Annotated in this window: 49 protein-coding genes, 1 tRNA gene and 1 pseudogene (1 of these 51 running past the window's edge); 28 read left to right on the top strand and 23 right to left on the bottom strand. The window is 57.5% G+C overall.

Annotated elements, in window-relative coordinates; all coding sequences use genetic code 11:
* The 5 genes from U1140_RS06680 to U1140_RS06660 all read left to right on the top strand — a co-directional run.
* A protein-coding gene (locus U1140_RS06680) for an anchored repeat ABC transporter, substrate-binding protein (protein WP_369846755.1) crosses the window boundary here: on the top strand, positions 1-877 show its 3' portion. The gene continues 722 nt to the left of window position 1, outside the view; only the last 877 of its 1,599 coding nucleotides appear in the window; the start codon falls outside the window, past its left edge; the stop codon is at positions 875-877.
* An 86-nt stretch (positions 878-963) separates the two neighbouring features.
* The gene (locus U1140_RS06675; RefSeq protein WP_369846754.1) at positions 964-1,866 is read left to right on the top strand and encodes a choice-of-anchor M domain-containing protein; all 903 of its coding nucleotides are present in this window, start codon (positions 964-966) and stop codon (positions 1,864-1,866) included.
* Positions 1,867-1,868: 2 nt separating this feature from the next.
* Positions 1,869-2,597, top strand: a complete 729-nt coding sequence (locus tag U1140_RS06670; protein WP_306515460.1) for an anchored repeat-type ABC transporter ATP-binding subunit — start codon at positions 1,869-1,871, stop codon at positions 2,595-2,597.
* The gene (locus U1140_RS06665; protein WP_369846753.1) at positions 2,597-3,487 is read left to right on the top strand and encodes an anchored repeat-type ABC transporter permease subunit; all 891 of its coding nucleotides are present in this window, start codon (positions 2,597-2,599) and stop codon (positions 3,485-3,487) included. Before U1140_RS06670 ends, U1140_RS06665 begins: the two co-directional genes overlap by 1 nt.
* A gap of 66 nt (positions 3,488-3,553) precedes the next feature.
* A complete protein-coding gene (locus tag U1140_RS06660) occupies positions 3,554-5,017 on the top strand; it encodes a choice-of-anchor M domain-containing protein (RefSeq protein ID WP_369846752.1) in 1,464 nt (487 codons plus the stop codon).
* Positions 5,018-5,307: 290 nt separating this feature from the next.
* Here U1140_RS06660 and U1140_RS06655 read toward each other — a convergent pair whose 3' ends face one another.
* From U1140_RS06655 to U1140_RS06645, 3 genes are all read right to left on the bottom strand, one after another.
* Positions 5,308-5,445, bottom strand: a complete 138-nt coding sequence (locus tag U1140_RS06655) for a hypothetical protein (RefSeq protein ID WP_369846751.1) — start codon at positions 5,443-5,445, stop codon at positions 5,308-5,310.
* Between the two features lie 281 nt (positions 5,446-5,726).
* Complete coding sequence (locus U1140_RS06650) at positions 5,727-7,619, bottom strand: NAD(P)-binding domain-containing protein (RefSeq protein ID WP_369846801.1); 1,893 nt, start codon at positions 7,617-7,619, stop codon at positions 5,727-5,729.
* 160 nt (positions 7,620-7,779) lie between these two features.
* Complete coding sequence (locus U1140_RS06645; RefSeq protein WP_369846750.1) at positions 7,780-8,259, bottom strand: molybdopterin-binding protein; 480 nt, start codon at positions 8,257-8,259, stop codon at positions 7,780-7,782.
* Positions 8,260-8,488: 229 nt separating this feature from the next.
* Between U1140_RS06645 and U1140_RS06640 the strand changes: the two genes are divergently transcribed.
* The 8 genes from U1140_RS06640 (at position 8,489) to U1140_RS06605 (ending at position 18,484) form a co-directional block, all read left to right on the top strand.
* Positions 8,489-9,814 carry an MFS transporter gene (locus U1140_RS06640; protein WP_369846749.1) on the top strand — a complete coding sequence of 442 codons (1,326 nt, stop codon included), beginning with the start codon at positions 8,489-8,491 and terminating at the stop codon, positions 9,812-9,814.
* Positions 9,815-9,833: 19 nt separating this feature from the next.
* Positions 9,834-13,592, top strand: a complete 3,759-nt coding sequence (locus tag U1140_RS06635) for a nitrate reductase subunit alpha (protein ID WP_369846748.1) — start codon at positions 9,834-9,836, stop codon at positions 13,590-13,592.
* Positions 13,592-15,184: a nitrate reductase subunit beta gene (narH, locus tag U1140_RS06630; RefSeq protein WP_249620036.1), complete on the top strand. Its 1,593-nt coding sequence runs from the start codon at positions 13,592-13,594 to the stop codon at positions 15,182-15,184. Before U1140_RS06635 ends, narH begins: the two co-directional genes overlap by 1 nt.
* A gap of 27 nt (positions 15,185-15,211) precedes the next feature.
* Positions 15,212-16,045, top strand: coding sequence for a nitrate reductase molybdenum cofactor assembly chaperone (narJ, locus tag U1140_RS06625; RefSeq protein ID WP_284589758.1), 834 nt, complete (start codon positions 15,212-15,214; stop codon positions 16,043-16,045).
* A gap of 24 nt (positions 16,046-16,069) precedes the next feature.
* Positions 16,070-16,849 (top strand): respiratory nitrate reductase subunit gamma, encoded by a 780-nt coding sequence (gene narI / locus U1140_RS06620; RefSeq protein ID WP_369846747.1) that lies wholly within the window; start codon positions 16,070-16,072, stop codon positions 16,847-16,849.
* A 330-nt stretch (positions 16,850-17,179) separates the two neighbouring features.
* Positions 17,180-17,836: a DDE-type integrase/transposase/recombinase gene (locus U1140_RS06615; protein ID WP_369846746.1), complete on the top strand. Its 657-nt coding sequence runs from the start codon at positions 17,180-17,182 to the stop codon at positions 17,834-17,836.
* Between the two features lie 130 nt (positions 17,837-17,966).
* Positions 17,967-18,188 carry an integrase core domain-containing protein gene (locus U1140_RS06610; RefSeq protein ID WP_369846745.1) on the top strand — a complete coding sequence of 74 codons (222 nt, stop codon included), beginning with the start codon at positions 17,967-17,969 and terminating at the stop codon, positions 18,186-18,188.
* Between the two features lie 29 nt (positions 18,189-18,217).
* Positions 18,218-18,484 carry a PLDc N-terminal domain-containing protein gene (locus tag U1140_RS06605; protein WP_249624762.1) on the top strand — a complete coding sequence of 89 codons (267 nt, stop codon included), beginning with the start codon at positions 18,218-18,220 and terminating at the stop codon, positions 18,482-18,484.
* A 75-nt stretch (positions 18,485-18,559) separates the two neighbouring features.
* Here the strand turns inward: U1140_RS06605 and U1140_RS06600 are convergent.
* Positions 18,560-19,465: pseudogene (locus tag U1140_RS06600) on the bottom strand (IS3 family transposase); the annotation flags it as partial.
* Between the two features lie 893 nt (positions 19,466-20,358).
* Between U1140_RS06600 and U1140_RS06595 the strand changes: the two are divergent.
* Positions 20,359-20,544 (top strand): hypothetical protein, encoded by a 186-nt coding sequence (locus U1140_RS06595; protein ID WP_369846743.1) that lies wholly within the window; start codon positions 20,359-20,361, stop codon positions 20,542-20,544.
* A gap of 203 nt (positions 20,545-20,747) precedes the next feature.
* Positions 20,748-21,584 (top strand): ATP-binding protein, encoded by an 837-nt coding sequence (locus tag U1140_RS06585; RefSeq protein ID WP_369846800.1) that lies wholly within the window; start codon positions 20,748-20,750, stop codon positions 21,582-21,584.
* Between the two features lie 35 nt (positions 21,585-21,619).
* Here the strand turns inward: U1140_RS06585 and U1140_RS06580 are convergent, their stop codons facing one another.
* The 3 genes from U1140_RS06580 to U1140_RS06570 form a co-directional block, all read right to left on the bottom strand.
* Positions 21,620-22,762, bottom strand: coding sequence for a glycosyltransferase family 4 protein (locus U1140_RS06580; protein ID WP_369846742.1), 1,143 nt, complete (start codon positions 22,760-22,762; stop codon positions 21,620-21,622).
* A 24-nt stretch (positions 22,763-22,786) separates the two neighbouring features.
* Positions 22,787-22,999: a hypothetical protein gene (locus tag U1140_RS06575; protein ID WP_284595109.1), complete on the bottom strand. Its 213-nt coding sequence runs from the start codon at positions 22,997-22,999 to the stop codon at positions 22,787-22,789.
* 248 nt (positions 23,000-23,247) lie between these two features.
* On the bottom strand, positions 23,248-24,375 hold the full coding sequence (locus U1140_RS06570; protein ID WP_369846741.1) for a prolipoprotein diacylglyceryl transferase: 1,128 nt from the start codon (positions 24,373-24,375) through the stop codon (positions 23,248-23,250).
* A gap of 357 nt (positions 24,376-24,732) precedes the next feature.
* On the opposite strand from U1140_RS06570, the gene U1140_RS06565 reads away from it, so the two are divergent.
* Positions 24,733-25,737 (top strand): methylenetetrahydrofolate reductase, encoded by a 1,005-nt coding sequence (locus tag U1140_RS06565; RefSeq protein ID WP_284595113.1) that lies wholly within the window; start codon positions 24,733-24,735, stop codon positions 25,735-25,737.
* Between the two features lie 125 nt (positions 25,738-25,862).
* Positions 25,863-28,160 carry a 5-methyltetrahydropteroyltriglutamate--homocysteine S-methyltransferase gene (gene metE, locus U1140_RS06560; RefSeq protein ID WP_369846740.1) on the top strand — a complete coding sequence of 766 codons (2,298 nt, stop codon included), beginning with the start codon at positions 25,863-25,865 and terminating at the stop codon, positions 28,158-28,160.
* 16 nt (positions 28,161-28,176) lie between these two features.
* Here the strand turns inward: metE and U1140_RS06555 are convergent, their stop codons facing one another.
* Complete coding sequence (locus U1140_RS06555) at positions 28,177-29,265, bottom strand: YihY/virulence factor BrkB family protein (protein ID WP_369846739.1); 1,089 nt, start codon at positions 29,263-29,265, stop codon at positions 28,177-28,179.
* 174 nt (positions 29,266-29,439) lie between these two features.
* Between U1140_RS06555 and U1140_RS06550 the strand changes: the two genes are divergently transcribed.
* Positions 29,440-29,970 (top strand): peptidylprolyl isomerase, encoded by a 531-nt coding sequence (locus U1140_RS06550; RefSeq protein ID WP_023018627.1) that lies wholly within the window; start codon positions 29,440-29,442, stop codon positions 29,968-29,970.
* 503 nt (positions 29,971-30,473) lie between these two features.
* Here U1140_RS06550 and U1140_RS06545 read toward each other — a convergent pair.
* From U1140_RS06545 to U1140_RS06495, 11 genes are all read right to left on the bottom strand, one after another.
* A complete protein-coding gene (locus U1140_RS06545) occupies positions 30,474-31,790 on the bottom strand; it encodes a hypothetical protein (protein WP_369846738.1) in 1,317 nt (438 codons plus the stop codon).
* Positions 31,790-32,314, bottom strand: coding sequence for an RNA polymerase sigma factor (locus U1140_RS06540; RefSeq protein ID WP_369846737.1), 525 nt, complete (start codon positions 32,312-32,314; stop codon positions 31,790-31,792). Before U1140_RS06540 ends, U1140_RS06545 begins: the two co-directional genes overlap by 1 nt.
* 71 nt (positions 32,315-32,385) lie before the next feature.
* Entirely contained in the window at positions 32,386-32,763 is a 378-nt protein-coding gene (locus U1140_RS06535; protein WP_369846736.1) for a hypothetical protein, read from the bottom strand.
* A 165-nt stretch (positions 32,764-32,928) separates the two neighbouring features.
* The gene (crgA, locus tag U1140_RS06530; RefSeq protein ID WP_369846735.1) at positions 32,929-33,201 is read right to left on the bottom strand and encodes a cell division protein CrgA; all 273 of its coding nucleotides are present in this window, start codon (positions 33,199-33,201) and stop codon (positions 32,929-32,931) included.
* A 230-nt stretch (positions 33,202-33,431) separates the two neighbouring features.
* On the bottom strand, positions 33,432-35,504 hold the full coding sequence (gene pknB / locus U1140_RS06525) for a Stk1 family PASTA domain-containing Ser/Thr kinase (RefSeq protein ID WP_369846734.1): 2,073 nt from the start codon (positions 35,502-35,504) through the stop codon (positions 33,432-33,434).
* A gap of 3 nt (positions 35,505-35,507) precedes the next feature.
* Complete coding sequence (locus U1140_RS06520; RefSeq protein WP_369846733.1) at positions 35,508-37,271, bottom strand: serine/threonine-protein kinase; 1,764 nt, start codon at positions 37,269-37,271, stop codon at positions 35,508-35,510.
* A 3-nt stretch (positions 37,272-37,274) separates the two neighbouring features.
* Complete coding sequence (locus U1140_RS06515; protein ID WP_369846732.1) at positions 37,275-38,702, bottom strand: penicillin-binding transpeptidase domain-containing protein; 1,428 nt, start codon at positions 38,700-38,702, stop codon at positions 37,275-37,277.
* Positions 38,699-40,108 (bottom strand): FtsW/RodA/SpoVE family cell cycle protein, encoded by a 1,410-nt coding sequence (locus tag U1140_RS06510; protein ID WP_369846731.1) that lies wholly within the window; start codon positions 40,106-40,108, stop codon positions 38,699-38,701. The genes U1140_RS06515 and U1140_RS06510 overlap by 4 nt, the downstream gene beginning before the upstream one ends.
* Positions 40,109-41,725 (bottom strand): PP2C family protein-serine/threonine phosphatase, encoded by a 1,617-nt coding sequence (locus tag U1140_RS06505; protein ID WP_369846730.1) that lies wholly within the window; start codon positions 41,723-41,725, stop codon positions 40,109-40,111.
* The gene (locus tag U1140_RS06500) at positions 41,726-42,190 is read right to left on the bottom strand and encodes an FHA domain-containing protein FhaB/FipA (protein WP_369846729.1); all 465 of its coding nucleotides are present in this window, start codon (positions 42,188-42,190) and stop codon (positions 41,726-41,728) included.
* A gap of 44 nt (positions 42,191-42,234) precedes the next feature.
* Positions 42,235-43,140, bottom strand: coding sequence for a DUF3662 and FHA domain-containing protein (locus U1140_RS06495; protein ID WP_369846728.1), 906 nt, complete (start codon positions 43,138-43,140; stop codon positions 42,235-42,237).
* Between the two features lie 295 nt (positions 43,141-43,435).
* Here U1140_RS06495 and U1140_RS06490 point away from each other — a divergent pair.
* The 4 genes from U1140_RS06490 to U1140_RS06475 all read left to right on the top strand — a co-directional run bounded on the left by U1140_RS06490 (position 43,436) and on the right by U1140_RS06475 (position 46,608).
* A tRNA-Leu gene (locus U1140_RS06490) sits at positions 43,436-43,520 on the top strand.
* 247 nt (positions 43,521-43,767) lie between these two features.
* Positions 43,768-44,451 carry a biliverdin-producing heme oxygenase gene (locus U1140_RS06485; protein ID WP_369846727.1) on the top strand — a complete coding sequence of 228 codons (684 nt, stop codon included), beginning with the start codon at positions 43,768-43,770 and terminating at the stop codon, positions 44,449-44,451.
* A 16-nt stretch (positions 44,452-44,467) separates the two neighbouring features.
* Positions 44,468-45,559 carry a heme/hemin ABC transporter substrate-binding protein gene (locus U1140_RS06480; protein ID WP_369846726.1) on the top strand — a complete coding sequence of 364 codons (1,092 nt, stop codon included), beginning with the start codon at positions 44,468-44,470 and terminating at the stop codon, positions 45,557-45,559.
* A 2-nt stretch (positions 45,560-45,561) separates the two neighbouring features.
* Positions 45,562-46,608 carry a FecCD family ABC transporter permease gene (locus U1140_RS06475; RefSeq protein ID WP_369846725.1) on the top strand — a complete coding sequence of 349 codons (1,047 nt, stop codon included), beginning with the start codon at positions 45,562-45,564 and terminating at the stop codon, positions 46,606-46,608.
* 34 nt (positions 46,609-46,642) lie between these two features.
* Here the strand turns inward: U1140_RS06475 and U1140_RS06470 are convergent, their stop codons facing one another.
* Together U1140_RS06470 and U1140_RS06465 are read right to left on the bottom strand one after the other, a co-directional pair.
* Entirely contained in the window at positions 46,643-47,980 is a 1,338-nt protein-coding gene (locus U1140_RS06470; RefSeq protein ID WP_369846724.1) for a M20/M25/M40 family metallo-hydrolase, read from the bottom strand.
* A gap of 18 nt (positions 47,981-47,998) precedes the next feature.
* Positions 47,999-48,700 (bottom strand): PaaI family thioesterase, encoded by a 702-nt coding sequence (locus tag U1140_RS06465; protein WP_369846799.1) that lies wholly within the window; start codon positions 48,698-48,700, stop codon positions 47,999-48,001.
* A 174-nt stretch (positions 48,701-48,874) separates the two neighbouring features.
* On the opposite strand from U1140_RS06465, the gene bioB reads away from it, so the two are divergent.
* From bioB to U1140_RS06450, 3 genes are all read left to right on the top strand, one after another.
* Positions 48,875-49,855, top strand: a complete 981-nt coding sequence (bioB, locus tag U1140_RS06460) for a biotin synthase BioB (protein WP_369846723.1) — start codon at positions 48,875-48,877, stop codon at positions 49,853-49,855.
* A 69-nt stretch (positions 49,856-49,924) separates the two neighbouring features.
* A complete protein-coding gene (gene bsaP / locus U1140_RS06455) occupies positions 49,925-50,173 on the top strand; it encodes a biotin synthase auxiliary protein BsaP (RefSeq protein WP_369846798.1) in 249 nt (82 codons plus the stop codon).
* Between the two features lie 197 nt (positions 50,174-50,370).
* Positions 50,371-51,294, top strand: a complete 924-nt coding sequence (locus U1140_RS06450) for a Sir2 family NAD-dependent protein deacetylase (RefSeq protein ID WP_369846797.1) — start codon at positions 50,371-50,373, stop codon at positions 51,292-51,294.
* On the opposite strand, the gene U1140_RS06445 is transcribed toward U1140_RS06450, so the two are convergent.
* The gene (locus tag U1140_RS06445) at positions 51,291-52,520 is read right to left on the bottom strand and encodes an esterase/lipase family protein (protein WP_369846722.1); all 1,230 of its coding nucleotides are present in this window, start codon (positions 52,518-52,520) and stop codon (positions 51,291-51,293) included. The genes U1140_RS06450 and U1140_RS06445 overlap by 4 nt on opposite strands.
* Before the next feature lie 837 nt (positions 52,521-53,357).
* Here U1140_RS06445 and nrdI point away from each other — a divergent pair.
* The 3 genes from nrdI to U1140_RS06430 all read left to right on the top strand — a co-directional run bounded on the left by nrdI (position 53,358) and on the right by U1140_RS06430 (position 57,228).
* Complete coding sequence (gene nrdI, locus U1140_RS06440; protein WP_369846721.1) at positions 53,358-53,816, top strand: class Ib ribonucleoside-diphosphate reductase assembly flavoprotein NrdI; 459 nt, start codon at positions 53,358-53,360, stop codon at positions 53,814-53,816.
* A 3-nt stretch (positions 53,817-53,819) separates the two neighbouring features.
* Positions 53,820-54,824: a class 1b ribonucleoside-diphosphate reductase subunit beta gene (nrdF, locus tag U1140_RS06435; RefSeq protein ID WP_369846720.1), complete on the top strand. Its 1,005-nt coding sequence runs from the start codon at positions 53,820-53,822 to the stop codon at positions 54,822-54,824.
* 202 nt (positions 54,825-55,026) lie between these two features.
* Positions 55,027-57,228: an HtaA domain-containing protein gene (locus U1140_RS06430; RefSeq protein WP_369846719.1), complete on the top strand. Its 2,202-nt coding sequence runs from the start codon at positions 55,027-55,029 to the stop codon at positions 57,226-57,228.
* A 48-nt stretch (positions 57,229-57,276) separates the two neighbouring features.
* Here U1140_RS06430 and U1140_RS06425 read toward each other — a convergent pair.
* A partial coding sequence (locus tag U1140_RS06425; protein ID WP_369846717.1) for an integrase core domain-containing protein occupies positions 57,277-57,671 on the bottom strand: 395 nt, incomplete at its 5' end.

Raw genomic sequence — 57,671 nt, 5'->3', positions numbered from 1 at the left:
CGTGTCCTGGGCGTTTAGCGAACCAGGAATCTACCGGCTCACCTTCGCAGCCACCGGACAACCAGGCTCGGAGGCCACCGAGGAGCAAACCATCACTGTCGCGGTGGGCGTGAACCCGGAAGAAGGCGCGGAAGTTATCGATTCCGGACACGTGGACATCACCGCCGATCTTGCCGACGGCAGCATCTCGCTGCGCGACCACGACGCGAACTTCGATCCGAATACCACCGTGCTCGCGATCCCGTCGTCGACCCTCCAGCCCATCCCGCCAGACCCGGCCTACCGTTTTTTGGGGCGCCCCGGCCAAGAGACCTACCTGCTGCCGCAAGCGGTGCTGGGCAAGCACCTGCACGGTGAGATCGACCCGCACCTGTGGCACAACACCCGCAACGCGCGAGCCTATGTGGAGGTCATCGCCGAGCAGATGGCCCAAGCGGATCCGTCGAATGGCCACCGCTACCAGCAGCGCGCCGAGGAATATAACCGCCAGGTGCAGCTTGTCGACGACGAACTGCGCGCCACCTACGATGCGATCCCGGAGCATCGCCGCCACTTGGTGACCACCCACCACGGTTACACCTATTTAGAGCAGGGATACGGGATTAATATCGCTGGCTTCGTTACCCCGAATGCCTCGATTGAGCCGTCCCCGCGCGATGTGATCGCACTGCAGCGCACCCTGGAAAACCTGGATATCCCGGCGGTGTTCGTCGAACCGAATGCGGCTGCTTCTACCTCCACGTTGGAAGAAACTGCGCGCCGGGCCGGGGCGCAGGTGTGCACGATTTACGGCGACACCTTGGATGAACGCGTGCCGACGTACCTGGATCTGATGCGGTTTAATGCGCACGAAATCAACCGATGTTTAAGCCCCTAAGCCTGCAGATCTGGTGCGGCCGCGCCGGGGCGACACAGCAATAAGCACAGAAGCAATAAGCACAGAAACAGCGAAAAGGAACTCCCATGAAGACTAAAACCGCATCCCGCACAACCACACTGCGCACCCGGGCCGCAGGCCTCGCACTAGCGGCAGCGACTGGGTTGGGCGCAGGGCTTTTCCCGGCAGCGCAGCCAGTTGCATCCGCGCAGGGAAGCGATCTGTCCCAGGTGGTGACCGGCGATGAAGCAATCGCGCCGGAGGGCGAGAAGGTTGTCGTGGAGGCCGGACACATTGATATCGGTGCGATGGTGATCGACGGGGAACTCCGCATTCTCGCCCGCGATGACCGCAGCCAGCCGCCGGTATGGCGCCATGTGGACGATATGGTGTTCCAGTTGCGGGAAAATTCGGTGCAGACGCTGCCGGACAACGACGATTTCTCTTTCGTCGGCGCTGGCGCGAACGAGCCGGCTTATGTGGTGCCACAGACAGAGATTGTCGATGTGCCCTGGCTGGGTTGGAACACGCAAGCACCAGCGTTGACAGACAATGTTCAAAACGGCGTAAACATGGACTTTTTAGGTCACAGTGGCCCAGGTGAGTTCGCGTTGTTCCTGCAAAATGGTGGTTTCGAAGCCCCAGATGTGCTGTGGTCGACGGCTAAGGGCAAAGACGATGATTTCTTTGTTGAGCTGCACACCCACACCCACGCGAATTGGACGTTTACCGACCCCGGTGTGCACCAGGTGGGACTTCAGATTACTGCCACCACCAACGACGGCGAAGAACTCTCGGCACGAGAGGCGGTGACTTTCGCGGTTGGCGAGGGCACGGACCCGGCTGAAGCCCACAATGCTGTTTTTGACTGGGAAAATGCCTCCACTGGTTCTTCTGGGTTCCAGATTTCCTGGTTGCTGGTCGGCGGAATCGTGCTCGTCATCGTGCTGGTTGGTGTTGGCGTAGCTAGCCGCGGAAAGAAGAAATAAGCATGCAACCGCTTATTACCGTCGACAAGCTGCAGGTTTTCCTGGGTGGGCGCAAGGTGATCACCGATGCTTGCATAGAGATCGGCCAGGGCGAGTTCATTGGTTTGCTCGGCCCCAATGGGGCGGGGAAGACGACGTTCATGCGTTCCATCCTCGGGCTGGTACCAGTGAAAAGCGGCGAGATCACCGTGGATGCTTCGATTGGTTATGTGCCGCAACGCCACGACGTCGCCTGGGAGTTTCCCTGGAGCGTACGCAAGACGGTGCTGTCTGGCCGGACTGGAATCATTGGGTGGTTCCGGCGCCCGCGTCGGCACGACCACCAGGCCGTCAATGCGGCGCTGCAGTTGACGAATCTGGAGGATCTCGCCGACCGCCCGATCGCGGAACTTTCCGGTGGGCAGCGCCAGCGGGTGTTGTTGGCGCGCGCTTTGGCCACCCAGCCGGAGGTGTTGTTTTTGGATGAGCCGTTTACCGGGTTGGATGCGCCGAATACGGAGGGCCTGTTGGAGTTGTTTGAGCAGTTGAGTTCGCAGGGCACGAGCATCGTCATGTCCAGCCATAACTTGGCCGAAGCCGTGCACACCTGCCACCGCGTGGTGTTATTTAACAAGGGGATTATGGCCGATGGGCCTGCCGACGAGATCCGCGCGAACCCGCAGATCTGGTCCGAGACCTTCTCCGTCGCGCCGAGCTCGCCACTGCTATCTGCGATTGGGGTGGGGGTGTAATGCCTAATTCTGTGATTTCTTTTCCGGAGTTCCTGATGGATCTCGCGAACCCACAGCTGGATTTCCTGGCGCGTGCGGTTGCGATTTCTGTGATTGCCGCGATTACCTGCGCCGTCGTCGGCTGTTATGTCGTGTTGCGCGGCATGGCCTTTATCGGTGATGCGGTCTCACACGCCGTGTTCCCGGGCCTGACCATCGCGTTTGCCTTGCAGGTTTCCGTTCTGCTTGGTGGCGCTGTGGCCGGTGCGGTGGTCGCTATCCTGATCGCGTTGTTCTCGCAGCGGCAAAACGTACGCGAGGATTCCGTGATTGGCATCTTCTTCGCTGCTTCCTTCGCGGTGGGCATGGTGATCATCTCCCGCACCGAGGGCTATACCGCCTCGCTGAGCAGCTTCCTCTTCGGCTCGCTCACTGGTGTTTCCAGTACCGATGTGTGGTTGGCATTGGCAGTGTCCGTGCTGGTCTTGGCGACGATCGTCGTCATTGGCCCGCAGCTGAACGTCACCTGCCTGGACCGCGAAACCGCGCGTGCCATGAACATTCCGGTGCTGCTGATGGACATCGTGCTCTACCTGGCTGTTACTGCGGCCGTGGTGATCTCGGTCGGCACCGTCGGCAATATCTTGGTGCTCGCCCTCCTGATTGCGCCACCGGCCACCGCCCGCCTGATCACCTCAAACTTGGCGACGATGATGGTCCTTTCTGCGGCCTTCGGCGCGTTGGGCAGCTTCTTCGGGCTGTATATCGCCTGGGCATTCGACCTTCCGGCGGGTGCCAGCATCGTGCTGCTGCTTTCGGTCTGGTTCCTGGTGGTCTGGGCGCTGATGCCGTCGATCAGAACCCTGCAGACCACCAGAGCCGCGCGGGTGAGCAGACAACCAGCCAGCTAAACCAGTCAGCTAATTCAAAAACTCAAAAATACGAAATTATTATTTCTCACTTCCTTGGGAGGAACCATGAAATCCACGAACAGTGTGCACCGCATTCGCCGTCCGCGCAGCCCGCGCCGGTTCTCGAAAACTGCTGTGAGCCTGGGTCTGTCGTTGGGCTTGGCGACGGCTGGTCTGGGCGCTGGAATGTTAGCGCCGTCGGCAAGCGCGCAAATCCACGAAATCTGCACCGCGGCGGAAGGCTGGACGCCGAATCACAAGATTACGCATGGACACCAGGATATGACGGTCCTTTCGGAGAACGGATTAGAACCTGCACTGATTGATGATTCCTCCGGTGAGTCGCTGTCCTATGGGTCTGGGCGCAGCGTAGTTGAGGTCTCCAATGACCAGCATGTGAAACTCGATGCTCTGGGAATCGCGGGGCTTCCCGACGAAGGCTGGTACCTGCCACAAACGCAGTTGCCTAACGTACCCTGGCTTGGTTTTTCCACGATGTATCTGAACGACCACCTGGTGGAAGGGGAGTCAGTGTCGATGAACCTGAACCTGAAGCAGGGCCCTGGCCGGATGATTGGTTGGCTTCCGGAAGGTGTTGGCAGCAACAAAATTGTGCTGGATTCCGACGATGCGGACGACGCGTGGCCAATTCCTTATAACACTCACGTGCATACCGGCTTCGTGTTTGAAGAAGCTGGCGTTTATGAGGTGGGGTTTGAATTTAAGGTGCCACGGGGCGGAACCCAAACCTTAGACCTGATGTTCCTGGTCGGCGATTACGACTGTGCTGACCGTGCTTCGGTGAACGCTGGCACGAAGAGTAAGGGTGCCAGCGGCAAACCTAAGACATTTGGTGATCACTTAACCGCGATGGAAAAAGAAATCACCCAGACGGAAAAGGCGATTTCCGGGATTGAGAAATCGGTGCGTAAGCTCGTATCGCCTTTCACTAAGGAAGACGACAAGAAGGCTCCGAAAGCGAATGCTTCCGGGAAGCCAGGCGCGCCGGGTGCACCGAACGCGGGAAACAAGCCGGCCCCAGCGAAACCAGGTCAGCCGGGTGCTAACGGGGACGCTAAGCAGGCCCCAGCCGGTGGAGGGCCGAAGCCCGCTCCAGTAGCTCCGAAAGGCGGCGGGGGAGGAGCAGCCCCGGCACCTGCTCCTGCACCGCGTAGTGGCGGATCGAGCAGCGGTGGCTCCAGTGGCGCAATAGTACCTGCCAAGGCTCCCGCGCCAGCCCCAGCGCCAGCTCCGGCACCAAGCGCTGGTGGTTCCGGTGCAGCTCCGGGCCTGGAAGCAGCTCCGGTAGAAGGTGCTGAAGACGCAAACCTATCAGGCGTTGATGGTCAGGGCGATGCATTCGCGAGTGCCGATGGTGCTGCACAGCGAGGCGCTGCGAGTGCGAACTACAAGCCGACCTCGTCGTCGATGAGCTTCTTTTCCGGCCTGATCCTTGGCTTGGGTGTATTCGCCTTCGCGTTGGGCATCGGTATTTATGTCGTGATGTGGCAGCGTTCCCGCAACAAATAAGTTGTTGGGAGGCGACTAGCTTGCTGGATCCGGGCGTAACCGGTGGCAGAGCAAACGCTCCGGTGTAAAACAGGAGCCTAAACCAGGGGTGTAAGTTAGACCCACACTAAGGCGCGCTATTTTACAAAAACCGCGATTTTTGTAAAATAGCGCGCTATTATTGTCTATATTCTTACAACGCTCCGTGAAAATACGACGCTGATTCAACATATGTCGCTGATCTAAAGCACTAACACGGTCTCTCAGAATGTGCGACTCTACAGTGGGATTTCACCGTCGCAGGGCACCCGCTATTCCTGATGATGACCGTCGAGCTTGCCGGCGATGACGCACCAGGCGGGAAGCACTTCCGTCGGCACGTAGTCACAATCTTCGATGAAACGAAAGCGCTTGATCGGGCGCCGGGTGCGGAAGAATATATCGAGCATAAAATGGATACTTTTTTCCTACCCAAGCCAGCACAGAGAATTCTCTGAATCGGGGGGTGGCTTTCTTCGTTAAAGAGATTACCGAGGTTATTAACGACGCTCAGGTAGAGCTAGAAGAATCCCTCGACGAGAAGCACGTGCACTTTTTAACCTTGGAGGAACGACTCGGGGAAGCCGAATTCTGGGACTATATAAAGCCTAATGTGACGGCGATGTTTCACGTGAAACAACGCCTTGTCACACGCAAAGCACCGCTAGCTAAAAGCTAATTCAAGAGGGTATTAACCAGTGTGGTGCACTGGGGCTAGTCGATAAACTGGCGTATCCATACCCTCGTAACGTGCCTTCAGCTGCAGCGCGAGGTAGCGCGAATAATGCCGTGACTGGTGCAGATTGCCACCATGGAACCAGAGGTTATCCTGCTGGGTCGGCTTCCACATATTGCGCAACTCGCCTTCCCACGGCCCCGGATCCTTTGTCGTGTCGGAACCCAGGCCCCAACATTTACCAACTTTGTCAGCGACTTCCTTAGAAATCAGCATTTCCGCCCAACCGTTCATCGAGCCATAGCCGGTGGCCAACACGATGACGTCTGCTGGCAGCACGGTGCCGTCGTCAAGCGTCACCGAATCCGTACCGACCTCCGCGATGGTAGTTCCCGAATGCACGGGAATCGAGCCATCAGCCACCAGCTCCGAGGCACCCACGTTGATGTAATAGCCCGACCCGCGGCGCAGGTATTTCAGGAATAACCCGGAGCCGTCGTCGCCGAAATCGAGCAGGAAACCCTTCTCGCGCAGCCGCTCATAAAACTCGGCGTCGTCCCGTTTGATTTTGTCAAAGACCGGGCGCTGCACATCCGGCAACACTTTGTACGGCCAGGATGCAAACAGCAGGTCAGCTGAATCAGTATCCAGCCCGGCATCAATGGCGTCTTCGGAATACAACGGTCCGAAGACCTCGCGCATCAAAGAATCGGACTGCACGATATGCGTCGACGAGCGCTGGATCATCACCGGGTGTGCGCCATTGTGGTGCAGATCGGCAGCAATATCGTGCGCGGAATTATTCGCACCCAAGATGATCACGTTCTTCCCGGCATCTCCCGCCCCGCCTGGGTGTTCGCTGGAATGGCGGATCTCTCCGACAAAATTCTCCTGGCCCTTTAGATGCGGTTTATTCGGCACACCCGACATGCCTGTTGCCAAAACCAACTGGGTGGGGTGCAGGACAACGTCTTCTGTTTCGCCGCTGTCTGGGTTGCGGCGTGTCACGTGCACCGACCAGGTTTCGGTTTCCTCGTCGTATTCGGCGCTGGTGGTTTCGGCATTTGTCCAATAGTCCAGATCCATGATGCCGACGTAATGTTCCAGCCAATCACCCATCTTGTCTTTCGGGGTGAACACCGGCCAGTCCTCGGGGAAAGGCAGGTAGGGCAGGTGGTCGTACCACACGGGATCGTGCAGCGAGAGCGAATGATAACGCCCGCGCCATTGATCACCTGGGCGGTCTGCCTTGTCGACGACCAACGTCGGCACACCTTGCCGTTTCAGCCGGGCTGCCAGCGCGATACCACCTTGGCCGCCGCCGATGATGAGCACGTACGGTTGGGTGGAATAGCCGAGTTCTGCGCGCCGCTTTTCGCGTTTGTCGGCCCAATTTTCTGGATCCAGCTTGGGCCCGTGCTCGGCGCCTAGGACTCGGCGGCGACGTGTGGGTTCGGGGAAATCTTTGAGCTCGCGGGCGGATGTGAGCATCGTCCATGCCAATCCGTTGCGTAGACGCGCGATACCTTTGCCGTGCATGGCGGCACTGTCGAATGTGAAGTGCACGCGAATGACGTTATCGGCAACTTCATCCGGGCCTTCATCTTCGACTTCTGTGATTTCAATATTGTGCAAGGCAGATGCCGGGTGGGTGGAGGCAATCATGTCTGCGATGTCCTCGGTGCCTTCGGCGGTATGCAGGTTCCAGGTAAAAGTTGTGAGATCGCGCCAGAATCCGTCTGTTTCAAAAAGCGTGGCGACGGCGCGCCCTGCATCGGCGGCGGTGGTGGCATTGGTGGCTTGTTCTAGGTTGGTCAGCCAGTTGAGCGCAGTAGCGCGTAAGTCTGTTGCGTGCGGTGCGGTCTTCACGGCCGAATCCGCAGTAGCCGAATTAGCCGTGCCGGTCATGGTTGCGTGGGTTTGCACGTTAGTAACCGTCATGGGAATGCCTTTCTGCTCTGGGGCCAACACACGGTATTGTGGTGCTGTTCACACAAGGATAATGTGAGCAGGGTCGCAAAACAATGGTTTTGCAAAACTAGTGAAGTAGTCTCCGGCTACGCCCCTGTTAGTTTGTGCAGTCCCGAAAAATATCCGGCAGAAGTGGAAACACCACGGACAGCGTGTCGGTGACCGCGCCTGACGACGACGCGCAGTTGATGATTAGGCTTCCGCCGCCATGCTCGGTCATGCCGATGATTCCGCGAGAGAGGCCTGCTTTGGGCGAGGATTGCAAACCGCGCAGCAGTACTTGCGTTTCCAGGCCGTGCAACCGGGCGCTGAGGTATTTTTCCGTTACTTCTGGCGTGAAATTGGTGGATCCAATGCCGGTTCCGCCGATGACGATAATGATTTCGCAGCCGTCGGCAAGGGCTGATTGTACGGCGCCATCGACGGGGGTGTAACCTTCTGCGATAACTATGGAAACGTGCAATTGCAGTCCGTAATTTTTAATAAAATCTTGCGCAATCTCACCGGATTTATTTGTTTTACCTTTTGTTAAAATCCGGTCGGAACTGACGATGATGGCAGCTAGTTTTGTACCCATATTTCGCCTCCAATTTCTTGAAAATGGGCGGTGATAAAAGTCATAGGGGAGTATTGTTTCCCCAGCTTAGGGCTACCTTAAGTACCCTACCTGCAGGATTGTTCGCTATGCGAATTATGCAAGATTTGTGTGTCGTAATTTAATAAAAATTTAGCCGTTTTGGGTTTCCTTGATTGATTCATTTGCCACTAAATTGGGGGACATAAGCCCTACGACTAATGAGGATACAATGACTACTCTCGATACCTCAGGCAAAGTCATCCAGGGATGGGATCCAGAAAAATCTGATCACTGGGACTCCAAAATCGCCTGGCGGACACTGTGGATTTCCACTTTCGTTCTCATCATTGGCTTCGCCACGTGGTACCTGGTCTCCGCAATTGCACCACAGCTGAATGCAATCGGATTCGACCTGACCACCGCTCAGCTTTATTGGCTGACCTCCATTCCAGGCTTGGCTTGTGGTTTGTTCCGCCTGTTCTTCATGTTCATGCCACCCATCATGGGTACCCGCAAGCTGGTCTGGGTTTCATCCCTCCTGTTCATCATCCCGATGCTGGGATGGTTCTTTGCCGTCCAAGACACCTCCACCTCCTACTGGTGGTTGCTGACGTTGGCATTCATGTCCGGTGTTGGCGGTGGCGTGTTCTCCGGATTCATGCCATCCACCGGCTACTTCTTCCCGAAGCGCCTGTCCGGCACCGCGCTTGGTCTGCAGGCCGGCATTGGTAACTTCGGTATCTCATTCATCCAGCTGGTTGCCCCATGGTTGATGGGATTCACCTTGCTCGGCGTTGGGTTCGTGGCACCGCAGCGTACTGACGACGGCCACATCTTCGTGCACAACCCAGCGATCTTCCTGGTCCCATGGGCAATCGTGGGCGCTATCCTGGCCTTCACGCTGCTGAAAGACGTCCCGATCGAGGCAAACTTCCGCCAACAGATCGACATCTTCGGTAACAAGAACACCTGGATTCTCACCGCCGTCTACATGATGACCTTCGGTGGATTCGCTGGCTTCGCAGCCCAGCTGCCTCTGCTGATCAACCAAACCTTCGGCGCTGGCTCGCAATTCGCTGGGCAATTCGAAAACCTGCCCAACGGTGCCACCTACGCCTTCCTGGGCCCACTCATTGGTGCGCTGGTTCGCGCACTGTGGGGTCCGCTGTGCGATAAGTTCGGCGGAGCCATCTGGACGTTCATCGGCTGTGTCGGCATGACTATTTTCACCGTCGTCGCCACGTTCTTCCTGACGCCATCCCACCCAGACCAAATGTGGTGGTTCCTCGGTTCGATGCTCGTCGTCTTCTTCTTCACCGGTCTGGCTAACGCCGGCACCTTCAAGCAAATGCCGATGATTCTGCCGAAGCGCCAAGCCGGCGGCGTGATCGGTTGGACGGGCGCTACCGCAGCGTTCGGCCCGTTCATCGTCGGTGTCCTGCTTTCCATGTTGGCGCCAACCGTCTTCTTCATCGGCTGCGTCGTCTACTTCGCGATCACCACGGTGCTGGTGTGGATCTTCTACGCCCGCCCGAATGCACCGTACCCAGGATAAATAGGAGCGAATTTCCCCCATGACTACTTCTACAACTGACTCCTCAGCATCCAGCAATTCTAACGGTCCCAAAACCAACCCGCTGTTCAAACTCGGTGCCTACCTGCGCAAGGGTGAGGCCACCGATTCCGGCCAGCAGCTGTTTCTGAAGGGTGGCCGCCAGGCCGACGTTTTCTACCGCAACCGCTGGGCCTTCGACAAGATGGTGCGTTCCACCCACGGCGTGAACTGCACTGGTTCTTGCTCGTGGAAGGTCTACGTCAAAGACGGCGTAATCACCTGGGAATCCCAGGCCGTGGATTACCCCACCACCGGTAATGACATGCCGGAATACGAGCCTCGCGGCTGCCCACGTGGTGCCTCGTTCTCCTGGTACACCTACTCGCCGACGCGTGTGCGCTACCCTTACGCCCGTGGCGTGCTCGTCGACATGTTCCGCGAGGAAAAGAAAAAGCACGGCGATTCCGTGCTGGCATGGCGTGCAATCCAGGAAGACCCAGAAAAGCGCCGCGCTTATATCTCCCAGCGCGGCAAGGGCGGCTTGATCCGCATTTCCTACGAAGAAGCGATCGACATCGCGTCGGCGGCTCACGTCTACACCATCCGGAAATACGGCCCAGACCGCATCAACGGCTTCACCGTTATTCCAGCGATGTCGCAGGTGTCCTACGGCGCCGGCATGCGCTTTTTGCAGTCCATCGGCGGCGTCGCCTTGTCCTTCTACGACTGGTACGCCGACCTGCCGCCAGCATCGCCGCAGACCTTCGGCGACCAGACTGACGTCCCGGAATCTGGTGACTGGTACAACTCGTCCTACCTGATGATGTGGGGCTCGAACATCCCGGTCACCCGCACCCCGGATGCCCACTTCATGGTCGAGGCCCGCTACAAAGGCACCAAGGTCGTCGTGGTCTCGCCGGACTTCGCGGATAACACGAAGTTCGCCGACGAATGGGCCCGCATCCAACCAGGAACCGACGCTGCGTTGGCATTCTCTATGGGCCACGTCATCCTGAAAACCTTCCACGTGGACCGCCAGGAGCCGTACTTCCTGAACTACATGCGGAAATACACCGACTCGCCATTCTTGGTGGCTCTGGACAAGCGTGACGACGGCACCTACACCCCAGGCAAGTTCTTGACTGCCTCGCAGGTCAGTGAAGAAACGCTGAAAGAATCGCCGAACGCCACCCACCGTGGCTTGGTCATGGAAGAAGACGGCCGCGTCGTCGACCCAGGCGGCACTGTAGCTGACCGCTGGGATATGGAATCGTCGAAGTGGAACCTGGCGCTGGATCATGCCGACCCGGTCATGTCCATCGCCGAGACTGACCAATTCGACACCGCAGAAGTGTTGTTCCCACGTTTTGACTTGGATGCCAACCCAGAAGACGTCGGAACCGGTAAGCCAATCGGCGCTGGTGTCGTACACCGCGGCGTTCCGGTACGTGAAGTTGACGGCAAGCTCGTCACCACCGTCTACGACGTCATGCTCGCGCACTATGGCGTGAACCGTGAGGAACTGAACCTGCCTGGCTCCTGGCCGAAGGACTTCCATGACGCCAGCGAAGTCGGCACTCCAGCTTGGCAAGAAGGCCTGACTGGTGTCGCAGCCGAAACCGCGATCCGCATTGGCCGCGAATTCGCGCAGAATGCTGCCGATTCACAGGGCCGCTCGCAGATCATCATGGGCGCCGGCGTGAACCATTACTTCCACGCCGACAACATCTACCGCACCTTCTTGGCACTGACCTCGATGTGCGGCACCCAGGGCGTCAACGGTGGCGGCTGGGCACACTACGTCGGCCAGGAAAAACTGCGTCCGATGAACGGCTGGACCCAGTGGGCCATGTCTGCCGACTGGCAGCGCCCACCGCGCCACATGATCACCACCGGTTTCTACTACTTCGCCACCGAGCAATACCGTTACGACAACTCTCGGGCATCCCACCTGGGCTCGCCATTGGCCAATAACGACGCCATCGGTGACAAGATGGTCTCCGACACCATGGCAGAAGCCATGCGTCGTGGCTGGATGCCGGCCTACCCGCAGTTCAACCGCAACTCGCTGTTCTTGGCTGACGAAGCCGACGAAGCCGGCATGGAAGTCAACGATTACGTCGTCCAGCAGCTAGAAAAAGGCGACCTGGAGTTCTCCTACGACAACCCATCGGCAGAAGAGAACTGGCCACGCATCCTCATCAACTGGCGTACCAACCTGCTGGGGTCCTCCGCGAAAGGCACCGAGTTCTTCCTCCGCCACCTGCTGGGCATCGATTCCGATGCCAACGCGCCGGAACTGGCAGAAGAAGATCGCCCGCGCACCATCAAATGGACCGATGACGTGCCCGTCGGCAAGCTCGATCTGATGATGACCGCCGATTTCCGCAATACCTCGACCACCCTGGTCTCTGACCTGGTGTTCCCGGCGGCGACCTGGTACGAAAAGCACGACATGTCCTCGACGGATATGCACCCGTACCTGCACTCGTTCAACGCCGCGATCAACCCACCATGGGAGGCACGCACCGACTTCGAGATCTTCCGCGATCTCGCCGCCGATCTGTCTGATAAGGCCACCACCTGGCTGGGCAAGCAGCGCGACGTCGTCACGCAGCCAAGCCACCACGACAGCCCCGACGAGCTGGGCATGCCAAACGGCGTGGTGCCGAACGTCGAAGAGCAGGGACTGATCCCGGGCGTGACCATGCCGAAGCTGCACGTCGTCGAGCGTGATTACACCAAGATCTACGAGAAGTGGACCCACCTCGGCCCGCTGCCAGCGAAGGCGGGAACTGGCGTGCACGGCACCAAGTTCAACGTCGAAAAGCAGGCCAAAGAGCTTGAGCTGATCTGCGGTACCTCGGAAACTTCCATGGGTGAGCTGGTTGATCTGTCCAAAGACACCAAGGTCATCGACGCGATTTTGCACCTGTCTGGTGTTTCCAACGGTGAGCTGGCGAAGCAGGGCTTCGAGTTCCTGTCCTCGCGCACCGGCAAGGACCTCACCCCGCTGGGCGCGGCCGACGAAGATGTGCGCATCACTTGGGATGACATCAAGGAACGCCCGAAAGAGGTCATCACCTCGCCGGAATGGACTGCCGACAAGCGCAACAAGCGCCGCTACACCGCGTTTTCCATCAACGTGGAATTCGACAAACCATGGCACACCGTCACTGGCCGCATGCAGTACTACATCGACCATGACTGGTACATCGACTACGGCGAAACCCTGCCGATTTTCCGCCCACCGCTGGATCACGTGCACATGCACGGCGAATTCGCGCCGGGCACGGAACTGACCAACGACCGTGGCGAAGCCGAAGTCACGCTGCGTTACTTGACGACGCACAACAAGTGGTCGATCCACTCGCAGTACTTCGATAACCTGCACGTTTTGTCCATCTCGCGTGGTGGACAGGTTGTGTGGATGTCCAACAAGGACGCGGAGAAGATCGGGGTTACGGACAACGACTGGGTCGAGGTCTACAACCGCAACGGTGTGGTTTCTGCGCGTGCCATCGTTTCCCACCGCATCCCGGAGGGCACGATGATCTGTAACCACGCCCAGGAACGCACCGTCGGCACGCCAATCAATGAGCACACCGGCCGCCGTGGCGGCACGCACAACTCGCTGACCCGCATTTCCATCAAACCGGTACACATCGCTGGCGGTTACGGCCAGCTGACCTACCACTTCAACTACATCGGCCCGACTGGCAACAACCGCGATGAGGTTACTCGCGTCCGTCGCCGTTCACAGGAGGTTTCCTACTAATGAAAGTCATGGCCCAAATTTCCATGATCATGAACCTGGACAAGTGCATTGGCTGCCACACTTGTTCGGTGACCTGTAAGCAGGCATGGACCAACCGTGAAGGCACCGAGTACATCTGGTTCAACAACGTCGAGACCCGCCCGGGTCTGGGGTACCCACGCACATGGGAGGACCAGGAGAAGTGGAAGGGCGGCTGGGAGCGCACCAGCTCTGGCAAGCTGAAGCCGAAAGCCGGTGGACGCATCAAGAAATTGGCGACGCTGTTCCACAATCCGAACTTGCCGGAGCTCAAGGACTACTACGAGCCTTGGACTTACCAGTACGAAGATCTGATGGGTGCGAAGGCTGGGCAGAAAACGCAGCCAACCGCAAAGCCGGTATCGCAGATCGACGGCCGCGACATCAGCAAGATTGAATGGTCGTCCAACTGGGACGATAACCTGGGTGGTTCCACCGCAACCATGGACGATGATCCGATCTTGCACAACATGAACCTCGAGGTGAAAAAGGAAATCGAGGATTCGTTCATGTTCTACCTGCCGCGTATCTGCGAGCACTGCATGAACCCGACCTGTGTTTCCTCGTGCCCATCTGGTGCGATGTACAAGCGCACCGAGGACGGCATTGTTCTGGTGGACCAAGACCGTTGCCGTGGTTGGCGCATGTGCGTTTCCGGCTGCCCGTACAAGAAGGTTTATTTCAACCACAAGACTGGTAAAGCCGAGAAATGTACCTTGTGCTACCCGCGCTTGGAGGTCGGCCAGCCGACGGTGTGCTCCGAGACCTGCGTGGGCCGTCTGCGCTACCTGGGCGTGATTCTTTACGACGCCGACCGCGTCGCTGAGGCCGCTGCCACCGAAAACGAGCAGGATTTGTTCGAGGCGCAGAAGTCCATCATGCTGGATCCGCACGACCCAGAGGTGGTGCGTGCCGCACAAGCAGAGGGCATCCCGCACTCCTGGATTGATGCTGCCCAGCAGTCGCCGATCTACGATCTGATTTTCAAGTACGGTGTTGCTTTGCCGCTGCACCCGGAGTACCGCACCTTGCCTATGGTCTGGTACATCCCGCCGCTGTCCCCAATCGTCGACAGCGTGACTGCTTCCGGCAACGACGGCGAGGATCACAAGATCTTGTTCTCGGCTTTGTCGAATATGCGCATCCCGCTGGATTACCTGGCTGGTTTGTTCACCGCGGGCGATACCGTGCCGGTGGAGAAATCCCTGCGCCGCCTGGTGGCTATGCGTTCCTACATGCGCGATATCAACCTGGGCAACGAGCCGAAGGAAGAAATTGCCCAGGCCGTCGGCATGACCGGCAAGCAGATCGAAGAAATGTACCGTCTGCTGTCCATCGCGAAGTACGACGACCGCTACGTCATCCCGACCGCTTCTCCGGAAACCCCACGTGGCATTTCCAACCTGGACCCATTCGGTGGGGTCGATCCGGCACAGGCCTCCGAGGACGTATTCCACGACCTGGGCATGGGAGCACCGGAAGCCTGCACCAGCAGTGCTGCGCAAGGAGGCAAAGTCTCGCTGTTGTCGTGGAGCGGTGACCGCCCCGATTCGATGTTCCCTCCGAAAAAATAGGGAATAGGGAAGAAGTAGGAGCAACCCTTGAGTATCTTCGACAAACTGCGCAAACGCCCGACGACTCCGTCGACGAAGCCGAAATTTGCCGCCGCGCCTGCCGACGACGCCGTCGCCGGATATGGCACCCCGGCTGGTATCGGCACTATGGGTGGCGCCAAGGACGTCGAGCGAACCCTGCGTGCCCACACCGGTAAAGTGCCCACCGAGTTCATTGCCCCGGTGGAGGTCACCGAAGAGCAGCGACGCATCACCGCGATGGCGGTGTCTGTGTTGCTGAACTACCCGGGCGAGGACATCATCGATAAGCTCGCCGCTGTCGAAGAGCAGGTAGATCAGCTGCCGTTGGCGATTGCCACAGACTTCGTGAACTTCGCGGAATGGGCCCGCAGTGTCGGCCCGCGTGCGCTGGAAGAACACTACGTGGAAACCTTCGACCAGCGTCGTCGTTGCGCGTTGTTCTTGTCCTACTACGCCGTGGGCGATACTCGCCAGCGGGGCATGGCGATTTTGTCGTTCCGTGAGCAGCTGGAGGCCTTGGGTTTCCAGATTTCGGACGACGAGTTGCCGGATCATCTGTGCGTGGTATTAGAAGCCATGGCGATGACCGAAGGTGAAGAGCACGAACGCGCCGTGGAAATGGTGGCCAGCCACCGCGAGGGCATTGAGGTGCTGCGGGCGGCGTTGAACCAGGCGAGCTCGCCTTATGTCGCGCTGATCGTCGCATTGTGCAAGGCGTTGCCGCAGGTTGATGCAAAGACTGCGCAGAAATACGTCGATTTGATCCGTACCGGACCGCCCGCAGAGATGGTCGGCATCGCGGATTTGCCGTTCCCGACCACGCAGCCGGGCGTTGTATAACTAAAATTGATTAAGGACCACACCATGTTTGATAACTTCCTCTGGGGCGCATTCCCGTGGTTAGCGATTGTGGCGTTTGTCGTCGGTATCTTCTGGCGTTGGCGCTCGGACCAATTCGGCTGGACCACTCACTCCTCGCAGATTTATGAATCCAAGCTGCTGCGTCTATCGTCGCCGCTGTTCCACTGGGGCATGGTCTTCGTGATCATCGGCCACCTGATGGGCCTGGCCTTCCCGAAGTCCTGGACTCGCGCCGTCGGCATCGACGATCACACTTACCACCTGATCGCGACCATCCCCGGCTCGATCGCCGCGTTGGCCGTGCTACTCGGATTTGCCGGCCTGCTCTACCGTCGTTTGAAGAACCGCTCGGTGTTCTTGTCGACGTCTGCCTCCGACAAAGTCATGTACATTTTGTTGGGTGCGGCGCTGATTTCCGGTTCTTTCGCGACGTTTACGCTGCAGTTGTTTGATCTGGCCGGTACCGGTGGATACGACTACCGCGAAACCATCTCGCCGTGGTTGCGTCAGCTATTGATTTTCAATATTGAGCCGGAGCTCATGGCTAACGCTCCGTGGCAGTTCAAGGTGCACGTCATTGCTGGTTTCACGCTGATTGCCGTGTGGCCGTTTACCCGCCTGGTGCACGCGTTCTCCGCGCCGGTGGGGTATACCACCCGCCCGTACGTGCTGTACCGTTCCCGCGACGAGCGCACCACCCCGATGCGTTCCAATACCGCGTGGGAGCCGATCCGTTCGCACCGCGAGCAGTTGGAAGGTGAAACCCCAAGCCACGGTGCTTAGGTTCCCGCGGGTTTAGCCATCTGACTCAATACGCTGCTCCGGCAGCGACTGCCGCCAGTCCGGTGCTCAATTGCGAGCATCAGGGCTGGCGGTTTTGTGTTGGCGGATAATAGTCATGCGGAAAATCCTCCAAGAATTCGTCCGCATCCCCAATAGGGGTGGGGATATATCTCTTTGCGAAATCTAGCCGCCGGGTTTCGTGTATTCCTATTCTCTTTTTGCTGTAGGCCGGGCAGGATGTCTGAAGTGTCCCAGGTTTTGTTCCGTTTGAGTAGATCGGAAAATCTTCGAACATGCCCAAGAAAATTTGACCAGAATGCGAAGGACCCTGTGGTCTGTCTCGTGGAAGATCGCATCGTGGCGGAAAATATGTCGATGCACCCCGCGTGTCAGGCAGTAGCCTCAAAGTCTCGGTTGTGGTCCGGTTCATCGATGAATACCGGGATCGTTTCTCTGCCCGAGTTCATTTGTGAGACGTTGAAGAACAATCGCGAAGGTGGCTTCATTACCTCGCGTGGGTACCGCCAGTCCAAAGCTCGTGGCATGAGTGCCCGCAGACTTCGTGACGGCGTGCTGGTTGAGCGCATTAGTGCTGTTAATCAAGCTAATTACGGAGTCTACGGTGTGCGGAAAATGTGGCATGCTCTCCGCCGTGAAGGAATCGATATCGGTCGCGAGCACACCGCACGGCTGATGCGACTGGCTGGTGTTTCTGGCAAAGGCAAAGGCCGGTCACCTATTACAACCCGAAAAGCTCACGTGCCTGATCTGCGCCCGGACTTAGTCCAACGTGAATTCAACGCCGCAGCACCGAATAAGTTGTGGGTCGCCGATATTACTTACGTGCGCACGAAGAAAGGCTTTGTCTACACCGCTTTTGTCACCGACGTTTACTCCAGGCGGATCGTTGGGTGGGCGTTATCGGATTCGATGCGGACTTCAAGCACTGCCGCTGCAGGCGCTCAACCAGGCGATAGTGTGTGCTGAAGAAACGACAGGTTTGGTGCATCATTCGAATCGTGGGTCGCAGTATGTCAGCGTGGTCTATAACAAGCGAGGTGCCCTGCACAGGATTACCGATTACACCGGGACTGTTGGTGACTGATATGACAATGCATTGGCTGAAAACGTGAACGGTTCTTACAAGAACGAGCTGATCCATACTCGCAGGTGGGATGACGTTATCGAGGTAGAAATCGCGACATTCGAGTGGGTGTCATGGTGGAACGAGACAAGGCTGCATCAAAGCTTGGGGTACCGCACCCCGGTCGAGGTTGAAGACGCGTTGTGGGAACAAGATGAGTCTCGGGAAATAATAGAAAATAAGGTAAATCCCTAGGAACAAAACCCAGTACACTTCAGGGCCTGATGATTACGCTCTATGATTTTGCAACAACCACAGTCATGCTAGCTATCTTCCTTCTTTGGGTGATAAGCATTATCGTACTGTTCAAAAAGAAAATGAGCGCTCTTTCTGCACTTATATGGCTTGCTGTCATAATCATTCTTCCGATCCTCGGACCTATCGCTTTTCTTCTGTACTCCACTCAGCAGAAAAAGCACGAAGGGGAATCCCCGACTAGATATGAAAGCGACACCCTGGAGGAAAAAAATTTTCTTTTAGGTGGTCGTTAAATCGTACATAGGTGTGGCGATATGGGTGCATAAGTGAAAAGTGAACTGGCCCCCGAAAGTTGGACTGGTTTAATTCTAGGCGGTTAGGGCTTCAAGGGTTTGATTTCGATATTGCATCGGGGTCAGGCCCTTGAGTCGTTGTTGGATGCGTTCGGTGTTGTACCACTGGATGTACTCGTCGATCGCCTGGTTGAACTCTGCGACGGTGTCGAAGACTTCACCGTGATACATCTCCGTTTTCAGGTGCCCGAAGAAGTTTTCCATCACCGCATTGTCGTAACAGTTTCCCCTCCTTGACATCGACTGTGTGCCACCAATACCTGTAATGAGTGTGCGCCAACTGGAATGCTGGTACTGGAATCCCTGATCGGTATGCACAAGCAATCGTTGGTCTGGTGATTCTTGCGCGATGGCATCACGCAAAGACTGCGAGGTAAACACCGTATTCGGTGAGGTTGCAACGCTGTACGACACGATTGAACGATCGCATAAGTCCATAATTGGCGATAGATAGACTTTGGTGCCAGCAACGCGAAACTCCGTGACATCGCTTGCCCACACCGTATTTGGTTCATCAGGTGTGAAACATCGATTCACTACATTGGCTGCGATGTCACTGACTGTGCCTTTGTACGAGTTGTACTTCTTTTTCGCCCTGACCTTGGACTTAAGCCCCAGTTGGTCCATGAGCTTGTAGACCAGCTTATGGTTGACGACCCATCCTTGTCTGCGTAGCTGGGCATGCACTCGCCGGTAACCATAACGACGGTTCATCCGCTCAAAAACATCGATGATTTCCTGCTTGAGCTGGGCATGCTTATCAACCATGGTGAGGCGTTGTTGGTGATAGAAAAATGTTGACCGGGCAAGACATGCCGCAACCAGCAAGTCCTCCAGGCGGTGGTCTGACTTGAGGATGACGATAGCCTCGACCTTTAGCCTCGTCGCTGGTTGTTCAAGTCCCGCAATTTTTTTAAGTACGCATTTTCTGCCTGTAGCTTCTCTACCTCGCGGCGTAGCCGATCTTCTGCGGTCAGCGGTGTCGAGCTGGTGCTGCCTTTCGGTCGTCCCTTCGGTTTGAGAGTGTCTGTTAGTTTGTGTGCGGGGTTTGGTTTACAAGTAATCCTAGAATCGGTCGGGGTAAGCCACCGCTGGGGATGCGGAAACTAACGCAAAATGCCCTTACTTAGGTTAGATGGCGGTCATACTCACCCCATATAAGGGGAATAAGTAAAAAGTCGAAAAATTGTGTTGCAGTTTACAATCTATTGTTTTACGATGAGGTTGCTTCCTTAAAAAGGGGCTCGCATCTTACGAATGCATTTTTGGAGGAGATGTGCAAGCTGAAATACGCGGAAAGTTTTTACTCTCCATTTTCTGGCATTTGTTGGCGGTTTGGGTTTGGTTCCGCAGGCTGCTGCGACTAAGAAAGTCTGAGGCTAAGGGGTAAGTATGCACACAGCTATTATCATTTTTCTCTTTACCTATTCGGTAACTGTATCTTTGATGCTTTTGCGGAAAGATAAGGGGAATAAAAAGTAACATCAGTTTTTGTGCTTAAAACTTGAAGTGCCCTGGGTTTTGTTCTAGGCATTTGCCTTAATTTCCATTATTTCTCGAGCTGGTTGTCGGCTGCAAAACTCTGCTTCAACCTCTATTGGCGTGCGGTAGTCAAGGTTCTGATGAAGCATGGCGTCGTTCCACCAATCCACCGGTATCGCGATAAACAATGTTTCACGTGAAACATGGACTCAATTACGCGCGAATTCAGACACGAGTTCCTCAAAGTGTCGGTTAGAATCGCCTCAAACTGTCGGATAAAATGACCTCAAAGTGTCGGTTAGAATCGCCTCAAACTGTCGGATGGTGAAATAGTGGTGTTGTCTCAGGACTATATTCCGCGGATAACGGATGTTTTTGTGGAGCAGTCGTTGCGGCGCACTGGAGCCTTGTTGATTGAGGGGCCGAAGGGTTGTGGCAAGACTGCGACCGCCCGTCACCATGCCGAGAGCGAAATCAAAGTAGACATCGATCCTGATGTGGAGATTTCAATGGGGTAGATCCGGCTCTTGTATTACAAGGACCGACGCCGAGAGTTTTGGACGAATGGCAGGCACAACCAAAATTATGGGATGTAGTACGCCACGAAATTGATGGGCGTGGGCTGCCTGGACAATTTATTTTGACGGGATCAACCGCCCCAGCCGAAGCGGTGCAAGGCCATTCTGGAGCCGGAAGATTCTCTCGCTTAACAATGCACACCATGACACTGGCAGAATCGGGAGAATCCACTGGACAAGCTTCACTGCTCAACATGGTGAAGGGCGAGGCACCGCGCGTCGGCAAGACGGAACTAACTATCCACGATCTTGCGGAAAGGATTTGCCGAGGCGGGTGGCCAGGCTTTTTGCGTCTCAGTGTTGCGGATGCACAAGCAAACCTTCGTGATTATGTACGGACCATCGTGGAGCTCGACATTTCCACACCGGACAAGGTGAAGCGTAACCCAGCTCGGGTTCTGCGGGTAATGCGATCTCTGGCTCATGAGATCGGAACTGAAATGTCGACGACTGCAATCGCCACAGATGCCGAATTGCACCGAGAAACTGCGATTGACTACTTAGATTCTCTCGAGCGTATTTTCATCAGTCAAGACCAACCGGCGTGGTCACAATCCCTGCGCTCACGTACCCCGCTACGCAAAGCAGCCAAACGGCACTTTGCAGACCCAGCGTTAGCAGTTGCTGCGCTACAAAAACAGCCGGACGATCTATTACACGACTTTGAATTTTTCGGTCAGCTTTTTGAATCGCTGGTTGTTCATGAATTACGCGCGCTGACGAACGAGCCGGTCTATCACGCTCGCCTCGGGGATGGCACCGAAGTTGATGCGATTACGACGCTCGCTGGGCGAACAGTGCTCGTGGAGATCAAACTCGGGCACCATCCCAATGTGGTCGACGGTGCGGCGGCGAGTCTGCAGAAATTCGCCGCGGTGATGCCTGAGCCCGCTGAATTGCTGGTCGTGACCGGCGGTGGAATGTCGTACCGTCGGCCTGATGGCGTCAACGTCATCGCCATTGGTGCACTCGGGCGCTAGGCAGTTAAACGGACGGCTTAAAGCTCCCGCAGTGCCTAAATCTCGCGCAGTTCCTTCTGTAGCCGCGCGCCCATCAGATCCCAGTTCCAATTCTTGAAGACGTGCTCCCTGCCCGCAGCACCCATCTTTGAGCGCAGCTGCGCGTCGGCAAGCAATGTCTCTAAACCACGCACGAGACTGCTCACGCGATGCCCGTTAACCACCAGCCCCGTGGCGTCCGTGATGGTCTCTGGCGCACCGCCCGAATTGCCAGCGATCACCGGCAGCCCGCAGGCCTGGGCCTCCAAGTACACGATGCCCAGCCCCTCTACGGACAACCCGCCTGCGCGAGTGCGAGCGGGCATCGCGAACACATCTGCGGCAGCCAACGCATTGTTAACGCGCACCTGGTTCTGCTGATAATCCGTGTTGTTTAGCAAAAGAGCATCCGGCGCATACTTCTGCCGCAGCCTTTCCAGGCGCCGAACCGAACGCCCACGGCCCACCAAAATCAACTGCACATCCGGAAACTGTCTGCGCAACACCGGAAACGCGCGCAACAGCTTGTCCTGGCCTTTACGCGGGACAAAACGCGAAATGCACACGATCGTCGGCGCAGACGCAGCAATCCCAAAGGTCTGCTTCGCTTCCGCCTGCCGCTCAGGGCTTGCGACCGCAAAATTATCCGCGTTGACTCCGGAAGGCAGATGCACCCAGCGCGGGCGGCTACCAAAGGGTTTTTCCAGCCGACGGCGTGTGTAGGACGAGATATACGTCAGCACGTCGGAGTTGTTGCCTATCACGCGCAGCGCCTGGCGTGCCCCGGGAATCATGGACCAGCCGACCTCATGGCCGTGCGTGGTGGAAATGACTTTCTTCGCCCCGGCCTTTTTTGCGGTCTTCGCCAGCAAAGCCAGGGGAGCGGCCGCACCAAACCAAACGGTATCAATATCGTGTGTGCGGATGATTTCGTGGAGTTTTTTTGCCGCACCCGGCGTCGGCAGTAATAGGCGGTGTGGCCAGCGAATCACTGGGTACTGCAGCTGCGCGTCGTAGCTCTCGCAGGCGGCTTTATCCCGTGTGGGCGCAAAAACAATGATCTCGTTGGGGTCCAGCAGGGAAACGAAATCCCGTAGATATGATTCAATCCCCCCGATTACCGGAGGGAAATCGTTGGTGACCAGCAGAGTCTTTGGCATGGTCTTCATTAAAACACGTCAGAATTAAATGACTTCACCCAGGTGATAGTTTTTTACTTCATTGCCATAGATGGTGCGTTCCGTGCCGTCGACATCGACGCTGTGAAACACCGAATCGTTTTCGATGGCTTCGCGCAGCATCTCAATGCGGTTGCCCTGCTCGCCTGGGGCTACTCCGGCGGGGAAATAATAGGTTGAGCCGTTGTCCAATTTTACTGACAGCCCTTGAACGCCCATGGAAATTTCCTCCTCGTGCTATTTCGACCTCGTCCAACAACCGAAGGTGGACGCAGGCGATAGCGTCGATCGATTTTGTATTTTCTTCTATCAGAAACACTATCGAAGCAGGCGGGCGAGCTCACGTTACGACGCTATGGCATTTATCTCTTTACGGGCACCGTACCGACGACAAAGCGCCAGGGCGTTGTGTAACGCTTCCTGGCGCCAGGGTGCTTGTCGACGATTAAACCTCGACTACGGTTCGACTACTTCTCGTCGGAATCAGTCTCGTCAGCTGCGGACTCGCCGGAGTCAGACTCGAGTTCTTCTTTCAGCTTCTCGTCGATGGCCGCGGCCTTTTCGGCGGCGTCGGTATCGCCGTGAGCGGAAGCGCGGGTGGCTTCGGAAGCGGCTAAGTTCTCGGCAGCGCCTGCGGAGAAGTTCTTCGACAGTTGCTCGTCGATATCTGCCAGCAGCTCTTCATCGCGCTCAGCTGGGTCTTCGGCAAGATCTCCAGCCTTCTTTTCTGCCTTCGCGTTCTCTGCAGAAGCATCCGTATTTGGTGCTTCCAGGTCATCGTCGCTGGTCGACGAGTATACCAGCGTGCTGGTGGTGTTCGAGCTGTAATCGCTGGCGCGTGGTGGTTCTTCTGGTGCGCCAGATTTGCGTTTGTTCAGCACGTAGGCAATAACACTGACGATCGCGGCGATAACGCCAGCCCACAGGGCGTAGAAACCGAATCCACGAGAGTTAGACGTGGTCTTTTTCTGTACCTTCTTCTGGGCTTTCTGCAGCTTCTTTGCCTGCTGCTGAGCGGCCTTTTCTGCCTTCTTCTGGGTTTTCTTGAGCGACTTCGGCAGGTTGTCGGTGGCCTGGCTAGCCTGCTTTTGCAGGTTCTTCGCAGCTTTTTTCGCGTTCTTCTTGTCCAGCTTCTTTGCTGCCTTATCCTTGATCTTCTTGGCAGCAGCGTTGGCCTTCTTCTCGGCGCACGACAGGCGCTTGCGGTTCTTCCGGCTCAATTGTTTATCTGCCTTCTTGCGCAGTTTCTTTGCCTGCTTTTGCACCTTCTTGGTGGCTTTCGAGAAGTTGTCACTAGCAGAATCGCGCACCTGCTCGAAAGTTTCACCTGCATCGCCGTCGATCAGATCGCGGCCGGTTTCTTGCAGGGCTTCCAAGCTTTTATCCAAGCGCGCGTGAGCGGCCTTGGTCAGTTTGCCGGCTTCTTTACGTGCCTCGGGGAAGTGCTTCTCGGCGCTTTTGTCCGCGGTCTTTGCGGCGCTTTCTAAAAATTCGAAGGCTTCCTGGGACTTCTTGTCGCGGTAATCCTTGAATTTTTCCCAGCCGCTGGAGCCGAGATCGCGCGCGATGCGCAGGTTGACGCTTGCAGAACTCATGGTTGGTTCACCTCGTTAATCACATGATTGTCACTAGTTAGTTCACTAGCTAGATAGACCCAGGATAGTGGTTATTTGTGGTGATGTGGGAGAGAACAGCGAAAAGTACGAGTTTTCACCACATCTATCAGCGCCCATTAATGGTATTACCATAGACAGCTTGGTTCAGATTTTTCGCACTGTCTTGATTTATATTCAGCACGCCGTAGCCCCATTTTTCCAGCATGAACGGCACACGCAAAGGTGTTATCTTTTAGCGTTCTTCCTTGTTAGCTGCACAAGCATTAGATTGATGCCAACACTAGACAGCTTGGTACACAATCAAGACGCAATCAGCCGGAAAGGAGATGACGAGCAATGGCCCCACGCGTATCCGCCTCTGCACCATTGGATGATTCCAATGCTGATTTGGATGCTGATTCGGGTGCAGATTCCGGATTGAACGGACTGACTGACGCAGCATTTGGCGAATCTGCTCGTCACACCGGTTCCGAGCGCACCGCATTGTCATTCGAGGTCATCCCGCCGCGCCACGATGCCGACGAGAAAAAGATCTCCAACCTCCTGGCAACGCTGGAATCGTATCGCCCCGACTATATCTCTGTCACCAGCTCTCACCGCTCCGGCTGGTTGGATGGCACCGCGAAGTTCATCTCCCGCATCGACCGGGAAACCAACATGCGCACCCTGGCCCACCTCGCGTGCACCGCGGGTACCAAACAAGAAATGATCGCCTGGATTAATCGCCTGATCGATTCTGGCGTGCGCGGGTTGCTGGCATTGCGCGGCGACCTGCCCGAAGGCGATGTCGCTTTGCCTTCCGATCACCTGCAGCATGCCGACGAACTCGTGCGCCTGATCCGCGAGGTCGAAGGCCGCCAAGCAGCACGTTTTGCCGCTGGCCGGCTCGCCGTCGCCGTCGCCAGCTACCCGAACGGCCACTATCAGGCACGCACCGACGACGAGAACTTCGACGTGCTGCTATCCAAACAGCGCAGCGGGGCAGATCTGGCCATCAGTCAGCTGTTTTTCGAGGCAGAAGACTTCCTGCAATTCCGTCGCCGTGCGCAATTGGCTGGGGTGCGCATCCCGCAGATCCCCGGCATCATGCCGATCACCAGCGTGCGCCGACTGCGCCGCATGGCCGAATTTTCCAGCCTGCCGGTGCCAGAACACCTGGTACGTCGACTAGAAAATGCTCGGGACGAGCGCGCCGAAGGCATCGCGATCACCGCCGAACTCGTCCAGGCGATGTTGGATAACGATGTTGGCAGCCTGCACATCTACACCCACAACAATGCTGAGGTCACCGAAGAACTACTGCAAGCAGTGGGGATTCGCCCGCCAGCACCACCTGGCTAGTCCACGCTGCTAACCAAGCACAACCAAGCACAGCCGAGCTGGCGCAGCGAAAACCCGCACAAACCAATAAACCAACAACACGAAACGTGTTACAGGATCTGTCCCAGGAAGGACACCACAACACCATGTCGCAGACACCATTCCCAGCGAAAACCATCGAGGGCTACCCTCGCGTTGGTGCTAACCGCGAGCTTAAGCGTGCGCTGGAATCTTATTGGGCTGGCCGCATCGACCGCCCTACTTTTGAATCCGCTGCACACTCGCTGCGTATTGACACCTACGCCCGCCTGAAAGATCTCGGTCTTTCCGACGATTACGCTATCCCAGCCGACGTCGCGTATTACGACCAGGTTCTAGAGACCGCGCTGACTGTCGGCGCTCTTGGCGGCGAGGCAGAAGAAGTCAGCTTGGATGAAGAATTCGTCCTTGCCCGCGGTAACGCGGATACCGCCCCGCTGGAAATGACCAAGTGGTTCGACACCAACTACCACTACATCGTCCCAGAAATCAGCGCTGAGCAGTCCTTTACCGCCCGCCCGCAGCGCCTGCTCAAGCTTGTCGATGAAGCCCGCGAGGCCGGCCACACCATCCGCCCATACCTGGTTGGCCCAGTCACCGTGCTGGCACTGTCCAAGGCTGCCGACGGCACCACCAACCCGCTGGATCGCCTGGATGGCCTCGCGAAATCCTACGCACAGGTCTTCGCTGCACTGAAGGAAGCTGGCGTGGAATGGGTCCAGGTTGCAGAACCAGCCCTGGTTGCCGATCACACCGGCATCTCCGATGCCGAGCTTGCCGAGCGCGCCGGTGAAATCTGGACCGAGCTGCTGGGTAACGACAACCGCCCGCAGGTCTACCTGACCACCCCTTACGGTTCGCTGCAGGCTGGCCTGGACAAGCTGCTGGCCGCCGCCCCAGAGGCTTTCCAGGTGGATGTTTCTCGCCCTACCCAGGCACTGGATTCCAACTACCTGAACCGCATCAAAGAAGCCGTCGCTAAGTCGCCACAGACCACCCTGGTTGCTGGTGTGGTTGATGGCCGCAACGTCTGGGCCGGTGACCTCAACGCGCTGGTCGAAACTGCCGAAGAGCTCGGCGCCAAGCACGTCACCACTTCCGTGTCGCTGCAGCACGTGCCACACACCGTCGAGGCAGAAAAGAACTTGCCTGTCGACGTTGCTGGCTGGTTCTCCTTCGCTGACGAGAAGATCTCCGAGGTTGTGGCCATTGCTGCTGCCTTGGACGGCAAGCGCGACGAGGTAGAGCAGACCTTCGCCCGCTCTGAGCGCGCCCTGCGCACCCGTAAAGAATCCGAGCGCACCCACAACGACGCCGTCGCCAAGCGCGTCGCGCAGCTGCCAGAAGGCCAGGTTGCCCGCGAGCCGAAGTTCGCAGAGCGCATCAAGGTCCAGGATGAACTGGGTCTGCCGAAGTTGCCGACTACCACCATTGGTTCGTTCCCACAGACCAAGCAGATCCGTGGTGCCCGCGCCGATCACCGTGCCGGTAAGCTCACCGACGAGCAGTACGTCGAAGAGCTGCGCGGCGAGATCGCTTCCGTGATCAAGCTGCAGGAAGACTTGGGCATCGACGTGCTGGTACACGGCGAGCCAGAGCGTAACGACATGGTGCAGTACTTCGCGGAGCTTCTCGACGGCTTCGTCGTCACCGAAAACGGCTGGGTACAGTCCTACGGTTCCCGTTGCACCCGTCCACCAATTGTCGTCGGCGATGTCTCCCGCCCAGAGGCCATGACTACCGAGTGGGCGAAGTACGCGCAGTCGCTGTCCGACAAGCACGTCAAGGGCATGCTGACTGGTCCGGTGACTATCCTGGCGTGGTCGTTCATTCGTGACGATGTCCACCAGTCCGTCTCCGCCGACCAGATCGGTGTCGCGCTTGCCGACGAAGTCGCTGACCTGGAAGACGCTGGCATCGACATCATCCAGATCGACGAGCCAGCCCTGCGTGAGCTGCTGCCACTGCGTGCTTCTGACCGCGCGGAATACCTGGACTGGGCTGTGCGTGCCTTCCGTTTGGTCTCGCTGGAGGCGAAGCCAAAGACGCAGATCCACACCCACCTGTGCTACTCCGAGTTCGGCCAGATTATCGACGCGGTTGCGGCACTGGATGCCGATGTGACCTCCATTGAGGCAGCACGTTCGCGCATGGAGTTGCTGGAGGATCTCAACGATTCCTTCACCAGCGAAATCGGCCCAGGCATCTACGACATCCACTCGCCACGTATCCCATCGGTCGAGGAGATGGAAGAGCTGATCCGCGCGGCGCTGAAGAACGTCGACGAGAAGCGCCTGTGGATCAACCCGGACTGTGGTTTGAAGACCCGTGGTTACGAAGAGACCGAAGAGTCGCTGCGCAACATGGTGACCGCCCGTAACAACGTGGTGGAATCGCTGAACTAATTCTGGGAGCCTAATTTTAGGGCGCGTCCTTGAGCTGCTGGGCATCATTTTCCAGTGAGCTGAGGACGCGCTCCATTTTTTCTTGCTGTTTTGTGGACCGGTGCTCTAGGTGTGGGGCTTGTTCGGCAAGGCGGGTGTTGTCGTCGCTATCAGCATCCAAAATGCCTTCGCGCAGCTGCCGGGTGCGTTCGACCTCAGCATCAATGACGACGCCGAAGACCAGGCTCGTGTTGGCGATCCAGCAGCCGAAGAAAAACGTCACGATCGAGCCCAGTGCACCATAAGAATTCAACGACGATAGGTGCACGAAGTACACATACAGCCCGCCGCCGGTGAGGAAGATCAGTACCAGCGCGACGAATGCCCCGAGAGTGAAGATCCGCCACTTGGAGCGGTACGGGCGCACGTTCGGCGCATAGTAATACAGCACGGAAATAAGACCCGCAGCCATGATCACGATGACCGGCCACCGCACCCATGCCCAGACCGGCAGGATGGCGGTGGTGAGAAATTCAATTTCTTCATAGATGCCCAGTGGCCCGGCGATGGGTTGGATCAGTGTTTCCACGACGGTGACATTGACGACGAGCGCCAAGAAGATCAGGCACACGCCCAAAATCATGGCTACGGATAACAACGCCATGGATGACCAGACGTGTAGGAGCGGACGGCCGTCGATATCGCCGTACACGCGGGTGGAGAACCTAGCGAAGGCGCGCACGTAGGCGGATGAGGAGATCGCGGCTAAGACCACACCGGCGAGCAGGCCGAGCAGGTTTGTCGACGTGCTGGATAAAACAGTATCGACGGTGTTGAGCACGGTTTCGGTTTGGTTGACCGGCAAAATTCCGCCCAGGAAATCCCATAGCAAGTTTTCTAGAAGCTCGCGGTTATTGGCCATAATGAGCACACTGATGCCATAAAACACCAGCAACGTCGGCGCTAGTGCCAGCAGCGTGAAATAAGTGAGCCCGGCGCCCATGTCCGGGATTTGTAGCCGGAGCGATTGCACGACGATGCGACGGATCGTATACCACCAGCCGACACGGGTCAGTTGCGGCCGTGGCGGCGGGGTGACGGGTTCTGCGCGGTGGGCGCCGGCCATGGTGGTAGCGTCCTAACGATCTCGGGGGGCTTAGGGGACCACCGTAGTGTACTGAAAAGCCACTGTGAGTGGTGGCAGCGGGGCTGTAGCGGAGTTTAATTGAGCTTGGAAGACTCGGTGGATTGGCTGCGCGTGTGACCAGCTGGGTGGACGATGTCGTCTATACTGGTGGGCATGAGTAAATCCACTGCCAAGGCAACTTTGCACACTAATCATGGCGATATCGTGATTGAGCTGTTCGGCAATCACGCACCAGTAACCGTCGAGAACTTCGTCGGCCTGGCCAAGGGAACCCAGGAATACTCCACCCAGAATGCGCAGGGTGGCCAGGAAGGCCCGTTCTATGACGGCGCGATCTTCCACCGCATCATCGATGGCTTCATGATCCAGGGCGGCGACCCAACCGGCACAGGCCGTGGCGGCCCGGGCTACCAGTTCCGCGATGAGTTCCACCCAGAGCTGTCCTTCGACCGCCCATACCTGTTGGCTATGGCAAATGCCGGCCCAGGTACCAACGGTTCGCAGTTCTTCATCACCGTCGGCAAGACCCCACACCTGACCGGTGCGCACACCATTTTCGGTGAAGTCACTGATAAGGATTCGCAGAAGGTCGTCGACAAGATCGCTAAGGTCTCGACTGATCGCATGGATCGTCCGCATGACGACGTTGTCATCGAGTCCGTGGAGATTTCCGAGGAAGCATAATCGGCTAAGACCCCAGCACTTCTACCCGGAGTCCGCACACAGAGCATTGTGTGTTGGCTCCGGGTTTTTGTTGTGCACTGGTAACTGGGGAGTGTGGATAAATCACTTGTTATTCACGGAGTTATCCACCGGTATTTGCTGTGGAGAACTCCCCGAAAGTTATCCACAAGTCTTGTGGATAATGTGGAAAACTATGCTTGTAATTTAGAACCTCAAGTTTCACTTTAGTGTCATTTATGCAGCTAACACCCTGAATTTGTAGATTTTCTTCCACGGTTTTGTTCACAGCCCGTGAAATCTGGCGAAATGAATTGTCCACAATCGACGTTTTTCACAAATTAGTCCACAACTTGTGGATAACTTTGTCGACAACTTGTGGTGACTGAGACGAAAAATCCCCACGGTTATCCACAACAATTCACAAGTTGTGGACACCATGGGGGTGGTGTGTGGGTGCTGTGCAGCGCCACGGCCTAGGTAGCGTCGGCCTTGGTAGTGCTGGCCTAGGTGTTGTTGGTCAAGGTAGTGCTGGTTTGGGTATTACCGGTCTGGGCACAACCGATGGAGAATTCTTCGTTACGCTCCGGGTTTTCTGGGTATTCCAACGCCATGCGGGAATAAATCCGCGCGTTATAACCGCACTCTTCGCGGCTATCCAAGGTCAGGCGCACCGGGAAGGTTTCAAATTCACCGTCGGCGCAGAGTGGATCGCAATTATTGATCCACGCGGTGCCGGTGGCCGTGGCGGTATCGCCACCCCAGTTTTCCCACGCAAGATCGTCCACGTAATAGTTGTTATCCGCGCACGCGGTAGAAATCATCTCCGGGCCTTCCAATCCGGTCACGTGCACGCAATCCACGATCGCGGTGGCGGCAACCTCGGTGGTAATTTCCGGGCCCACCAAACCGTGCACACGCACCAATTGGCCGGTCGCGGGAATAACCGAAAAGCTCAGCTGGTCCACATCGCGGATCACGGTGACGATCTCGTCATCACCGCCGGTGGTTGATTGCTCCACCCCAGCCAGGTCATTGCCGTCCAGCGAGGCCATCAGCTCATACAAAACTTTTTGCTGGTCGCTCGACAACGCCGGGTGCAGCAGCAGTTTCAGCACACCGCGTGCTGTGGAATCATCCAGAGAATCTGCCAGTGCACGCAGGGCAGTGGCATCGGCACCGGTGGCCTGCAATTGTGCTGGCTCCACGGACAAACCGCGGTCTGCGTTCTGCAATTCTGCCGGAGCATTATTGCTTTGCTTTGTGGTGGTGCGTACCTCGCCAGCAGCAGAGACTTCATAAGACGTGGAGACGAATTCCGTGCCCAGCCGGTCGGTGCGTTCCAAGTATTCCTGCGCGGTGACCGCGATATCGCTGGCATCAGCAGCGTGCAGCGAGGATTCACCGGCGGTGTGCAGGATTTCTTCGGCGGTCGCGGTGGCTTCGTGCCCGTGAAACAACGACGGCAAGACTCCCGTACCCAGCGCGATTGCGCTGACAGCAGCGGCCGCACCCAACAGCCAACGGCTGCGCTGGCTGCGCCCCGTCCAGCTACTGCTGTTTCTGCTGTTTCTGCTGCTACCGCGGTTTCCAAGAGCACTGTCTTCGCTGCCTTCATTGCCTGCACCGTCTTTACCGTGGCGCGCGGACTGCAGAGCCTGTGCCTCGGCAACGTCGTCTGGTTGCGCCGTGGCAGCCCCGTCGCCAAGAATTGCCTGCAGGTGTTTCTCGCTGCGGCGTTTTTCCAGCTCGGTCAGCTCAGGCTCGCGTACCGGGTTGGCCGCGGCAAGTTGCCGGGTGAGCTCATCGTCAAAGTGTGTCATTACGACCGACCTAAGTTTTGTGGTTCCAGCGCTTCTTTGAGTTTGGTGCGTGCACGGTGCAGTTTTACCCGGGCATTGTTTTCGGTGATGCCCAAGCTGTCGGCGATATCGGTGATGCTCAACTGTTCCCACGCGTGCAAGGCGATGATTTCGCGATCTCCATAAGCAAGAGTGTTCAGTGCGCGGTTGATATCCAGCGACAAATCCGCGACTTGGCTGAAGTCGTCGGCAGCAATCTGATCAAGCTCGGTATCTTCTTCCACATGGTCCTGGTGTGATGACTTACTGCGGTAATACTCCTTGACCACATTGCCGGCGATGCCATACAGCCACGGCAACGGGCGCTGCGGGTGCAACAGCGACGCAAAGTTCGCCCAGGCGCGCCCGAATACCTCTGCACAGTATTCCTCTGCCGCAGCAGCAGCGATGCGCCGGCGAAGGTAGGCCAAAATCTGCGGGTAGTGTTCCCGGTAGATAGTGGTGAAGGTCGCCCGGTCTTGAGCCGGACGAGAATCGCTGGTCACAAACAATTCCTACTGCGCGGATGTGGAAAACGGCACGGGCAATTCACTGCACACATTGCCCGGGTGGGTGCCTAGTTGATGGCGACGGTGTCGGTCACGCCAGACGAGCACGTGATGGTGGCGGTGGCGTCCTCGTCAGCGAAATCTGCTGGCAGGGTGACATAACCGATGAGCTTGCCGACGTCGGCACCCGGGGACATGGTGGTGGCTTCACCGAAGCTGGTCTCTAGCTCTGCGCGAACGTCCTGGCCTGGGCAGGTAGCGGCGATCAGGAGCTCTTCGCCGGGCTGCACGATGCCGTCGACGGTGACATCTAGGTTCTCGCCGGCCACCTCGAAGGCGTTTTCACTGAATGGTGCCTGTGCGGAGGTTGCGAGCGCGATGCCGCCACCAGCGATAGCGATGGTGCCGATGATTCCGGCGGTGATTGCGGTGCCACGAGTTTTCATGTTTTCTCCTTAACTCACGGGCTTGAATTCCTTACACCTGGTTTGTGTACCCAAGCCCGGAATTATTACACGCAGAGTTAAAAAAAATTTTTCGCACTGTTCTCGCTGGCAGTGAGGTTAAGAGAGCCGGTCGGGATAGTGGCGCTAGCCGTTAGAAGCCAGAACTTAGCGCCAACCCATGGTCATCAACAGGCCAATGATGAATAGGCCGAACCCAATGCCGTAGTTCCATGCCTGCAGGTCGCGCATGACTGGAATGGATGGGCCTGCCAGGTAGTTGACCACCAGGTAGAGCAGCCCGGCGAGGATGAAAAAGAACATCAAGGCCTTGTACCAGACTGGGGTGCCGCCGGTGTTGATCTTGACCGGTGTGCGGCTAGCGCTCGAAGACTGGCCGGAAAACTGGTTGTTAGATTGTGAGACCTTTGCCTTAGGCATGATGCACCTTCATCAAAATCGTTGTCGGGGACGGTTACTCTGCGTACGTTGCTAATCTGCGTACGTTGTGTGGCACGTCGGACAGCTGTCGCGGCGGCCTTTGTAGTTTAGTGTTGACTAGTTTAACAGCGCCGCACCCCCGGCGGGAGGGTACGACGCTGCTAACTTACGACGAACTACTCACTGGTGTGCGAAGCTGCACGACCGTGAATGCTGTCTGCTCAGGTTGCTTAGGGAACCAGCGCGCGCAAGTTAAATTCGTAGTAACGCGCGGTGATCTCTTGGTCACGGCGGATGGTATCTCCAGGCGACGGCGCCGTCACAGAGACTAAGCCCTGATCGGTGATTACTCCGGTATCGACAGGTTCGCCAGTCACGAGCTTCGAGTCGCTGCCTTCCCAACCGGCATCACGCAGTGCAGTCAGCGCCTGGTTGCGGTTCTTGCGGGTGATATCCGGCATCTTGATCAATGCACCATTGGAAACCTCCACGCGCACATCCGAACCTTCCGGACGCATCGCACCAGCATCGATCACGTTCACAACGCGATCGGCCGGTTCCAGCGAATCGATGAACTGCGGTTTCGGCACAAAGCCCAAAGATTCCAAAGTGTCGCGGGCTTGGTTCCAGTTCATGCCGGTCAACGTCGGCACGCGAACATCAACGATTTCTCTGCCCAGCGAGATGGTCACCCGCACCTTCGAACCCTTCGGCAAGCTAGCACCAGCAGCAGGCTCATGCCGGGTAATCCGCCCCTGTTCGACAGAATCAGAAAATTCTTCGAAGACGTCTGGTTCCAATTCCAGCCCGGCCTCAGCCAACGCGGCCGATGCTTCCTGTGGGGTCAGGTCTGTCAGCCGTGGAACCTGGGTGTCTTCTTTGCCGGTCGAGATCGTCACCGTCACCGTTGTGTTGCGCTGCAGCTGCGAGCCCACGGAAGGGTTCGTGCGCACCACGTGATGCTCGGGAACCTCTGGGTCGGGTGCCTCGATGATCTCGGGTCGCAAACCAAGCTCTTCCAATTTGGCGATGGCTTCATTGCGTTCCATACCCACGATATTCGGCAGCGCGACGGTCTCGGATTGCGCGGCGTTGTCTGCTTGTCGACGGGAATCGCCGTCGTTGCGCACGCTCCAGGCATAGCCGAGGCCGATCACCAGCAAAGCCACCACGATAAAGGCGATTAGCCAACGGAAATTATTGGAGCGTTTCGACGTCGTCGCGGTTGGGTGTGCTGCGTGCGCGCCGGGGGCAGCGGATGGAACCGCACCAGTTGCGGCATGTGCACCTCCGGCAGCACCGACAGCTCCTGCAGTACCCGCTCCGGCCAGCGCTGTAGCCGGGTAATTCTGCGCCGGGTCCACGGTGCGCGTGGCTGGGTAGTTCTCCACCGTCTGGGTGGGGAATTGCTCTTGGGACGGAGCCACGTGCGCACGAGCTGCCTGGGTAACCGAACCACGCGAGAGCAGCTCTAAGTCTTGGCCCATTTCTGCGGCCGACTGGTAGCGATCACCAGGGTGTTTGGCCATCGACGTCATCACCACGGCATCGACGTTGAGCAACGACGTGGGGGAAAGGTCGACGTCAGGCATGCGTTCCGACGGCGGAGTGACGTCTTCTTGCACGTGCTGGTAGGCCACCGCAAACGGGGTTTCGCCCTGGAATGGGGTGGAGCCAGTGATCGTCTCGTAGAGCACGCAACCCAGCGCATACACATCCGAGCGCGCATCCGCGTTCTTGCCGCGGGCTTGTTCGGGCGAAAGATATTGCGCGGTACCGATGACGGCGGAGGTTTGCGTCATCGCCGAGGTGGAATCGTCCAACGCGCGGGCGATACCGAAGTCCATCACCTTCACCATGCCGGTGTTGGTGAGCATGATATTCGCCGGTTTAATATCGCGATGGATGATCCCGGCATCGTGGCTGGCTTGCAGCGCAGAGCACACGGGTTGCAAAATTTCCGCGGCTTCTTGCGGGCTCATCGGCCCGTCGTTACGCAAAATATCGCGCAGCGTTTGGCCGTGAATGCGCTCCATGACGATGTACGGGATGCCAATGCCGTCGATGGTTTCTTCGCCGGTATCGTAGACCGCCACGATATTCGGGTGGTTCAACTTCGATGAGTTTCGTGCCTCCCGACGGAAACGTTCGCGGAAGTTCATATCCCGCGCCATTTCGGAACGCAGCATTTTCACCGCGACGTCGCGGCCCAACAACGTATCTTGTGCCGCATACACGTCGGACATGCCACCGCTGCCGATGATCTCGCTGAGTTCATAGCGCTGCGCCAAGCTGTGATTCATGATTTATTCCGTCCCCTGCTCGGCCGCACCAACTGGGCGGGATCCACCAGATTGCTGGTTGGCACCGGAATGACCGGGCTGCCCAGCGTGATTCTGCCCAGACTGTCCAGACTGTCCAGCGTGACCAGATTGACCAGACCGACCGCCCTGGCCGGGTTCGAAGCCAGGCTGATTGCCGCCGTTACCGCGTTGGCCAGTGCCCGAGGTTGCATCAGCGGTGTCTTGGTCGCCGCCAGCATTGCCAGTGCTATTGCCATTTCCGGTTTCGGCGTCACCGCCGCCTTGCTGGCCACCGGGCTGCTGTTGGTTGGGGGCTTGCGGAGCATTGCCGCTACCACCACTGCCATTACCAGCGCCGGAGCCCTGGCCGCCGCCATTGCCACCAGCACCAGAGCCGGTCCCAGATCCAGAGCCTTGGCCACCGCCTCCACCGGAGCCCTGGCCAGACCCCGAGCCACCGCGGTTTGCTGGCGGATCAACCCATTCAGTCACGATCACCGGCTCAGTCTCGCTGGGTTGGGTCGACGTCGACGCAGCCGGGGTGCGATCTAAGATCCCATCCAGTGCGTTGCTGTAGGTCGCCATGAACCACAAAGCAAGCGCGGCAATACCAGCGATGACCACAGCAACGAACATGCCGCAGCCAAAACCAGCACCGGCGCCGGAATTCTTCGGCTGATGCACAGGCTGCACGGGTGCAGCTTGCCCGGCACCGGTATACGGCTGGCCAACCGCAGGTTGTTGCACCTGCGCCACGTGGCTTGCTGGTGCGGGCACTGGCTGCGGGGTTCGCGGACGCGCAGTCGACGGGCTCGCGGTACGCGCATTCGTCACCTGGCTGAGCTGCTGCGTCGACGCCGACGGAGCGGGTTCTTTCGCAACAGTTGCCAAAGCAGCCGACTTCGGCGCCGGTGGACGTTGCCCCAAGCGCACCTTGGAGGCGGCCACGGCGAATTCGTTACCGTCGGCAAAACGCATGTGCGCATCTTTGCGCAACGCGATCCCGATCAATTCGCGCGCCGGGGCGCTGATCTGCGTCGACAAGGCCTCTGGCGCCTGATTGATGTGGGCGAGTGCCACCGAGACTGAAGAATCGCCCTGGAATGGGCGCTTGCCAGCCAGCATCTCGTAGCCCACGACACCCAGTGAATACACATCGGATGCCGGAGTCACCGAATGACCTTGGGCTTGTTCCGGTGAAACATATTGCGCGGTGCCTACCACCATTCCGGTGCGGGTCAGTGGGACTGCTTCGGCGGCTTTCGCAATACCGAAGTCAGCGATTTTCACCTGCCCGTTTTGTGTCACCAACAGGTTTCCGGGCTTGATGTCGCGATGCACCAAGCCCATGCGGTGGATAATCGACAACCCGTGCGCGGCTTGTTCCAGCACGTCGAGCGCGAGGGATTCGTCGAGACTGCCTTCGCGTTGTAACAAATCCGCCAGTGATTCACCGCGGATGTACTCCATGACGATGAAACAGAACGTGTGGCCGTTGTCTTCGGTGACCTCTGCATAATCGTAGGTCGCCACGACGTTGTCGGATTCGAGACAACGGGCGGCGTCGGCTTCGTTGCGGAAGCGATCCAAAAACTCGTTGTTATCCGAAAACTCCGGGCGCAGGATCTTGATGGCCACTTCGCGATCATTCGCGTGATCGTCGGCAAGCCACACCGTGGACATGCCGCCGTGGCCAATGACCCACTGCAGTTCGTAATCGTCGCCAATCAGCGCCTGGATATTTTCCCGATTGTTCACGTCAGCCATAAATTACTGCCCCCTGCCAAAGTCGAGCAGAGCCCGGCCCAGTGGTGCGGCTACAGAGCCACCGGTGGCACCCACGCCTTGGCCGCCACCATTCTTGACGACGACAGCCACTGCCAGATCAGCATCTGGCAGGTAGGCGACGTACCAGGTGTGTGGGGCGGAACCTTCGGCGTGCTCTGCGGTACCGGTCTTGGACGCAATATCGCCGGCAGAAGCACCGACGGTGTGGGCTTCGGAAGCGCGCATCATCTCTTCGATGGTAGCTGCAGTTTCGGCCGGGATCGCTTGGTTGAGCGAATGCGGCTTGGTGGTTTTGATATCGCGCAGGTTAGAACTGGTGATCTTGTCGACGACATACGGCTGCATGCGCTCGCCGTCGTTGGCGATCGTCGCGGCCATCACGGCTGCCTGCAACGCGGACATGGTGACATCGCGCTGGCCAATCGACGACTGCCCCAATGCGGCTTCGTCGGGCAGATCGCCCAACGCGCCAGGCGAGGTGGGGATGCCCAAGTCATAGTTTTCGCCAATACCAAAAGCCTGGGCGGTGTTTCGCATGGCCTCGTCGCCGATGTCGATGCCCATTTCCACGAACGCCGTGTTGCAGGAGTACTGGAATGCGGTGAGCAACGAGACTGCATCCGCACCCGCGCAGGCTTCACCGGCGTAGTTGGTCAATTCCGTGTTGGTGTTCGGCAGCGTGATTGATGGCGCACCCGTCAGCGTGGATTCGGGCCCGTAGCCAGCTTCGATGCCTGCGGCGGTGGTGATGATCTTGAAGATCGATCCCGGCGGCAGGGTTTCTTGGGTGGCGTGGTTGAGCAACGGGTTGCCGTCGGTGCTGGTCAGCTCAGTCCAGGAGTCTTGCGCGCCGTCGCCAAGCAGGGTGTTTTGGTCGAAGCTTGGCGACGAAGCCATGGCTTTGACCGCACCCGTCGAAGGCTGGATCGCCACCGTGGCACCCTGATAGCCCAGCTCTGCCAGCTGCTGGTACGCGAACTGTTGCATATTCGGGTCGATGGTCAGCTCCAGGTTTGCGCCGTTGGGCTGCTTGCCGGTGATGACATCGCGCCAGTTGGTGGACAACAGAGAAGAATCTGTGCCGTTGAGAATATCGTTGTGGGATTGCTCCAACTGTGATGCGCCGAACTGATCCGACAGGTAGCCAACGATATTGCTAAATGCCTGCGGGTTGGTGGGGTAGTTGCGCGAATAGGTTTCATCCGCGTTCGGCAGCGACTCGGCCAGCACTTGGCCACCGGCAGAGATCTGGCCACGTGCGATGGTCTGCGAATCGTAGAATCCGCGCTGGTTTGCCGGGTGGTTGGCGTATTTATCTTCCTGGAACGCCTGCACGATGGTCAGGTTGATCAGCAAGATGATGGTCAGAATGATCGCAAAGATTGCGACTAGGCGAATAGAACGGTTCATCGTTTCGCCCCCTGGTGCATATTGAACACGCCGGTGTGCTCCATTCCTGGTGCAGCGCCTGCTGCTGGGCCGGAAGCAGCGCCTGCGCCCCCATTGTTTGCGTGGTTTCCGGTGGCTTCCTCAGATGGACGACGCGCGCCATGAGAAATGCGCAGCAAAAGCGCGAGCAACACGTAGTTTGCCATCAACGACGAACCACCGGCTGACATGAACGGCGTGGTCAGACCGGTCATCGGCAGCAGGGCAGTGATGCCACCGACGACGACGAAAACCTGAATGGCCATCGTCAGCGACAGCCCTGCAGCCAACAACTTGCCGTAGGAATCGCGGACTTTCAGCGAGGTGTTGAAACCACGCGAGACCAGCAGAGCGAACAAGATCAGCACGCCGGTCAGGCCAATCAGGCCGAGTTCTTCACCAATGGCGGCGAGAATGAAGTCCGTCCACACCACGGGGATGATGTCTGGGTGGCCTTCGCCCAAACCAGTGCCGGTCACCCCGCCCCAGGACATGCCGAACAGCGACTGCGACAGCTGGAAACCGGTGCCGTCGACGTCGTCAAGCGGGTTACGGAAAGCGGAGAAACGGTCCTGGATCTTTGCCGAAAGCGAATACACGAAAGCGCCGCCCAGCACGGTCAAAGCCAGCCCGATGATCAGCCACGACCAGCGGCCGGTGGCCATGAACAACATGCCCAACACGGTGCTAAACAGCAGCAGAACCGGGCCGAAGTCATTGGAGATGGCCATGATCATAATCGCGATCGCCCACACCAACAGGATGGGGGCGAGGTCGCGCAGGCGCGGGAAGGAGATGCCGAAAACGCGGTATCCGGCGACGGTGAACAGCGCACGTTTTTGCACCAGCAATTGGGCGAAAAACATCAACAATAAGATCTTGGAGAATTCGCCAGGTTGCAGCGTGAAGCTGCCGATTTGGATCCAGATGCGGGCATCAGCGTTGATTGAGGTCGGCCACACCAGCGGCAGTGCCAGCAAGACCAGGCCTAATGCGCCCAGCAGGTAGGAATAGCGGGTGAGCACCTTGTGGTCGCGAACGATGATCAGCACGGCGACCATCAGCGCAACACCAATGACAGACCACATGACCTGGCGGTTTGCCAGGCCGAGATCCTTGGCGGCGTCGATGCGGTAGACCATGACCAGGCCCAAACCGTTGAGCAAGCTGACGACGGGCAGCATGATCTGATCGGCATAGGGAGCCCAGATCGTTAATGCGATGTGCGCGACGGTGAAAACACCGATGAACGCGCCGACGAAATACAGGAAGGTCACCGATAACGTTGAGCCCTGGGAGAGCTCGAAGCTAGCCAGGGTGGCCGCGAAAACGATGGCTGCGACGATGAGCAGCCCGAGTTCTGTCGAGCGGATGAATACTCGTGACATTTAGGACACCTCCCTGCAGTTCACGCCTGGGGTGGACAAACCGCCGTCATCGGAACTGTTCGCTTCTGCGCCGGACTCGCCAGCGTTGTTGCTGCCTTCGCCGGGGTTTTGGTCGGCGGTGTCTTTCGCAGCATCAGCCTTGTCAGCTTTGTCAGCGCGGTTTACACACACCGGCAGCGCTTTATCGGACAGGCGCTGCAGCTGATCGGTGACCTCTGAATACGATCCTGAGTCGAGGTGATCAATGGAACCCCGCACCGAACCGGGAAGGTCGTTTAGCGAAAACGAGTGGCAATCGTTGGCAGGTTTCTCGTCGAAACCGGTGGTGCGGACTTCATCATCTTCGGTCAGGCACACCCGTTGGTACGGTTCATGTAAATCCTTGCCGAAAAGTGAATAATTCACCCCGCGTTCGATGATCAGCTCATCTTTATCGTTGGTGGCGATATAGTAATTATCCTGCGTGGACGAATACGCCCACCAGCCGCCGCCGACCAGGCCGACGAGCAAAACAAGTACGACGATAGCCAGCGTCCAGTTGCGGCCGCGCTTACTGGGTTGCTCGGCAGCACCATCGTGCAGGCCGGAACCAGCTGAGCCGGAGCCGTTGAGGTTTCCCTGGTTTCCGGAGCCGCCGGCGTTATTCGCGCCGGCACCGCTATTTCCCGGACCATCAGGACCTCCTGCACCACCGTGGCCGGCAGCGCTGCCAGCAGCAGCGGTGGCACCGCCTGCAGCTGCCTGCGCATTCGGCTCCACAATCTGTGGACGCCGGTTCAAGGCTGCCGCACGCCCCGCTGCGGTATCCGGGTGGGCGCGCTCGCTTTCCGGCAACGCCAAAGCACCGGCGCTGACGGGAGCGTTGGGAACGGAGGTGGAATCGTCGTCGCCAGCCAAGACATCAGCGACCACGACGGTGACGTTGTCCGGCCCACCTGAGCGCAGCGCAAGGTCGATCAACCTCGTGGCAGCTTGCTCCGGGGTGCCTTCTCGCAGGGTGGTTTCAATAGTGTCGGCGGTCACCGGGTCCGAGAGCCCATCCGAGCACAGCAACAGGCGATCGCCGGGTTTGGCGTCGATGGTGCGCAGCGTCGGATCCACCGGGCGGCCGGTGTAGGCCTTCAGAATCAGTGATTTCTGCGGGTGGGTGGAGACATCTTCAGGCTGCAGGCTGCCGGAATCCACCAGCGACTGCACATAGGTGTCGTCGACGGTGATCTGTTCCAACTTGCCGTCGCGTAAACGGTAGCCGCGCGAATCGCCAACATGGCACATGCCAAAGGCGGAGCCGTTGAACATCAGGGCCGTACAGGTGGTGCCCATGCCTTCAGTTTCGGGGCGCTGGCGCACGGTATCGGCGATCGCAGCATTGGCGTCGTCGGCAGCGGAACCCAGCAGCGCGAGCATGTCATTGTCGCCTGGGTCGCGGTCCAGATTTTGCAGGGTCGTGACCAGCAATTGCGAGGCGACTTCACCGGCGGCGTGGCCACCCATGCCGTCGGCAAGCACCAAAAGATTCCGGCCGGCGAAGGCGGAATCTTCGTTGTTAGTACGAACAAGACCGCGGTCCGAGGCCGCGGTGTAGTTAAGCTTCAATGATTTCTGCGATGGAGTCATCTATGGCACCAGCCTCAATAGTGAACGCCCCAGTTTAATATCAGTTCCCACGGCGATGCGTTCTGGCTGGTCAATCCTAGCGCCAGCAACGAACGTGCCGTTTCGAGAATCCAAATCTTCGATAAACCATTCGCTGCCACGACGGAATAAGCGGGCGTGGCGCGACGAGGCGTAATCGTCACCGACGACGAAATCACAATCTGGTGCCCGGCCGACGATGAATTCTTCCAGCGAAGTGATCTGCATGTGCGAGCCCCGCAGTGGACCATCGACCACTGTGATCTGGGCGGCTGGCTTGCGAGAACGCGGAGCCGGTGGCGTGAACCCGGTGGATGCGGCTGCGGGCGCGGTGCCAGCTGCGGCGAATTTCGCGTCGCGGCGCATCGCGTTCAGCGCCACCAGAATGAACAGCCACAACAGCACTAATAGGCCGATGCGTAGCCCAAACACGAGGACTGAATCCATGGTGGCCTTCCTTCGCTAGGAGTTGGAGTGTCGAGAAAAGGGATTTACGAGTGGGGGTAAGTAATGCGGACTTCAATATGAGAGTGTCCCACAGTAATGACGTCTCCGTCGGCTAGGAGCCAATTTTCGATAGGCGTGTCATTGACAGTCGTGCCATTCGTGGATTGCAGATCGACGAGGATGGCATCGCGTCCGTCCCAGGTGATCTCTGCGTGCTGGCGAGAAACTCCAGTGTCGGGGATGCGCAGGTCGGCGTCATTACTACGCCCAATGACGTTGGAGCCTTCCTCCACCAAATAGCTGCGCGAAGAGCCATCTTGCAGCATCAGCGAAACCCGGGTGGTTTCTTCTTCGGGCTGCCGGTTCTGGTTTTCGCGGTTCTGCTTGTCGACGTCCTCGCTACGGAACATCGTGGTGGTCGCGTCATGTTCTGCTGGATTTCCTGATCCAGTGGAATACGGGGAGCTAGTCATGGCAGGGGATTCCTCCTGTCGGCTTCTGGATCGCTGTCCAGTGCCGTCGTCATTGGGGTTATCGTCATGGGTGATGATGGCATCGAAACCGGAGTGCTCCACCGGTTGTGCATCAGAAAAAGATGAGACCCGCAGCTGACCGGTGCGCAAGCCGGATTCTTCAGCGATGCGCACGATCACGGGGCCAAAGGTTTCCATTCCTTCGTTACGCAGAAAACGCGCCAGCTGGTCTGCCAAGCTGACGGGTAGCTGCCGATCCTGTGAAAGGTTTTCCAGGTCTTTTGAGGAAACACCGACGGCGTACACATTAGGAACGTAGCCGCGGGCGGTCACGGAGAGGTTGTCGTGCGCTTCCTGCTTCAGGAGCTCTTCGATCTCTGCGGGTACGACCTTGCCGCCGAAGATGAGGGCAATGCCGTTGTCGAGGCCGCGCTGCATGGCGCTGTCGAGTTTGGCAAACCGGGACATGATTGCCATCGCGCGAGACCTCCTTTCATTTCATTCTTATATTGCGGAATCTGGAAAATTACTACAGTCTCTCAAGGTTTTTAGAAGATAGCTGAAAACCAAGTGTGTCTCAGTATAAAGTGCTCTAGGTCAAAAACTGTAAGTCAGGCGGGCGTGCCAGCTAGTTTTTGGTAGTTTTATGGTCTGCAGTCATGGTCTGGAAACATGGTGTTGAACTGCGGGTTTGTTGGTTTATATGAGTTACGTGTTATCTTCATTAAGTCGCCACGTCGAGCGCATTGCGTTTGATGTTTATTGACACCCAGCCCGGGTGGCGGAATTGGCAGACGCGCTGGCTTCAGGTGCCAGTGTCCTTTTAGGACGTGCGGGTTCAAGTCCCGCCCCGGGCACAGTTGTGAAGTCTCGAGACATCGTTCCTATTTCGGTGTCTCGAGACTTTTTGTTTGCTGGGTTTGTTTTCTCTGCCCCCACCGGGGGTTATCTGGGCGGTCATACTTTAGATCGAAATTTTCGAATTGTTGGCGTTTACCCTTGTCTAACCTTTCTCAGCCCAGTTAGGATAGGGCTAACTTAATAAGGTGAGACTCAGACCGCGGCGGGCCGGTCGGGGTCTAATAAAGAAGGGACACACCACAAATGACTACTGCGACCACTGCTCTGTTTGAACACACTGAGCAGCAGCCGCTATCCAAGCAGCTGCGCGAACACACCATGGCTGCTCACGAGAATGCAGAGACCTCGGACTTCATGGACCGCCTGCTGAAAGGCCAGCTCAGCCGCGAAGCCGTCGCGGAATACCACGCACAGATGTGGTTTATCTACGATACTCTCGAGCACGCAGTACGCACCGTTGCTGCGAGCCCGATCGGCGCTAGCTACGCTGACCCGCGCCTGGAGCGCCGCATGGCATTGGATTCTGACCTGGTCAGCATGGTTGGCTCGAACTGGGGCGAGCAGGTGCGCGTGATGCCAGAGACCGCTGCTTATGTCGAGCGCATCGAAAAAATGGACCTGCCGGGCAACGAAGTCCGCATCCTGGCGCACCACTATGTGCGCTACCTGGGGGATGTTTCTGGCGGCCAGGTCATCTCGCGCATGCTGGAGCGTCATTATGGAATGGGTGAGCAAGAGCTCAGCTTCTATGATTTCTCTGCCATCGGCAAGATCAAGCCTTATCGTGACGCCTACCGTGCCACCTTGGATTCCTTGCAGCTCACCGACGAGCAGCGCGCCGAGCTTCTCGACGAAGCCGTCGTCGCTTTCCAATGCAATTTTGAGTTATTCTCTGCTCTGTCGCGTCGCTTCCCTGCAGAAAGCTAAACCACAGAAAGCTAAAATGCTTCGGTCTATACCGCATAACCGTCGTTGGTTTCTTGCCCCCACCTGCGCTGCCTTGCTGGCAGTGACCGGGTTGGGGGTTTCGGCATGCGCATCGTGGGATGAGCCTACTGCGCACCAGAACCTGAAAAAAGATGTCGTTGAGCCAGGCGCGGATGCCGATCCGCGCAGCTTCCATGGCGGCAATATCGTCGATGACTTGGATGAAGTCGTTCCCGTCACGAATTCTCCAGAGCCGCAGCTTCCGGTGACAGTTACCGACGAAGATGGCTATGACGTCGTCGTCGAGGATGTTTCCCGGATTCTCGCGATTGATTTTTATGGCACCTTCACCAAAACCGTGCGCGGTTTGGGCATGGCCGATAACCTCGTCGGGCGCACGATCGCTTCGCAGGAAGAATCGCTGCAGGATTTACCGATTGTCACCCACGGTGCACACGCGTTGAACGCCGAGGCGATCCTGGAGCTTAACCCCAGCGTGCTGGTGATCGACCATTCGATTGGCCCAAGCGAGGTCATTGACCAGGTACGCGCCGCCGGGGTGACCACGGTGGTGCTGGAAGACGATCGCAGCTTGGAAAACATGGGCGCGCAGATCCGTCGTATGGGTGAGGTTTTAGGGCTTGCTGCCGAGGGCGAGGCGCTCGCGCAGCGCAGTGAAGAAGAACTGGCTGATGCCAAGGCGGCGATCGCGCAGATCGCGCCGCAAGAGCCGCTGCGCATGGCGTTTTTATACGCCCGCGGTGCGAATGGCGTGTTCTATATCCTGGGCCGTGATTCCGGCACCGATGATCTGATCGAAAGCATCGGCGGCATTGATGTCGCCACGGCGAATGACATCGGTTCGCCGTCGCCGGCCAGCCCGGAAGCGCTCGCGGAATTAGACCCAGAGGTCTACATCATGATGTCCGGCAGCCTCGGTTCCATCGGCGATATCGAAGGCTTGATGCAGCGACCAGGCGTGGCACAAACCGTCGCCGGGCAAAAGCAGCGCGTGATTGCGCTTCCTGACGGGCAGGCGCTGGCCTTTGGCCCGCAATCCGGCCAGTTGCTGCTGGAAGCAGCAAAAGCGATTTACCATAATGAGTAATCATGGATAGTAACCACACGCAACAGGTGCTGCGCACCCGGGGACGCACCCGGGTGCTTTTGTTTGTCGTGCTAGGTATTTCTTTGTTCCTCGGAACCGTGGCCTCGCTGGTGATTGGTCAGTACCAGGTTCCGCTCGACGAACTTCCGCGCATCCTGGCGGTAGGCCCACTGGGTGCCACCGCGATGGAGGAGTCGGTAATCTGGCAGATTCGCCTGCCGCGCCTGGTGCTCGGCCTGCTGGTGGGCGCAGCCCTGGGGGTTGGCGGTGCACTGATGCAAGCGGTGTTTGCCAACCCGTTGGCCGAACCATCCGTGATCGGGGTGACTGCAGGCGCCGGAGTGGGCGCCTCCGTTGCTATTGTGCTGGGGATCAACTGGTTTGGTGCGACGACGATCCCGGCGTTCGCGTTCATCACCGGGCTAGCGACCACCTGGTTGGTCTATCAGCTTGCACGCTTTAGTGGCCGGATTCGCGTGGTCAACCTGGTTTTAGTCGGCATTGCGGTCAACGCGGTCGCCGGTGCGCTGATCTCGTTTTTCATTTTCATCGCGCCCACCAGCTCCCGCGAGCAAGTGGTGTTTTGGCAGATGGGGTCGTTAGCAGGCGCGAAATGGGCGCACATTTCGATCGTCGGCATTCTCACTGTCGTGGGCATTGCTGCGGCGATGTTTCTCGTCGGCAAGCTGGATGTGCTGGCACTCGGCGATCGCGCGGCCGGCCACGTGGGCATCGATGTCGCGCGCCTGCGGCTGGTGGCATTGGTCTTGGCGACGCTGCTGACCGCCGGGGCGGTGTCCTATGCCGGGCTGATCGGGTTTGTCGGGCTGGTGGTTCCGCACATTATCCGCACAGTGGCCGGCCCGTCGAATGTGGTGCTAGTTCCCGCGTCTGCCCTAGGCGGGGCGGTGCTGATCGTGCTGGCCGATACCGCCGCGCGCAGCATCATCGCTTTCGCGGACCTGCCGATTGGTATTTTTACCGCCCTGGTTGGCGGGCCGACGTTTTTCATCCTGCTGCGCGCGATGATGCGCAAGGGCGCTATTTAGTGAGAGCTGTTGCGCTGGCTTTATTGCGCGGGAGCTATTGCGCTGGCGCGGAAACAAACTTTGCAACCAGTGACCAGTAGGCGCGCACCGTCAGGTCCAGATCTTCGACAGCCAAGCATTCGTCGTGTGAGTGCAGCTGCCGGTTTGCCTCATACATGGTGCGCTCGCGCGCGTGCAGCGCAAAGCCATAACCAACCCCGCCCAGCCGGCGGGCAAAACGCAGGTCAGAACCACCGGTAGCCAGCACGGGGATCACCGGCACATCCGGGAAAAACTCGCCGATAGTATCCACGATCGCATCCCACAGTGGGCCTTCTGCCGGCGATTCAGAGGCCGGTTCGACGATCAAGTGCTCGATAGTGACCTCGTCGGCAAGCTCACCCAACCCTGCGCGCAGCAATTCGTCGATATCCTCCTGGCTTTGGCCAGGCAGCGGGCGGATATCCATCTCTAAATAGGCATCGGAGGGCAGCACATTGATCGCTCCGCCTGCGCGCAGCACGGTCTGGGAGATGGTGGTGTGCGAAAACGCGTGCGCATAACCTGCGAGATCCCCGAAGGCTTCATAGGCTTCCTCAGAAGTGCCCGCTAGCAGCGCTTTTTCCGTGGCTGCATCAAAACGGAATGCGCGCACAAAACCCTGCCAGGTCTGGCTATCAAGCATCGGCGGAGTGATCTGCGCGATGCGCCGGGCAACTTCCGCGATCTTGACGACGGCGAAATCCTTGCCATACGGGGTAGAACCATGTCCGGCATCTCCACTGATGCGCACGCGACGCTGGCCTGCGCCTTTCTCGCCGACGTTGATAACGATGGCATCCGAGCCATCGCGCACCGGCAGGTGTGAACCACCGGTCTCGGACAGGCAGTTCTTCCACGAAAACGCCTCGGGTTGGTGCTCGGAAATCCACTTGGCGCCCAAACCACCGCGGGCTTCTTCGTCGGCAAGCGCCACGAAAGTCAACGTGCCGGCAGGCTGGCCGCGCCGGGCGATCTCGCGGGTGACAGCCGCCATGGATGCGGTAATAAACAGCATGTCCATCGCTCCGCGACCGTAGATGAAGCCGTCGATGACCTCGCCGGCAAATGGTTTGGTGGTCCATTTCGGTTCGTCGACGGGAACGACATCGATATGGCCCAGCAGGGTGAGCGGCTCTGCGGCCGGGTCGCTGCCTTCGACGGTCACCGCAAGGGAGGTGCGGTGTGGGTGGGGTTCGAACTTCTCAGTGCGAATCCCCGGCGTATCTGCGAAGAACTTCTCCAAGGTGGCGACGTTGCGGTCCTCAAAACCGGAATCAGCGGTGAGGTCGTTGACGCAACCGTTGCGGATGAGCTCTTGCAGCAGGGTGAAGGTATCGTCGTAAAGGCTCATAGAAGCCAGGGTAGTGCGTTAGCTGATGTATTCGCTTGGCACGCCGAATTTCTGCAGCTGGGTGCTATTCCAACCGGCCTCGGCTTGGGCTTTCGCGCAGACGTGGCGGAGTTGCTCTGCCTGCGTTGGCATTCGACGCATGCTGCTGAGCAGGGAGGTTAAAGTTTCTGGGGTATCGCTAAAGGCAGCCCAGGCGATGGCGGTAGCCATGTGTTCCAAGATATAACCGCGGGGCTGGCCGGCGTGTTTCGGTTTGGATGCGCGCTTGCCACCACCTTTCGGGCGGGCGTGGAGTTCTTGGTGGCTAATGGAGGCGATTTCGCCGTCAGGGTTTTTCAGCATGCAGCTAAACGGCAGGTTGCAGTAGCCGTCTTCGTCGATGGTCTGCTTGACCCAGTTGACCAGTTCGTCGGAAAGCTCAACGTCGATGCTGACGCCGTTGCGGCCGGGCTTGAGGTACTGGAACGACGACGAACGCGTCCACACCTCGAAATCGGTGCCCATGCGGCGGGCGAGCAGGGTGCCGACCATAACATCTGCCATGGAAAACAGCGTTCCGCCGAAAGCCACGCCATGCATGTTGACGTTTTTCCAGGTGCGGTTCCACACGATTTTGGCATAAGAGGCATCTTGGGTGATTTCGGTGATGCGGATGCCGGAGGCGCGCAGGGGTGGCCATAGGTTAAGGATGCGTCGTAGATTGTCCGGGCTGGACATCATGCGTTTCACTAATCGTTTTTGTAACGAAAGTGGTTTTGTGGTGCGCTTTTGTCGGGGGAGGAAGTTCGGTAATTTCACAATAATCAAGCTTACGTTAGTTGACGTACAACACAATTGGGGGTGTCCGCGTATGGCAATTGAACACCGTTTAAGTGATGTGATTAAGATAACGGCATGAGCATTGTTGATATCGCCCGGGAAAAAGCACTGGAGCAGGGCATCGGCCTGAACCAAGATGAACTTCTGCAAGTGTTGCAGGTTGATGATGAGACTCTGAAAGAAATCGCCGACATCGCGCACCAGACCCGCCTGAAATGGTGCGGCCCTGATGTTGAGGTCGAAGGAATTATCTCGCTGAAAACCGGCGGTTGCCCAGAAGATTGCCACTTCTGCTCGCAGTCGGGCTTATTCGAATCGCCAGTACGCGCGGTACTGCTGAATATTAACGAGCTGATCGAAGCTGCTAAGCGCAACCAAAAAGTTGGCGCCACAGAATTCTGTATTGTTGCTGCCGTTAAAGGACCAGATGAGAACCTGGTGCGCCAGGTTGAGCGCGCCATTCCGCGCATTAAAGAAGAAGTAGACATCCAGATTTCGTGCTCGTTGGGTACTGTCACCCGCGAGCAGGTAGAACGCTTTAAGGCTGCTGGCGCCACCCGTTATAACCACAACCTGGAAACCGCACGCTCGCACTTCCCGAACGTCGTGACCACCCACACTTGGGAAGAACGTCGCGAGACCCTGCAAAACGTCCGCGATGCGGGCATGGAAGTCTGCTCCGGCGGCATCATCGGCATGGGCGAAAGCCTGGAACAGCGCGCGGAATTCGCCGCACAGCTGGCAGAAATCGAACCACGCGAGGTTCCGATGAACTTCCTGGACCCACGCCCTGGCACCCCGTTTGCCGATTACCCACTGGTTCCACTCGGTGAGGCCCTGCGTGCAGTTGCCATGTTCCGTTTGGCTATGCCACGCACCGTCATCCGCTTTGCCGGTGGTCGCGAGCTCTCACTGGGCACCGAAGGCTTCGAGAAGGGCCTGCTCGGCGGTATCAACGCCATCATCGCGGGTAACTACTTGACGACGCTCGGCGAGCGCATCGAGACCGACATGGAGACTCTGAACCGCATCGACCTGCCGATCAAGGCTCTGTAGGCACTAACAACAATGGCACGAGCAAAAGACCCCGCGCTGCAGACGAAAAACTCGCCGCTCGCGGTGGCGATGTGCGGCGACGATGAGCCGATCTTTCACCCGAATACCGGAACGGAGATCGCCAGCGGCGAAGAAATCCGGTTAAGCCCCTCGCAACAGGCAGGCTATGATGCCCCACGCTTTTGCCAGCTCTGCGGGCGGCGGATGAAAGTCCAAATCCGTCCCGACGGTTGGCATGCCGAATGTTCCCGGCACGGGTTGGTTGATTCCGAGTGGATCTTCGAAGCCCAACTGCGCCGCAAACTCGGTGCAGGATAGTGGCGGCTGATCACGCTGGATGAGCGTGCTGCGTGATCACACTGAGTAATCGTGCTGAGTAATCCTGCTGGTCAAGCCACTGTTTATGTTGCTGGTTATTCTTCAGCACGCAAGCACCTAGACTGGCGGGCGTGAGTTTCCCATGGCAGACCTCCCATGCCCGCAGCGCACAGTCGCACGAGACCTTTACACAACACGTGTCGGCGGCTATCGACCGCGCCCACCGCGGCGCGGTTCGCTCAATGGAACGAGTGGTTGAAGAAACAGCCACCCCGGACCCCTACCCAGAAGTCGTCGACAAGATTGTCGACCAGCTTCACCTTGGCCCAGCCATGGTGTTGACTGGGGCAGGGGTCTCGACTGATTCTGGGATTCCCGACTATCGCGGGCCGAAGGGGAAAATGAATACCCACCGGCCGATGACGTACCAGGAGTTCTGCTTCGACCCGGCCGCCTCGCACCGTTACTGGGCGCGCAGCTTCGTCGGCTGGCGCCAGCTCGATCGCGCAGAACCGAACCGCACGCATTATGCGCTGGTGGAACTAGAGCGCGCCGGGTATGTGCATGGTGTGCTGACGCAAAATGTCGACGGCCTGCACGCCGAGGCTGGGCAAGATAACGTGGTTGCACTCCACGGGAATCTGGATTCGGTCTCGTGCTTGGACTGCGGCTTTCGTGAACGCCGTGAAGGGCTAGACGCGCGCTTGGATGCCGCGAACCCGGGATATTTGCAGCGGCTGTTATCCGAGGTCACGCAGGTCAACCCGGACGGCGATGTGGACTTGCCGCAAAGTGCGATCCAGCGGTTTCACATGGTCGGCTGTTTGCGTTGCGGGGCGAAGCGGCTGAAACCCGATGTGGTGTATTTCGGCGAGGCTGTGCCCGATGAGCGTAAGGAGGCCGCGCGGGAAATGGCAGCGGAATCGGCATCGTTGATTGTGGTGGGCTCGTCCTTGGCAGTGATGAGCGGTTACCGGTTTGTGCTGGATATGCTGGCACGGCGCCGCCCAGTCGCGGTGATTAATGGCGGGCCGGGCAGGGCGGACGCTCGCGTGGATGTGCTCTGGCGCAGCCAAGTCGGCCCCGCTTTTGATGAGCTGCTTGACCGTCTCGCGCTCTAGGCCTTGTCGGCCTCGCGGCTGTGCTGGTGGCTCCCGCTGCTGCTCCCGCTGCTGTGCTCGAGTTCTTTGTCGAGCCCGGTGCGAATAAGCGCGCGCACGTACTTGTTGATGGGCATATCCTGGTGCTGCACGTTCGCGCGCGGGAAGATGTCCTGCACCCACACGTTGCGCACGCGGTCTTCCGGCCCGTTGAGAAAGCAGGTCTCGGGTGGCTGGACGACGGTATCTTGTCGGCTGGCGAGGCAGGTGTAGGAGACGCCGTCGTCAAGCTCCTTGTCGTCGAATACTTCGAAGATTTCTGATCCGGTGATCTGCTGGAAACCCACCGGCCCGAACCAAGAACGGATCAACGACTGCATGATGTTTTCGGTCAGGCCGTTGGAAGCCAGTGGGCTGAGGATGCCGCCCATTGTGGTGCCATGGTTCGGTGCGGAGAGGCTGACCAGGTGTTTGACGTGCGCGGGGTTGCCGGAGGTGCGCAGCCAGTAGCGGGCGAGCAGGCCACCTTGCGAATGCCCGATGAGGATAACTTGTTCTGCGCCGGTAACGGTGCGAACTGCCTCGATATAGGCACCGAGTTGGAGTGCGGATTCTTGCATGGCGGCGGTGCCGCGTTTGCCGTAGTCCGGGGCGAAGACACACCAGCCGTCCTGGCGGAGTTCGGTGCCGAGTTCTTGCCAGATTCCTTTGGTATCGACGGTGCCGTGGATCAAAATGACGGGCCAGGGGCGTTGTTCACTGAGGTGGGCAGACCAGTCATCTTCGAAGATTCCGCGTGGTTTGAAGCGCGCACCGAGTGGTAGATGCAGTGAGTTGTCGAAGTTGTAGTGGGATTCGTCTGTGGTGTGGGTATTGGCGTGATCTTCGCGTGCGTTGAGGGATTCCGCGATTTCGCTGAGCACGCTTTCCGGGATCTTGCTTGCCGTGACTTCCGTGGCGTGCGCGGCGAGCTTCTCTGGCAGCTTGGCGGCAGGCACGCTTAACGACGGGGAGGTCAGCTCGGTCCACTGTTGGCTAAGGTGCCTGCGCAGTGAGTTTTTCAGGCGGGTCAACGAGTTGCTGACAGATTCGCTGAAGGATTCTGCGCTTTTGCGGTCCTTGGGATCTTTGGGTTCCTTGGGGTCTGCGCCGTTATGGTCTGTGCTGTTTTGGTCTGTGCCGTCATGGTGGCGTGTGGTGCGTTCGGCGGATGCAGAGTGGTGCGTGGATGAAGCCTCGCGTGCCATTACTCGTACCTAACTTCTCTCGTTTTCTTACGCTGTTCTGCGCTCTAAGATTGACTCGAGTCTGGGATGATCCCAGTGTAGGTCGGAATGGGGAGCGCGGGCCGGGCTTTGTGGACAGTTTTGAGGGCACCGCAAGCCGGCAGGAAAATCTTGCGGCCATGACCAGCATGAACAACAAAAACCTTCGGTGTATGAATATAAATACAAAAGTTTTAGTCCTAGGGGTTGACAACCCTTAGTTGCGACCCGTAAGGTGAGGGTTACCTCAAGAGGTGATGGAGGGGCAGGCTCCGGCTCAACCATCTAAAATAATCAGTCATGGGAATAGAAACAACCGTCGGCGAAAGTCGACGGTTGTTTCTTTTTGTCTGCCCACCGGGAGTGAACAGGGGTTAAAGGCTTAAACGGGTTAAACGACAAATGTGTTGTTTTTCGGTGCGTCGGGTATTTTCGTCGGCGCGTCGGGTATTTGGTCCTCTTTTGCAAATAGTGCCGCTAAAACCGGCCTTTTTTGTTCACTATTTGCAAAAGAGGACCATAACCGTCACCCACTAATGCTGATCCTCCCGAGCTCCCAGTTTCTACATATCGAAGGCGCTACTTCGCGCGCATGCTCGGCCTTTGCTGTGCCTGTCCTTCTTTGAGATACTCCTTATAAGAAAAACAAATAATAATCATAGATTTATATAATTTATCGTTTATTGGAGCTCGCCAAGAGCTCGCCATAACTCTCTAAATACAGACCACCGTCTGCAGGCACCACCATTGTCGATGCGCAGCGCACTAACTAAATAACGCCATCTATATAGCCCATCTATATAACAAGGAGGTATTCCCGTGTCTTCCACGGCGAAAGTGCCATTGACTTTCGCGGAACTCGACCCAGAGCAATCACCAGATCTGGTGTATTTCTCCAGCGTTTCTGAAAACACACACCGGTTCATTCAAAAACTAGACCGCCCTGCCGCACGAATCCCCCTCAATCCCCGCAAAGAGGGCATGATTCGGGTTTCACGCCCATACGTTTTGATCACGCCAACCTACGGCGGCGGCGATCGTCGTCGCGCCGTACCCAAGCAGGTTATTTCGTTTCTTAACGACGAAACCAACCGCAGTCTCATCCGCGGCGTCATCACCTCAGGCAACACCAATTTCGGTAGTGATTTTTGCATTGCCGGAGCAATCATTTCATCTAAATGCCAGGTCCCAGAGCTGTACCACTATGAGTTGCTGGGCACAGACCGCGACGCCGCCGTCGTGCGCGAAGGCCTGGATAAATTTTGGAAGGAGCAATAATTAATGACCATCTATGACTACTCCGCCACCCCGACGGCGTTTCGCAACGACCCCGATGTACGCCTACGTCCGGTGAACTGGAACCGCACGCAGGACGAAAAAGACCTGGAGGTCTGGAACCGCCTGACCTCGAATTTCTGGCTGCCAGAAAAGGTTCCGTTGTCTAATGACCAGACGGATTGGCGCAGGCTTACCGAGGTGGAGCGCGAGCTCACCATGAAGGTGTTTACTGGGTTGACCATGCTGGATACCGTGCAGGCTTCGGTCGGCGAAGTCAGCCAGATCCAGGATGCGCGCACCGAGCACGAAGAAGCCGTCTACACCAACATCGCGTTCATGCAGGCGGTGCACGCGAAATCGTATTCCTCGGTGTTTTCCACGCTCTCGAACACTGCGGAAATCGATGCCGCGTACAAGTGGGCGGTGGACAACGACGTTTTGCAGGCGCGTTCCAAGGCGGTGCTGCGACACTACTATGGCGATAATCCGCTCAAGCGCAAGGCAGCTGCCACCCTTTTGTCGTCGTTCTCGCTTTATGCCGGGTTCTATCTGCCGTTGTTCTTCGCCTCTCGTGGCACGCTGATGAACACCGCGGACATGGTGCGCCTCATTCTGCGTGATAAGGCTGTGCACGGCTATTATTCGGGTTATAAATTCCAGCGTGGTCTGGAGACTTACGACGCCACCACCCAGGAGCAGGTGAAACAGTTTGTCTACGAGCTTCTCGACGAGCTCTACGAGTTGGAGTTGAGCTATTCCGAAGAGCTGTACCGTCCTTTGGCGCTTTACGACGACGTCGTGAACTTCATTCGCTACAACGCGAATAAAGCGCTGATGAACTTGGGTCTGCCGCAACGGTTTAGCGATGAGGAAGCAGTGGTGAAGCCGGAAATCTTGGCAGCGCTGACCCCGGGGTCGGATGAAAACCATGATTTCTTCTCTGGCTCGGGCTCTGCTTATGTGATTGGTAAGGCCGAGGAAACTGAAGATGATGACTGGGATTTTTAAAATTTACTGAGAGTCCGCAAGGTCTTCCGAATGAAGAAAACGCTCTGAACAGTCACAATGATCTCCCGGGCTCTTTATCTGTCCCCAATCTAGGGGGCAACCGGGGGTATACTTTAAAGCTAATCCTTACCTATTAGACAGCAATAGGTTAACCTTTCTTCGGTTGTGTATGTCAATACTATTGCATTTCGAGGAGATGATTGTGACAGCTAAGAAATCCCGCCGGATCACGTCGGTGGGTATCGCGTTGGGGCTTTTCACTGTGGCACCAGCTTTTGCCCCTATCGCACACGCGCAAACTGAGGAACCACAGGCCAACGTCGCTGCTAGTGAAAGCACGAAAGGTAGTCTGAACTGGGCATTGCGCGATTCCTTCCTGCGCTACTCTCTGGGTGCAACCAACGTCGGTGACGGCGCTACCAAGATCTACTCCAACGGCACCACGACGCCATCGTCGGAAAGCGACACCGTTGAGCAGTACTACAAGTTCAACTTGAAGAAGGCTGGCTTCGAGGATGCTACCAAGATCACTCGTGCAGAGTTCGAAGGAAGTATCGAATACTTCAAGTACTGCGAAGGTAAGCCGGCGCAGCGTGGCAACTGCGCACTGGAACTGACGATCAAAGATCCCACGATCGTGTTGAGCCCAGAAGGCTCCTATGTGGAAGCGGACGTGCGTTCCAAGCAGTACCCAAGCGGGGAAATTTTCCAAAAAGACGACGCCAAAATCGCACAGGCCTGGACCAAGACTGCAAAGTTTGAAGAAAATGACGGCAAGGTTTTCTGGAGTGGTATCAACACCTCGCTGACTGAAGATGGCGTGCGAACCTTTTCGAACTTCTATGATTTGGGTGGCCCGCTGGCTCCTCTGAGCTTTGAATATGAGGGTGTAGGTGCACGTCCAGGCAATGACACAGCACCACTGACCATTGGTGGGAGCTTCCGGTCTAGCCAGGTTGTTGGTATGGACACGATGATTGGCCTGCAGGATTATGTAGCACTAGCCACGCGTGTTTCCACTGAAGATAAAGCCGCGGTTGAGCTCATCGATCCTGCGACGATGCAGGCCATCGGAGCTCCACTACAAACTTCGCTAGCGTTTAATCAATCGCTACTTTTCACCCAGGGTGCGGGTAATCGTATCTACTGGGTAGAGGGACAAAATCTTAAGGCTGCCACTGCTACTGCAGAGGGTTGGTCTGAACCTGAGATGATTGCAGAAGGTATTGGCGTCCAACCTGCTGGTATTGCATATGATTCTGCAAACGACCGGGTAGGAATCATTGCCCGTGGTACCGGCGATACTGACTCCACATTGACCTGGGTTACCGCATCTGGTGAGAAAACCGTTGCGCCGCTAACCGCGCCGCAAGAAGTACTAAAAGCCCACGATGAAGAAATCTTCTTGTACGGCAAGGGGTATAACAAAGACTTCTACGGTGACGTTGGAAATACTTCACTTCCAACTAGCACGAGTGTGATGCCGGATGGAAAAATACTGTATTTGCCTGCTACGGCGGTGTATCTGGAAGATAACTCGACCTACCGTGTGCCTCCAGTAGTGATTGATCCTGAAGGCAATGCCAACCTGGCGCCGGGTGGAATTCACTTGCGTACCAAAGAGAATGGTTCTACCTACGCAACCGAAATGGCTGTTGATGGAAACAACGTTGCTTTCTACAGCCTTGACAGCAATGACTCAGGTATGCAGTTCTTCCGTTACGAGAATGGTGAGTTGAAGCCACAATCTGAGCGGGGCTTGGTTGGTGATTTGAAGAAGATCTCTGAGGTTGCATTCGTTGGCGATAAAGCTCTGGTCACCAATGAGGCTACTTCGAAGTTGAGCTGGGTAGATCCTGCTACCAAGCAGATTACTGACAGCATCAGCCTCCCGAATCAAAAAGATACTGCTCGTGAACACCGCAACCTTCTGCAGTGGAAGGATAAGCTGCTGGCCTATTCCATCGAGACGGACAATGAGACTTACCGCGAGCACGCTGTCATCCTGCGTTTGGATCCGAACAACCCAGACGTCGGCGACCACACCCAGCAGGTAGAGCCGGAGAGCCCAGTAGAGCCAGCAGATCCAGCAGGTGACGGCGAGGCTGAGAAACCAGCCGGCGAAGCGAAGCCTGAGAACCCTGCTGAGAAACCAGCCGGTGACGAGGCTAAGCCATCGACCGAACAAACCGAACAAACCGAGCAAGAGTCCGTCGATGAGCAGAAGCCATCTGCTGATGACAACAAAGAGCAGGGCGACAAGAAGGGCAAGGATTCCAAGAAGTCGCCAAGCATCTGGGAGCGCATCACTGGCTTCTTCTCGAACGGATTTGAGAAGCTTGGCCAGTTGTTTAGCCAGTTGTTCAATTGGCTCTTCAAGCTGGGTAACGGATTGTCATCCTGATAAGATCTCCCGGCTAGACAGCGCACTGAAGTGTACTGGGTTTTGTTCCTAGGCATTTACCCTATTTTCCATTATTTCCCGAGACTCATCTTGTTCCCAAAACGCGTCTTCAACCTCAACCGGGGTTCGGTACCCCAAGCTCTGGTGGAGCCTTGTCTCGTTCCACCATGACACCCACTCGAACGTCGCGATTTCTACCTCGATAACGTCATCCCACCTGCGAGTATGGATCAGCTCGTTCTTGTAAGAACCGTTGACGTTTTCAGCCAATGCATTGTCATAGGAGTCACCAACACTGCCGGTGGAAGCTGCAATGCCGTGCTGGGAAAGTCGTTCGTTGTAGACCACGCTGACATACTGCGACCCGTGATCCGAATGGTGCACCAAACCTGTCGTTTCTTCAGCACACACTATCGCCTGGTTGAGAGCTTGCAGCGGCAATA

It is taken from the genome of Corynebacterium drakensteinense, from assembly GCF_041224285.1.
In the GTDB taxonomy this organism is placed as follows: Bacteria; Actinomycetota; Actinomycetes; order Mycobacteriales; family Mycobacteriaceae; genus Corynebacterium.
The sequence above is the reverse complement of the archived record's forward strand: the minus strand, read 5'-3'. Positions and strand labels throughout refer to the sequence as shown.

Coding starts and splice junctions, on each gene's coding strand:
- U1140_RS06545 (WP_369846738.1), bottom strand. CDS start 31,790: ATGACACACTTTGACGATGAGCTCACCCGGCAACTTGCCGCGGCCAAC.
- metE (WP_369846740.1), top strand. CDS start 25,863: ATGTCGCAGACACCATTCCCAGCGAAAACCATCGAGGGCTACCCTCGC.
- narI (WP_369846747.1), top strand. CDS start 16,070: ATGTTTGATAACTTCCTCTGGGGCGCATTCCCGTGGTTAGCGATTGTG.
- U1140_RS06580 (WP_369846742.1), bottom strand. CDS start 22,762: ATGCCAAAGACTCTGCTGGTCACCAACGATTTCCCTCCGGTAATCGGG.
- U1140_RS06515 (WP_369846732.1), bottom strand. CDS start 38,702: ATGAACCGTTCTATTCGCCTAGTCGCAATCTTTGCGATCATTCTGACC.
- U1140_RS06495 (WP_369846728.1), bottom strand. CDS start 43,140: ATGGCAATCATGTCCCGGTTTGCCAAACTCGACAGCGCCATGCAGCGC.
- U1140_RS06665 (WP_369846753.1), top strand. CDS start 2,597: ATGCCTAATTCTGTGATTTCTTTTCCGGAGTTCCTGATGGATCTCGCG.
- U1140_RS06670 (WP_306515460.1), top strand. CDS start 1,869: ATGCAACCGCTTATTACCGTCGACAAGCTGCAGGTTTTCCTGGGTGGG.
- U1140_RS06520 (WP_369846733.1), bottom strand. CDS start 37,271: ATGGCTGACGTGAACAATCGGGAAAATATCCAGGCGCTGATTGGCGAC.
- U1140_RS06605 (WP_249624762.1), top strand. CDS start 18,218: ATGATTACGCTCTATGATTTTGCAACAACCACAGTCATGCTAGCTATC.
- U1140_RS06505 (WP_369846730.1), bottom strand. CDS start 41,725: ATGACTCCATCGCAGAAATCATTGAAGCTTAACTACACCGCGGCCTCG.
- U1140_RS06655 (WP_369846751.1), bottom strand. CDS start 5,445: ATGCTCGATATATTCTTCCGCACCCGGCGCCCGATCAAGCGCTTTCGT.
- U1140_RS06575 (WP_284595109.1), bottom strand. CDS start 22,999: ATGGGCGTTCAAGGGCTGTCAGTAAAATTGGACAACGGCTCAACCTAT.
- U1140_RS06485 (WP_369846727.1), top strand. CDS start 43,768: ATGACTACTGCGACCACTGCTCTGTTTGAACACACTGAGCAGCAGCCG.
- U1140_RS06570 (WP_369846741.1), bottom strand. CDS start 24,375: ATGAGTTCTGCAAGCGTCAACCTGCGCATCGCGCGCGATCTCGGCTCC.
- U1140_RS06635 (WP_369846748.1), top strand. CDS start 9,834: ATGACTACTTCTACAACTGACTCCTCAGCATCCAGCAATTCTAACGGT.
- pknB (WP_369846734.1), bottom strand. CDS start 35,504: ATGAATCACAGCTTGGCGCAGCGCTATGAACTCAGCGAGATCATCGGC.
- U1140_RS06640 (WP_369846749.1), top strand. CDS start 8,489: ATGACTACTCTCGATACCTCAGGCAAAGTCATCCAGGGATGGGATCCA.
- U1140_RS06565 (WP_284595113.1), top strand. CDS start 24,733: ATGGCCCCACGCGTATCCGCCTCTGCACCATTGGATGATTCCAATGCT.
- U1140_RS06675 (WP_369846754.1), top strand. CDS start 964: ATGAAGACTAAAACCGCATCCCGCACAACCACACTGCGCACCCGGGCC.
- bioB (WP_369846723.1), top strand. CDS start 48,875: ATGAGCATTGTTGATATCGCCCGGGAAAAAGCACTGGAGCAGGGCATC.
- U1140_RS06535 (WP_369846736.1), bottom strand. CDS start 32,763: ATGAAAACTCGTGGCACCGCAATCACCGCCGGAATCATCGGCACCATC.
- U1140_RS06645 (WP_369846750.1), bottom strand. CDS start 8,259: ATGGGTACAAAACTAGCTGCCATCATCGTCAGTTCCGACCGGATTTTA.
- U1140_RS06585 (WP_369846800.1), top strand. CDS start 20,748: ATGACACTGGCAGAATCGGGAGAATCCACTGGACAAGCTTCACTGCTC.
- crgA (WP_369846735.1), bottom strand. CDS start 33,201: ATGCCTAAGGCAAAGGTCTCACAATCTAACAACCAGTTTTCCGGCCAG.
- U1140_RS06510 (WP_369846731.1), bottom strand. CDS start 40,108: ATGTCACGAGTATTCATCCGCTCGACAGAACTCGGGCTGCTCATCGTC.
- nrdF (WP_369846720.1), top strand. CDS start 53,820: ATGACCATCTATGACTACTCCGCCACCCCGACGGCGTTTCGCAACGAC.
- U1140_RS06660 (WP_369846752.1), top strand. CDS start 3,554: ATGAAATCCACGAACAGTGTGCACCGCATTCGCCGTCCGCGCAGCCCG.
- U1140_RS06465 (WP_369846799.1), bottom strand. CDS start 48,700: ATGATGTCCAGCCCGGACAATCTACGACGCATCCTTAACCTATGGCCA.
- U1140_RS06500 (WP_369846729.1), bottom strand. CDS start 42,190: ATGGATTCAGTCCTCGTGTTTGGGCTACGCATCGGCCTATTAGTGCTG.
- U1140_RS06480 (WP_369846726.1), top strand. CDS start 44,468: ATGCTTCGGTCTATACCGCATAACCGTCGTTGGTTTCTTGCCCCCACC.
- bsaP (WP_369846798.1), top strand. CDS start 49,925: ATGTGCGGCGACGATGAGCCGATCTTTCACCCGAATACCGGAACGGAG.
- U1140_RS06445 (WP_369846722.1), bottom strand. CDS start 52,520: ATGGCACGCGAGGCTTCATCCACGCACCACTCTGCATCCGCCGAACGC.
- U1140_RS06555 (WP_369846739.1), bottom strand. CDS start 29,265: ATGGCCGGCGCCCACCGCGCAGAACCCGTCACCCCGCCGCCACGGCCG.
- U1140_RS06550 (WP_023018627.1), top strand. CDS start 29,440: ATGAGTAAATCCACTGCCAAGGCAACTTTGCACACTAATCATGGCGAT.
- U1140_RS06475 (WP_369846725.1), top strand. CDS start 45,562: ATGGATAGTAACCACACGCAACAGGTGCTGCGCACCCGGGGACGCACC.
- U1140_RS06470 (WP_369846724.1), bottom strand. CDS start 47,980: ATGAGCCTTTACGACGATACCTTCACCCTGCTGCAAGAGCTCATCCGC.
- narH (WP_249620036.1), top strand. CDS start 13,592: ATGAAAGTCATGGCCCAAATTTCCATGATCATGAACCTGGACAAGTGC.
- U1140_RS06650 (WP_369846801.1), bottom strand. CDS start 7,619: ATGACCGGCACGGCTAATTCGGCTACTGCGGATTCGGCCGTGAAGACC.